Origin of the sequence: Mesorhizobium sp. WSM4935 (assembly GCF_029625735.1) — a bacterium.
Taxonomy (GTDB): domain Bacteria; phylum Pseudomonadota; class Alphaproteobacteria; order Rhizobiales; family Rhizobiaceae; genus Mesorhizobium.
The window spans coordinates 31,777-88,551 of record NZ_JARTVR010000015.1 but is presented as its reverse complement, the minus strand read 5'-3'; the positions used below and the strand labels follow the sequence as shown (position 1 = coordinate 88,551).

51 protein-coding genes and 1 tRNA gene (1 of these 52 only partly in view) are annotated in these 56,775 nt (G+C 63.9%); 26 read left to right on the top strand and 26 right to left on the bottom strand.

Translation table 11 applies throughout. The annotated features are described in order from the left end of the window. Positions 1-328, top strand: partial view of a flavin monoamine oxidase family protein gene (locus P9273_RS26415; protein WP_278051412.1) — the 3' end only. The gene continues 971 nt to the left of window position 1, outside the view; 328 of the gene's 1,299 nt are visible here — the last part of the coding sequence; the start codon falls outside the window, past its left edge; the stop codon is at positions 326-328. Here the strand turns inward: P9273_RS26415 and P9273_RS26410 are convergent. From P9273_RS26410 to P9273_RS26400, 3 genes are read right to left on the bottom strand one after another with little or no spacing between them, the layout of a single operon-like run. Further along, positions 292-1,365 (bottom strand): ABC transporter ATP-binding protein, encoded by a 1,074-nt coding sequence (locus tag P9273_RS26410; RefSeq protein ID WP_278051457.1) that lies wholly within the window; start codon positions 1,363-1,365, stop codon positions 292-294. The genes P9273_RS26415 and P9273_RS26410 overlap by 37 nt on opposite strands. 28 nt (positions 1,366-1,393) lie before the next feature. Then, a complete protein-coding gene (locus P9273_RS26405) occupies positions 1,394-2,215 on the bottom strand; it encodes an ABC transporter permease (RefSeq protein ID WP_278051411.1) in 822 nt (273 codons plus the stop codon). Next, positions 2,212-3,129, bottom strand: a complete 918-nt coding sequence (locus P9273_RS26400; RefSeq protein ID WP_278051410.1) for an ABC transporter permease — start codon at positions 3,127-3,129, stop codon at positions 2,212-2,214. Before P9273_RS26400 ends, P9273_RS26405 begins: the two co-directional genes overlap by 4 nt. A 290-nt stretch (positions 3,130-3,419) precedes the next feature. Here P9273_RS26400 and P9273_RS26395 point away from each other — a divergent pair, with 290 nt between their 5' ends. Further along, the gene (locus P9273_RS26395; RefSeq protein ID WP_278051409.1) at positions 3,420-4,838 is read left to right on the top strand and encodes an aminotransferase; all 1,419 of its coding nucleotides are present in this window, start codon (positions 3,420-3,422) and stop codon (positions 4,836-4,838) included. Between the two features lie 49 nt (positions 4,839-4,887). On the opposite strand, the gene P9273_RS26390 is transcribed toward P9273_RS26395, so the two are convergent. Continuing rightward, on the bottom strand, positions 4,888-6,090 hold the full coding sequence (locus P9273_RS26390; RefSeq protein WP_278051408.1) for an aromatic ring-hydroxylating oxygenase subunit alpha: 1,203 nt from the start codon (positions 6,088-6,090) through the stop codon (positions 4,888-4,890). Between the two features lie 487 nt (positions 6,091-6,577). Further along, positions 6,578-7,534, bottom strand: a complete 957-nt coding sequence (locus P9273_RS26385) for a nucleoside hydrolase (RefSeq protein ID WP_278051407.1) — start codon at positions 7,532-7,534, stop codon at positions 6,578-6,580. Positions 7,535-8,080: 546 nt separating this feature from the next. Here P9273_RS26385 and P9273_RS26380 point away from each other — a divergent pair. Next, a complete protein-coding gene (locus P9273_RS26380; protein ID WP_278051406.1) occupies positions 8,081-8,491 on the top strand; it encodes a hypothetical protein in 411 nt (136 codons plus the stop codon). Between the two features lie 266 nt (positions 8,492-8,757). Here P9273_RS26380 and P9273_RS26375 read toward each other — a convergent pair whose 3' ends face one another. Beyond that, complete coding sequence (locus P9273_RS26375; protein ID WP_278051405.1) at positions 8,758-10,860, bottom strand: ATP-binding protein; 2,103 nt, start codon at positions 10,858-10,860, stop codon at positions 8,758-8,760. Positions 10,861-11,006: 146 nt separating this feature from the next. Further along, complete coding sequence (locus tag P9273_RS26370; protein ID WP_278051404.1) at positions 11,007-11,735, bottom strand: response regulator; 729 nt, start codon at positions 11,733-11,735, stop codon at positions 11,007-11,009. A 94-nt stretch (positions 11,736-11,829) separates the two neighbouring features. On the opposite strand from P9273_RS26370, the gene P9273_RS26365 reads away from it, so the two are divergent. Further along, positions 11,830-12,531, top strand: coding sequence for a response regulator transcription factor (locus P9273_RS26365; protein ID WP_040998690.1), 702 nt, complete (start codon positions 11,830-11,832; stop codon positions 12,529-12,531). Positions 12,532-12,601: 70 nt separating this feature from the next. Here P9273_RS26365 and P9273_RS26360 read toward each other — a convergent pair whose 3' ends face one another. Both P9273_RS26360 and P9273_RS26355 read right to left on the bottom strand, forming a co-directional pair. Next, positions 12,602-12,766, bottom strand: a complete 165-nt coding sequence (locus tag P9273_RS26360) for a hypothetical protein (protein ID WP_278051403.1) — start codon at positions 12,764-12,766, stop codon at positions 12,602-12,604. A gap of 31 nt (positions 12,767-12,797) precedes the next feature. Further along, positions 12,798-13,181 (bottom strand): hypothetical protein, encoded by a 384-nt coding sequence (locus P9273_RS26355; RefSeq protein ID WP_278051402.1) that lies wholly within the window; start codon positions 13,179-13,181, stop codon positions 12,798-12,800. A 289-nt stretch (positions 13,182-13,470) separates the two neighbouring features. Here P9273_RS26355 and P9273_RS26350 point away from each other — a divergent pair, with 289 nt between their 5' ends. After that, positions 13,471-13,926, top strand: coding sequence for a L,D-transpeptidase (locus tag P9273_RS26350; RefSeq protein WP_040998688.1), 456 nt, complete (start codon positions 13,471-13,473; stop codon positions 13,924-13,926). 139 nt (positions 13,927-14,065) lie between these two features. On the opposite strand, the gene P9273_RS26345 is transcribed toward P9273_RS26350, so the two are convergent. Next, positions 14,066-17,149 carry an efflux RND transporter permease subunit gene (locus P9273_RS26345; protein WP_278051401.1) on the bottom strand — a complete coding sequence of 1,028 codons (3,084 nt, stop codon included), beginning with the start codon at positions 17,147-17,149 and terminating at the stop codon, positions 14,066-14,068. Beyond that, a complete protein-coding gene (locus P9273_RS26340) occupies positions 17,146-18,426 on the bottom strand; it encodes an efflux RND transporter periplasmic adaptor subunit (RefSeq protein ID WP_278051400.1) in 1,281 nt (426 codons plus the stop codon). The genes P9273_RS26345 and P9273_RS26340 overlap by 4 nt, the downstream gene beginning before the upstream one ends. A gap of 145 nt (positions 18,427-18,571) precedes the next feature. Here P9273_RS26340 and P9273_RS26335 point away from each other — a divergent pair, with 145 nt between their 5' ends. Together P9273_RS26335 and P9273_RS26330 are read left to right on the top strand one after the other, a co-directional pair. Further along, complete coding sequence (locus P9273_RS26335) at positions 18,572-19,105, top strand: TetR/AcrR family transcriptional regulator (RefSeq protein ID WP_278051399.1); 534 nt, start codon at positions 18,572-18,574, stop codon at positions 19,103-19,105. Positions 19,106-19,235: 130 nt separating this feature from the next. After that, positions 19,236-20,846, top strand: coding sequence for an inorganic phosphate transporter (locus P9273_RS26330; protein WP_278051398.1), 1,611 nt, complete (start codon positions 19,236-19,238; stop codon positions 20,844-20,846). A 465-nt stretch (positions 20,847-21,311) separates the two neighbouring features. On the opposite strand, the gene P9273_RS26325 is transcribed toward P9273_RS26330, so the two are convergent. Both P9273_RS26325 and P9273_RS26320 read right to left on the bottom strand, forming a co-directional pair. Next, entirely contained in the window at positions 21,312-22,472 is a 1,161-nt protein-coding gene (locus P9273_RS26325) for a patatin-like phospholipase family protein (protein ID WP_278051397.1), read from the bottom strand. Further along, positions 22,465-23,253 carry an acetoacetate decarboxylase gene (locus tag P9273_RS26320; protein ID WP_278051396.1) on the bottom strand — a complete coding sequence of 263 codons (789 nt, stop codon included), beginning with the start codon at positions 23,251-23,253 and terminating at the stop codon, positions 22,465-22,467. Before P9273_RS26320 ends, P9273_RS26325 begins: the two co-directional genes overlap by 8 nt. 249 nt (positions 23,254-23,502) lie before the next feature. Between P9273_RS26320 and P9273_RS26315 the strand changes: the two genes are divergently transcribed. The 9 genes from P9273_RS26315 (at position 23,503) to P9273_RS26275 (ending at position 31,974) form a co-directional block, all read left to right on the top strand. Further along, entirely contained in the window at positions 23,503-24,291 is a 789-nt protein-coding gene (locus tag P9273_RS26315) for a 3-hydroxybutyrate dehydrogenase (RefSeq protein WP_278051395.1), read from the top strand. Between the two features lie 173 nt (positions 24,292-24,464). After that, positions 24,465-25,283 carry a chromate resistance protein ChrB domain-containing protein gene (locus P9273_RS26310; RefSeq protein WP_278051394.1) on the top strand — a complete coding sequence of 273 codons (819 nt, stop codon included), beginning with the start codon at positions 24,465-24,467 and terminating at the stop codon, positions 25,281-25,283. After that, positions 25,280-26,665: a chromate efflux transporter gene (gene chrA / locus P9273_RS26305; protein ID WP_278051393.1), complete on the top strand. Its 1,386-nt coding sequence runs from the start codon at positions 25,280-25,282 to the stop codon at positions 26,663-26,665. Before P9273_RS26310 ends, chrA begins: the two co-directional genes overlap by 4 nt. Positions 26,666-26,911: 246 nt before the next feature. Beyond that, positions 26,912-27,121, top strand: a complete 210-nt coding sequence (locus tag P9273_RS26300; RefSeq protein ID WP_278051392.1) for a hypothetical protein — start codon at positions 26,912-26,914, stop codon at positions 27,119-27,121. Positions 27,122-27,137: 16 nt separating this feature from the next. Then, complete coding sequence (locus tag P9273_RS26295; RefSeq protein WP_278051391.1) at positions 27,138-27,707, top strand: sigma-70 family RNA polymerase sigma factor; 570 nt, start codon at positions 27,138-27,140, stop codon at positions 27,705-27,707. After that, positions 27,694-28,623, top strand: a complete 930-nt coding sequence (locus P9273_RS26290) for an anti-sigma factor family protein (protein WP_278051390.1) — start codon at positions 27,694-27,696, stop codon at positions 28,621-28,623. The genes P9273_RS26295 and P9273_RS26290 overlap by 14 nt, the downstream gene beginning before the upstream one ends. Positions 28,624-28,728: 105 nt before the next feature. Further along, on the top strand, positions 28,729-29,136 hold the full coding sequence (locus P9273_RS26285) for a hypothetical protein (RefSeq protein ID WP_278051389.1): 408 nt from the start codon (positions 28,729-28,731) through the stop codon (positions 29,134-29,136). Positions 29,137-29,540: 404 nt separating this feature from the next. Continuing rightward, positions 29,541-30,431, top strand: a complete 891-nt coding sequence (locus P9273_RS26280) for an adenylate/guanylate cyclase domain-containing protein (protein ID WP_278051388.1) — start codon at positions 29,541-29,543, stop codon at positions 30,429-30,431. A 136-nt stretch (positions 30,432-30,567) separates the two neighbouring features. Then, positions 30,568-31,974: an NAD(P)-dependent oxidoreductase gene (locus tag P9273_RS26275; protein ID WP_278051387.1), complete on the top strand. Its 1,407-nt coding sequence runs from the start codon at positions 30,568-30,570 to the stop codon at positions 31,972-31,974. 43 nt (positions 31,975-32,017) lie between these two features. Here the strand turns inward: P9273_RS26275 and P9273_RS26270 are convergent. Continuing rightward, positions 32,018-32,094: transfer RNA gene (locus P9273_RS26270), tRNA-Arg, on the bottom strand. A gap of 126 nt (positions 32,095-32,220) precedes the next feature. Continuing rightward, positions 32,221-33,384 carry a M20 aminoacylase family protein gene (locus tag P9273_RS26265; RefSeq protein WP_040998661.1) on the bottom strand — a complete coding sequence of 388 codons (1,164 nt, stop codon included), beginning with the start codon at positions 33,382-33,384 and terminating at the stop codon, positions 32,221-32,223. A gap of 230 nt (positions 33,385-33,614) precedes the next feature. Here P9273_RS26265 and P9273_RS26260 point away from each other — a divergent pair, with 230 nt between their 5' ends. Then, positions 33,615-34,778, top strand: coding sequence for a D-alanyl-D-alanine carboxypeptidase family protein (locus P9273_RS26260; RefSeq protein ID WP_278051386.1), 1,164 nt, complete (start codon positions 33,615-33,617; stop codon positions 34,776-34,778). 8 nt (positions 34,779-34,786) lie between these two features. Next, positions 34,787-35,908, top strand: a complete 1,122-nt coding sequence (locus P9273_RS26255) for a CobW family GTP-binding protein (protein WP_278051385.1) — start codon at positions 34,787-34,789, stop codon at positions 35,906-35,908. 18 nt (positions 35,909-35,926) lie between these two features. On the opposite strand, the gene P9273_RS26250 is transcribed toward P9273_RS26255, so the two are convergent. The 5 genes from P9273_RS26250 to P9273_RS26230 all read right to left on the bottom strand — a co-directional run bounded on the left by P9273_RS26250 (position 35,927) and on the right by P9273_RS26230 (position 39,888). Further along, a complete protein-coding gene (locus P9273_RS26250) occupies positions 35,927-36,178 on the bottom strand; it encodes a sulfurtransferase TusA family protein (RefSeq protein ID WP_278051384.1) in 252 nt (83 codons plus the stop codon). A 66-nt stretch (positions 36,179-36,244) separates the two neighbouring features. After that, positions 36,245-37,540, bottom strand: coding sequence for a L,D-transpeptidase family protein (locus tag P9273_RS26245; protein WP_278051383.1), 1,296 nt, complete (start codon positions 37,538-37,540; stop codon positions 36,245-36,247). Between the two features lie 209 nt (positions 37,541-37,749). Further along, on the bottom strand, positions 37,750-38,700 hold the full coding sequence (locus P9273_RS26240; protein ID WP_040998652.1) for an acetyl-CoA carboxylase carboxyltransferase subunit alpha: 951 nt from the start codon (positions 38,698-38,700) through the stop codon (positions 37,750-37,752). A gap of 100 nt (positions 38,701-38,800) precedes the next feature. After that, on the bottom strand, positions 38,801-39,715 hold the full coding sequence (locus P9273_RS26235) for a site-specific tyrosine recombinase XerD (RefSeq protein WP_278051382.1): 915 nt from the start codon (positions 39,713-39,715) through the stop codon (positions 38,801-38,803). Next, entirely contained in the window at positions 39,712-39,888 is a 177-nt protein-coding gene (locus tag P9273_RS26230) for a hypothetical protein (protein WP_040998648.1), read from the bottom strand. The genes P9273_RS26235 and P9273_RS26230 overlap by 4 nt, the downstream gene beginning before the upstream one ends. 189 nt (positions 39,889-40,077) lie before the next feature. Here P9273_RS26230 and P9273_RS26225 point away from each other — a divergent pair, with 189 nt between their 5' ends. From P9273_RS26225 to P9273_RS26215, 3 genes are read left to right on the top strand one after another with little or no spacing between them, the layout of a single operon-like run. Beyond that, positions 40,078-40,707, top strand: a complete 630-nt coding sequence (locus P9273_RS26225; RefSeq protein ID WP_040998646.1) for a shikimate kinase — start codon at positions 40,078-40,080, stop codon at positions 40,705-40,707. Then, positions 40,704-41,849 (top strand): 3-dehydroquinate synthase, encoded by a 1,146-nt coding sequence (aroB, locus tag P9273_RS26220; protein WP_278051381.1) that lies wholly within the window; start codon positions 40,704-40,706, stop codon positions 41,847-41,849. Before P9273_RS26225 ends, aroB begins: the two co-directional genes overlap by 4 nt. Beyond that, on the top strand, positions 41,846-42,742 hold the full coding sequence (locus P9273_RS26215; RefSeq protein ID WP_040998642.1) for an HlyC/CorC family transporter: 897 nt from the start codon (positions 41,846-41,848) through the stop codon (positions 42,740-42,742). Before aroB ends, P9273_RS26215 begins: the two co-directional genes overlap by 4 nt. 27 nt (positions 42,743-42,769) lie before the next feature. Here the strand turns inward: P9273_RS26215 and P9273_RS26210 are convergent, their stop codons facing one another. The 3 genes from P9273_RS26210 to P9273_RS26200 are packed head-to-tail and all read right to left on the bottom strand — an operon-like array spanning position 42,770 to position 47,603. Continuing rightward, positions 42,770-44,314, bottom strand: coding sequence for a SpoVR family protein (locus tag P9273_RS26210; protein WP_278051456.1), 1,545 nt, complete (start codon positions 44,312-44,314; stop codon positions 42,770-42,772). A gap of 11 nt (positions 44,315-44,325) precedes the next feature. Beyond that, positions 44,326-45,636, bottom strand: a complete 1,311-nt coding sequence (locus tag P9273_RS26205; RefSeq protein ID WP_040998902.1) for a YeaH/YhbH family protein — start codon at positions 45,634-45,636, stop codon at positions 44,326-44,328. A 17-nt stretch (positions 45,637-45,653) separates the two neighbouring features. Continuing rightward, the gene (locus P9273_RS26200) at positions 45,654-47,603 is read right to left on the bottom strand and encodes a PrkA family serine protein kinase (protein WP_278051380.1); all 1,950 of its coding nucleotides are present in this window, start codon (positions 47,601-47,603) and stop codon (positions 45,654-45,656) included. Positions 47,604-47,891: 288 nt separating this feature from the next. On the opposite strand from P9273_RS26200, the gene P9273_RS26195 reads away from it, so the two are divergent. Further along, positions 47,892-48,698, top strand: a complete 807-nt coding sequence (locus P9273_RS26195; RefSeq protein WP_278051379.1) for an alpha/beta hydrolase — start codon at positions 47,892-47,894, stop codon at positions 48,696-48,698. Positions 48,699-48,702: 4 nt separating this feature from the next. Here the strand turns inward: P9273_RS26195 and P9273_RS26190 are convergent, their stop codons facing one another. Then, positions 48,703-49,005: a BolA family protein gene (locus P9273_RS26190; RefSeq protein WP_278051378.1), complete on the bottom strand. Its 303-nt coding sequence runs from the start codon at positions 49,003-49,005 to the stop codon at positions 48,703-48,705. Positions 49,006-49,162: 157 nt separating this feature from the next. On the opposite strand from P9273_RS26190, the gene P9273_RS26185 reads away from it, so the two are divergent. The 4 genes from P9273_RS26185 (at position 49,163) to P9273_RS26170 (ending at position 53,862) form a co-directional block, all read left to right on the top strand. Continuing rightward, positions 49,163-49,786, top strand: coding sequence for a J domain-containing protein (locus P9273_RS26185; RefSeq protein ID WP_040989310.1), 624 nt, complete (start codon positions 49,163-49,165; stop codon positions 49,784-49,786). Between the two features lie 123 nt (positions 49,787-49,909). Continuing rightward, complete coding sequence (gene cobS / locus P9273_RS26180) at positions 49,910-50,896, top strand: cobaltochelatase subunit CobS (RefSeq protein ID WP_041000295.1); 987 nt, start codon at positions 49,910-49,912, stop codon at positions 50,894-50,896. A 54-nt stretch (positions 50,897-50,950) separates the two neighbouring features. Next, positions 50,951-52,849, top strand: coding sequence for a cobaltochelatase subunit CobT (gene cobT, locus P9273_RS26175; RefSeq protein ID WP_278051377.1), 1,899 nt, complete (start codon positions 50,951-50,953; stop codon positions 52,847-52,849). Further along, on the top strand, positions 52,846-53,862 hold the full coding sequence (locus tag P9273_RS26170; RefSeq protein ID WP_278051376.1) for an esterase-like activity of phytase family protein: 1,017 nt from the start codon (positions 52,846-52,848) through the stop codon (positions 53,860-53,862). The genes cobT and P9273_RS26170 overlap by 4 nt, the downstream gene beginning before the upstream one ends. 48 nt (positions 53,863-53,910) lie before the next feature. Here the strand turns inward: P9273_RS26170 and P9273_RS26165 are convergent, their stop codons facing one another. Next, positions 53,911-54,720 (bottom strand): hypothetical protein, encoded by an 810-nt coding sequence (locus P9273_RS26165; protein WP_278051375.1) that lies wholly within the window; start codon positions 54,718-54,720, stop codon positions 53,911-53,913. Positions 54,721-54,936: 216 nt separating this feature from the next. Beyond that, positions 54,937-56,712, bottom strand: a complete 1,776-nt coding sequence (locus tag P9273_RS26160; protein WP_278051374.1) for a GtrA family protein — start codon at positions 56,710-56,712, stop codon at positions 54,937-54,939. Positions 56,713-56,775 lie beyond the last annotated feature (63 nt).

The window sequence follows — 56,775 nt, the reverse complement described above, 5'->3', positions numbered from 1 at the left end:
GCATCCGCTCGGCGAGGCGGCATTGCAGGCGGAAATCACCGCGAGGCTCGTCCAGGCACTCGGCCCGCAGGCCGCCGACATCGTCGATTTCAGCGCGCGCGACTGGACGCATGACCGCTGGAGCGGCGGCGCCTATAGCGACCTCATTGTCGATGTGACGGCGCGCGATGCCGAGCGCGTGATCCTCGCCGGCGCGCCGCCGGTCTATTTCGCCGCTTCGGAAATGTCGCCGTCTTTCCCGGGTTATGTCGAGGGCGCGATCGTCGCCGGCCGCATCGCTGCCGCAAAGATTCAGTCGGCCATCGCCACCAGCGCCTCGGGGTCGTAGGCGAGGCGGATCGGCGCGCCGACCGGAATGTCGTCGGCGCCGAAATCGTTGGTCTCGGTCACGGAGAGCGGCTTTTCGAGCCCTGGTATCTCGACGATCAGATGCGTGATCTCGCCGAAATAGTGGCGCTCGACGACCTTGCCGGCGACCTCGAATTTGGCCGTCGCATTGTCCCACAAAACGCGCAGGCGCTCGGGCCGGATGCCAAGCGTCGCCGCGCCGCCATTGCGCACGAAAGCCTTCGGCTTGTCGGTCCTGACGCGGCCGAAGCCAAGCGTGTCGAGCACCAGCGAAGTGCCATTCTCCTCGACGATTTCGGCCTTGACGAAATTCATGCCGCCGAGGAAATCGGCGACTTGGCGGTTGACCGGGCGCTGGTAGATTTCCTTCGGCGAGGCGACCTGCGCGATGCGGCCGCCGAACATCACCGCAATGCGGTCCGACATCGCCAGAGCCTCGTACTGGTCGTGCGTGACCAGCACGAAGGTGATGCCGACGGCCTGCTGCAGGCGGCGCAACTCGACCTGCATCTGCTCGCGCAGCTTTTTGTCGAGCGCCGAGAGCGGCTCGTCGAGCAGCAGCACCTTGGGCCGCATAACCAGCGCCCGGGCTAGAGCCACGCGTTGGCGCTGGCCGCCGGAAAGCTCCGTGGCGCGGCGCTTGCCGAGGCCGGTGAGTGAGACCTGCACCAGCGCTTCCTCGACGCGGCGCCTCTCCTCGCCGGCGTCGAGCTTCAGCCGCTTCAGCCCATAGGCGACATTCTGCTCCACATTGAGATGCGGAAAGATCGCATAGCTCTGGAAGACCATGTTGGTCGGCCGACGGTTGGCGGGGATGCCGTCCATCGGCTGGCCGTCGACGGCGATGGAGCCGCTGGTCGGCGCGTCGAAGCCGGCGATCATGCGCAACAGCGTAGTCTTGCCGCAGCCGGAAGGCCCGAGCAGCGAGAAGAATTCGCCCTCACGGATCGCCAGCGAGGCGTTGTCCAGCGCCTTGAACGATCCGTAGCTGCGGGTGACGTCGCGGATCTCGATGATGGTTCGATCCGATTGGGATTGGACCCGCTCAAGCATGGAGGCCTCCCTCGTTCTGGGTGCGTCTCGCCGCGCGGCGGCGCAGGATTTCGGCCATCGTCATCAGCACGAAGGACGCGAGGAGCAGCAAGGTGCCGAGCGCCAGCACGCCGGGGAGTTTGGCCGCGAAGCGCAACTGGCCCCAGATGTAGATCGGCAGCGTCGCCTCGGTTCCGGTGAGGAAAAAGGCGATGATGAATTCGTCCAGCGAAATGGTGAAGCAGACGAGCAGGCTGGAGATGATCGCCGGCGCAACCATCGGCAGCGTCACCCGCCGGAAAGTGCCGAAGGCAGATTCGCCCAGGTCGGCGGAGGCTTCCTCGAGACTGCGGTCGAAGCCTTCGAAGCCGGAGGTCAGCACGGTCATCGAATAGGGGATGCAGACCAGCACATGGCCGAGCACGACGGTGAAGAGCGACAGGCTGAGGCCCAGCTGCAGCATGACCAAAAGCATGGAGATGGCGACGATCACTTCGGGCAACACCAGCGGCGCCATGATCAGGCCGTTGATGGCTCGGCGGCCCGGATAGCGGTAGCGGGTGATCGAGCGGGCGGCGAGGATGCCCAGCACCGTCGACAGGATCGAGGCGGAGACCCCGACCATCAGGCTGTTCCAGGTGGCGTCGATCAGCGCCGGCGTGTGCGGCAGGTCCTCGTACCAGTGCAGCGTGACGCCAGAGAGCGGAAATTTGGGCGTCGCCGCCGTGTTGATCGAGAAGATCGGCAGGAAGATCACCGGCAGATATAGGAACAGCAGATAGAGGACGGCGTAGCTCGACAGCCAGCCGGGCAGCAAGCGTCTTATCGCCGTCATCGCGCCAGCCTCTGCAGGGCGCGAATAACCAGCACGGTGGCGCCGGCCATCAGCGAGACGATGATCATGGTGGTGACGGAGAGCGCGGCACCCAGCGGCCAGTTCGACGCCTTGCCGAACTGCGCCTGGATGGCATTGGCGATCATGACGCCGTCCTTGCCGCCCACCAGCTTCGGCGTGACATAGTCGCCGACGGTGGGGATCATGACGATGAGCGCCGCCGAGATGATGCCGGGCGCCGAGAGCGGCAACGTCACGCGCAGAAAGGAGCGCAGCGGCCCGTCGCCGAGGTCGGTCGCGGCTTCGACCAGGGTGCGGTCGACCTTCTCCAGCGAAACGAAGATCGGCAGGATGGCGAAAGTCGCCCAGGCATGGGTGAGCGTGATGATGACGGCGCTGGAATTGTAGAGGAGCGCCGTCGAGGGCTCGTCGATGATGCCGAGGCCCATTAGGCCGGAATTGAGCACGCCGTTGTAGCCGAGGATCACCTTCCACGACATCACGCGCAGCAGGTAGCTCGTCCAGAACGGGATGGTGATGAGGAACAGCCACAGGCTCTTATGCCGGCCGCCATGGAAGGAAATGAAATAGGCGATCGGGTAGGCAAGCGCCACGGTGAGCAGGCTGACCGTCAGCGAGATATAGAGCGAGCGCCAGAGCAGGTCGCGATAGATCGGCTCAGTCAGCGCGATCCGGTAGTTCTCCAGCGTGAAGGTGTGGTCGATGGTGAGATAGTCCTGCGTCCAGAAGGAATGGGCGATGACGACCAGGATCGGCAGGACAAGCAGAATAAGGGCATAGACGAAGGTGGGACTGATCAGGGCAAAGCCCTGGACGGCTTCCGATTGCAGAAGGGAACTTCGTCTCGATCGCGCCATGCGCAACGGGGGCGACCCTTCCGCGGCAACCGTCATTGCAGCGCTCCGGGCGTGATTTCGGTAGCTGGCTCGGACTGTCCCGCCATGCGGTCTTCCCATTCGTGGCGCCGGCCGCCTGTTCCCGAATTATGTCTGGAGCGCGATCGCTCCTGGCTTGCCGGCTTTCTTTCATCATGAGCGTATCCGCCGATTGAAATCAAGCGCTATTTCTGCGATATTGATTGAACGGATATTCAAAATGAAGTGAGGAAAGGCCGAATTTCCATGGTTTTCCGCGTCGTTTGATACCCGACAAGAATTCGACAATCTGGCAATGCGAGGCGAAAATGGCGGCTCAAAGCAAGATCAAGGCAAGCGAACTCATCGACGCCGACGATGACGACGCGGTCGAGCTCGCCAAGCGTCATCTCGTACAGCCCTGGCCCTATGCCGGCTCGGTCGGCAACGAGGCCCGCGCGCTGATCGGCGAGGGCGACGGCATCTACATCACCGACGGCTCCGGCAAGCGGCTGATCGACGGGCCGGCCGGCATGTGGTGCATCAATGTCGGCCATCGCCGCGAGGAACTGGCCAAGGTCATGTACGACCAGGCAATGGCGCTCTCCTACAACACGCCCTGGTATACGATGAATGCGCCTTCGGCCGAGCTTGCCCGGCGCATCGCCGATGCCGCACCCGGCGACCTCAATTACACCTTCTTCACCACCGGCGGCTCGTCGGCGGTGGAGACGGCGCTGCGCTTCATGCAGTTCTACAACAACGTCCGCGGTCGGCCGGAGAAGAAGCTGATCCTGAGCCGCGGCGGCGCCTATCATGGCTCGACCTATCTCTCGGCCTCGCTCAACGGCCGCCCGCGCGACCGCGACTGGATGGACGGCGCCGACGATCTGGTGGTGAAGCTGTCCTCGCCCGATCCGTTCCGGCGGCCGAAGGAGATGAGCATCGCCGCCTTCACCGATTTCCTCGTCGACCAGTTCCGCGGCACCGTCGCGCGTATCGGCGCGGAGCGCATCGGCGCCTTTGTCGGCGAGCCGGTGCAGGCTTCAGGAGGCGTCGTCGTGCCGCCGGACGGGTACCTGAAGCGCATCCGCGAGATCTGCCGCGAGAACGACATCCTCTATGTCTCGGACGAGGTGGTGACCGGCTTTGGGCGGCTCGGCCATGTCTTCGCCTCCGGCGACGTGTTCGGCATCGATCCGGACATGATCACCTTCGCCAAGGGCGTCACGTCGGGCTATTTCCCGCTCGGCGGCGTCATCATCTCCGAGCGGCTGCTCGAAGAGCTGCGCCGCTCCAATCATCCCGACGCGCTGTTCGGTCACGGCCTTACCTACACCAGCCATCCGATCGGCTGCGCGGTGGCGCTGAAGAATCTCGACCTGCTGGAAGAGGGCGTGCTTGCCCACACGCGCGAGATCGCACCCTATTTCCAGGCAAAACTGAAGACGCTGGAAGAGCTGCCGCTGGTCGGCGAAGTGCGCGGCGTCGGCCTGATGGCTTGCGTCGAATGCGTGGCCGATCGCGAGAGCAAAGATCCGCTGCAGCTCGACAAGGATGTCGGAAAACGCATCGACGCGCATTGCCACCAACTCGGCCTTCTGGTGCGGCCGCTGATCAATATGTGCGTGATGTCGCCGCCGCTGATCATCAGCCGCGAGCAGGTCGACGACATGGTGGCGATCCTGCGCGAGGGTATCTCGCGGACCATGGATGATCTGAGGAAGGAAGGGCTGTGGCGAGGGTAATTAGCTCTTTCCTTCTCCCCGTGGAACGTGGAACGGGGAGAAGGAAGAGTTACCCCCTCGACCGCAGCGCGTCGTTCAATCCCCACATGTCCTTTTCCTCGGGCGCCGTTTCAAGATTGAGCACCGGGACCTGCTTGCGCAAGTGATCATGGTGGGTGCGCACGCCATATTCGAGGTCGGAGAGGTAAAAGCCCTCGAAGGCTTCCGAAAGCATGGATTCGTTCGACCACACCGAGAGCTGGACGTCCTCGTTCATCGTGTCGCGATCGATGCGGTAGGCGAGATAGCGCGCCGCGGCCTGCTCCCTTGTCTCGTCCTTGTAGCGATAGATTGCGCCGCGCAGCAGAGTCTCCCCGGTCGACAGCGGGAACTCCTGATAGAACTGGACGGATTCCGGCATGATCGACAGCGCGTTGTTGGGGAAAATGCCGTAATAGATCCAGGCCTTGCGCAGATGCTCCGGCAGATGCGTGGCCTCGGGCGCGAGCTTGATATACTCGCGCACGCTCCAGCGCCGCCCTGCATGCGGGTTATAAGTGGCGAAGGACCGTGACACCCCGTTGACGAAAGGCTCGTCGACATAGGTCGCGCCATAGAGGTCCTGCAGCGCCGGATGTGCCATGGCGACGTGATAGCCTTCATTGTCGACGTCGCGCACCGACTTCCAGTTGACCGGCGATTTCTGCGTCCAGATGCCCCAGGATGGCACCATGTCGGCGATGTTGTAATGCGCGATCTCGGCTTCGATCGGCTTGAGCAGCTCGGCCACCGAAGGCTGCGGGCCGCCCTTGCGGAAGCGGATGAAGATGAAGCCCATCCAGATTTCGAGGTCGAGCGGCATCAGGCCGAACTCGGTCTTGTCGAGCTCGGGGAAGGAGCGCGGACGGGCAGCACCCCTCAGCGTGCCGTCGAGATTGTAGACCCAGCCATGGAACGGGCACACCAGCGCGTTCTTGCAGGTGCCCTGGCTATCGGCGACGACCCGGCTGCCGCGGTGGCGGCACATATTGTTGAAGGCGCGCACGATGCCGTCCTTGCCGCGCAGGATCAGCGCGCGCTCGCCGATGACATCCATGGTCAGATAATCGCCCGGATTCGGCACGTCGGAGACATGGCCGGCAATCTGCCAGTGATTGCGGAAGACATATTCCTTCTCAAGCTCGAGAAGGGCATTGGAATGGTAGCTCCACCCCGGCAAACCCCGCCGGTCCCAACCGTTGGGAATCGCCACGTCACGGAGGTGCGGGTTCATGAAAGTGCTCTTCTTTGTTGAATACTCATTCAATATATGCATATTTTTCATTTAAATGCAATGGCTTGTCGGAATATGGAACTTCCTTGGCGGCAGCTTTGAGGCGGCGCCAAGCCAGAAAAATCCCGGAAAATCCGCGCCTTAACCCGCAGCCGGCGCACTCGGCATGTCTGCCACGACGTTCGACAGGTTCGCGGCCATCCCGGGGAACTTCAGACCGATGCGGCGGAGGCTGAAGCCCGACAGGTGCGCAGCTAACAAACGTATCTTTCTGGTCGCCCTAAAGCGCATTGTGCCTTCGTCGTCTGTTATCGAGTAAGTAGAGGCGCGCGGACGCTGGCAGCTTTCCTGTCAGTGGCAATCAGAAAGTGAGTTTAACAAATGTTATTCAACACGGCGGACCTGCATGCTATCTTTTAGCTGCGGGTAGAAGCCACCTTACGGTTCGGCTTCTGCAACTTCGGCTCGCTCTTCGGAGCGAGCCTTTTTAGTTTCTTGGCGTTGCACAGACATCGTAGATTCTGGCCAAGATTCCTGCAGCATCGCCGCCAACGCACACCAGCTGCATCCGACGCCGATCCCATTCGCTCGGAGAATAGCGGGCAGCGCCCAACCTCTGCAGGGTCAAACCCGCTGCGGGCCCCTCCTTGATCACCACGACCGAACCAGGCCGGGTGGTGAATAAATCGGGGTCGGTCAAAAACACAGCGGCACTGCAGTCGTGCACCAGCATCCCCGCTTCGCCCCATTGCAGGTAGAAGTCGATATATCCTTGGGACAGTGCGGCAACCATCTGCATTTCGGGATTGGCATCTGCCGATATCGTCGCGAGAGCCTCACGCGTGATCACAGTCCGACCTGTGAGATTGAGCGGAACCGCGGTCACTTTCCAGGAGGCTGCAAACACTCGATCGGCTGCGTGCGGATCGGCATAGATATTAGCCTCCGCGACTGGCGACACATTGCCGGGGATCTCGAACGCTCCACCCATGACGACGACATCTTGCACCAGGTCTGCTATCGCCGGATCGGCCTCCAGTGCCCGCGCCAAGTTGGTCAGGCCACCGACCGCCAGCAGCCGCACCTGACCCGGGTTCTGCCGAATGCTATCCACGATAAATCGAGCGGCGGTATCCATTTCCTCCCGCGGTTCTTGGGCTATGGGATAGTCCCCCAGCCCATTTGCGCCATGAACATGGACAGGATAGGGATGGGGCGCCCCAGACCAGTTTAGCGGAACGGCCGCGCCAGCATGAACGGGAGCCTTGATTCCCCATGCCTCGGCGAGGAACCTGGCATTGCGCGTTGTGACCGAGATGGGCGCGTTGCCGAAGACGGTTGTAATGCCGAGCAGATCGATGTTCGGATGGCGGTGCAGATAAAGAAGTGCGAGGGCGTCATCCACGCCAGGGTCAGTATCGAAAAGAATCTTCTGCTTTGTCATGCGTGTGCGTTTCAGGCTTCCCAACCGTCAGTCAATGACCAGGGCTGGATTGTCACCACTGGAGCGTATCCTGAATATGTCGCCCAAACCGGCGTGCGTTGGCGGCTGACACCCGCCCGGGGGTCGACGCACAGCTGTTGTGGGCAAACCGCCCCAGTGTTGCAGCCGAACAAGTTCCTTGCGGGCGCGAGTGTCGTGGTGTCGTCCTGGCGCCGGGAGGCCGTTGCCTGGAAATAGCGTTGATACTAGCCGAGGCAGTTGAAACAGCGGTTCGGACTCCAGATCGCAGGTTGCGAGACGCCGTCCTCGCGACCGCATGCCAAACCGGCCCGTGTGTGAGGTCGCTTACAGTCTCCTGCATCCGCGAGGGGTATTTCCCGCAAACCAGTCGCGGTGGACGCCCGCTGGCGGCAAGCAGGGCGGAAGGTAGCGATCCAACCCTGTTTCAATCCTGTTACAGGGGAAATTGCCGTCGACCATCGGGCCGTTACGTGGCGCGGTTAGGTTCGTTTAATGGGAATAAGAAAGATACCGAAGGGACAAGCGATGTTTGCGAAAGTCCAGACCGCCGAAGCCAGTCGCCGCGCACACGGCCCGGAGCGCAACGACCGCCGGCCGAAGCTGGCGCTGCGCCAGCGCGCCAGCGACCATCCGATGGCGATGTTCATGGCGATCGGCGCCTGCGCCTTCGTCGGCATGCTGGCGGCACCTGCCTCAGGCCCGGCATTCGCTTCGATCAATCCGCCAGCCAATGTCATCCAGGGCGCGCAGACTACGCTCAAGACCGCCCGCCTGCCGGAATCCGCGGTCGACTTTGCCTGCAAGGGCCAGAACTGGGGCGCCGAGAGCCTCGATTGCCTGCGCGCCATCGCCGAGCAGTCCGGCCGGTACCGGGAGCGCCCGGTGCGCATGATCGCCAACGCCGCGCCGCTCACCAACACGCCGAACGTTTTTTAAGAGCTCCCCTGAGCGCACCCTCCTGCGCTCCAGTCAGGCTCCCGCCGCTGAAGTCGGTCGGGAGCCTCTTTTTTGGGGTCTGTCCATATTCAGGTGAGGCCGGTCTGCAAATGCGGCTTCCTGCGCTTCCGGTGCTCACATAGGTCAAGTACGCTCCGCTCCGGTTCTCGGAATCCATCATTTTCGACTCGGCTTGACCTGAATCTCGGCAGATCCTGCGGCGGCGCAAGTTCAGGCCGGATCACGCATCCGCTTCCGAACCCCGCTCAAAGGTGGGCGCCGTTGTCGGCCGCGGCCTCGTCGGCGACGGTCGACAGGATGCCGCGCACGTCGAGGGTCGAGAAGGGCTTTTCCAGGATGTGCGGCCGCTGATGCGGCGGGAGCGCCTCGATCTCTGCCTTGGCGCCGATCAAGTCGCCGGTGACCAGCACGAAGCGCTGCGCCAGGTCCGGGCGTTCGGCCAGCAATTCGCGGTAGATCGAAATACCGCTGGTACCTGGCATCCGCAGATCTGAAAAGACGATGTCGGGCGGCATGTGCCCGCTCAGTGCCTCGCCGGCAGAGGTCCAGCTTGCAACGACCCGCGACTTCACCCCCATCAGCTCCAATATGTCAGAGAGCGAGCCCGCGACGTCCGGCTCGTCGTCGATCACCAGCGCATGACGCAGCCCGCTCGACCGCACCGGACCTTCGCCGGGCGCGGCGCTGCCGCCCGCGATCGCCGGCAATTGCACGACGAAGCGCGCGCCATTCGGCTGCACTTCCTCGAACCGGATGCTGCCGTTGTGGCGCTCGACGATCGATTTCGAGATCGACAGGCCGATGCCGGTGCCGACGCCGACCGGCTTGGTGGTGAAATAGGACTCGAAGATACGCGCGCGGATCGCTTCGGGAATGCCCGGGCCGTTGTCCTCGACGGAGAAGCCCGGATCGCCGCGCTCGTTGCGGAAGGTCCGCACCTTGATGTGCCGCTCGCCCGTGACGCCGGCCAGCGCATGCTGGCTGTTGATGAGGAAATTGGCCACCACCTGCGTGATGTGGTCGGCGTCGGCCATGGCAAGCAGCGGCCCGTCGGCAAAGTCGGTGTCGATGATGATGCCGCTCGAGCGCGCGCCATAGGCGGTGACTTCGAGCGCCGAGCGCATCACCTGGTTGAGATCCGTCTCGGCCTGCTCGGTCGGGTGCAGCCGCACCATCGACAGGAAGCTCTTGACGATGCGGCCGCATCGTTCGGCGGCCGCGCGCACCTTCTCGGCGCGCACCTTGGTCTGCGGGTCGCCGGCGAATTCATGCAGCAGCGTCGACTGCGCCACCACCACCGCGAGCGGGTTGTTGAGCTCATGCGAGACGCCGGCAAGCAGCGAGCCCATCGCCGCCATCTTCTCGTTCTGGTGCAGCTTCTCGCGCTGGCGGTTGATCTCCTCCTCGGCCTGCAGCTTCTCGCGCAGGTCGCGGATCGAGCCGAAGATCAGGCGACGGTCGGCAACACGCATCTCGGTCGCCGTCAGCTCGATCGGGAAAATCTCGCCTGCAGCGTTCTGCGTGACGGTCTCCAACCGCTGGCCGACCATCGGCGCGCCACGGCCGGCCATGTATTCGGCGCCCGAGGCATAGCCCTTGCGGTAGTATACCGGAACGATGGTATCGAGCAGGTCCTTGCCGAGGATGGCGCTGCGCTGGAAGCCGAACATCTTCTCGGCCGCCGGATTGAACTCGATGATCGAACCCGTCTCGTCGATGACGATGATGGCGTCGAGCGAGGCCTGTAGCATGGTGCGGCGGATCACTTCGCTGGCATGCGCCTCGGACGGCGAGCGCTCGATGGCGTCGCCGATGGCCAAGGCGATGATGTGCAGGGTCGCTTCCTCTTCATCCGTCCATTCCCGCTCGGCGACGCAGTCGTTGATGGCCAGCGTGCCCCAAAGGTGGCCATGCGCGAAAACGGAGACGGACAGAAACGACTTGATGTTCTGCTTCTCGAAGTCGGCCCGCAGGAAACCCTCGAGGTCGCGCGTGTGGCCGGAGAAGATCTTGCCTTGCCGCTCGTCCTCCTGCAGCCGCTCCAGAAGCGAATCCGAGTTGATGATCGACTGCATGATCACGGTGGGCGAGGCCAGCTCGCCGCCGAAGTCCGGGTCGATCCAATAGGCGGCGACGGACTGGGCGAAGCCTTCGCCCGGCAACTCACGCAGACGGAAGAGAATGCCGCGCTGGCAATCCATCTTGCGGCACATGGTTCCCAATATGTCGTCCATCTCGCGCTGCCAGTCGCCTGCCTCGCGCAGGCGGCGCACGACATGGACGGCCGCCATCGCGGCGCCGCCCGGACGCGAGCCTTGCATATCGGTGCGTGCTGCATCAGCTGTCATGGTCATTCCAGGCCCGGACATCGGTCGTTCAGAGCGTCCCTCCGTTGCACGGAAAGCGCTCCATCGCTCTGTTTTGACGCAATTCCGGACGGAAGGCTATGGCGAAGACGCCGAGCCTAACCGCTCACACTTTTCCTCGAATTGCCCTAATTGGCCTCGCCGCTCGGCAGCGAGAAGATATAGCCTTCGCCGCGCACCGTGCGCAGGAATTTCGGATTGGCGGGGTCGGCCTCGATCTTCTTTCGCAACCGCATGATGCGGATGTCGACCGCGCGCGAGGATTCCGGATCCTCGACGAAGCCGATCGCCTCCGAAATCGCCGCTCGCGTCAGAAGCCGGTTGGCGCGGGTGAGGAAAACCTCGAGCACGTCGAACTCGCTCTTGGCCATCTCGATCACCGCACCATTGGCGGCAGTGACCAGCCTGCCGTCGAAATCGGCCTGGAAGCCGCCGAAATTCATGAAGCGGCGATTGCCGGCTTCGGCCTTCTGCGCCTGCGGCTCGGCCGGCTGCGGCACGCGGCGCAGCACGCTGCGCACCCGCGCCAGCACCTCGCGCAGTTCATATGGCTTGACGATGTAATCGTCGGCGCCCAGCTCCAGCCCGACGATGCGGTCGAGCGCGGTGCCGGCGGCCGTAGCATAGATGATGCCGATCTGGGTTTTGGAGCGCAGCCAGCGGCCGAGCGACAGTCCGTCCTCGCCGGGCATCGCGATGTCGAGGATGGCGAGGTGGAAGGGCTGCGCTTCGAAGAGCGCGCGCGCCGCCACGGCATTCTCGGCCGTCACGACGTCATAGCCGCTGGCGCCGAGATACTCGGCCACGGCTTCCCTCAGATCCAGTTCGTCTTCGACGACGATGATGCGTGCCTTCACGACGCGCTCGCTCCCGCTTTCAGCAGAAAGTAGATTGGGTATAAACATGATGTCCAGCACTCATCTCGAGTTGTCTGTGGCGGGGTGAAGAAAAATGGCCGCACGATCCGTCATTGCGCTTGTGTCCGTCGCCGAGGTGGTGGCGGGCGATCTCGCTGACCATCTCGAACGGCGCGGGCACGACGTGCGCCAGGCGCGCCAGCCCTGGGAAGCGGAGACGCTGCTTTCGGCCGGCGGCATTGATGTCGTTGTGGTCGGCGACGAAGTGACCCAGGCCGAGAGCCGCGAACTGCTCAGGCGTTACAGCAGCGAGGGCGGCGGTGGCGAGGGCGGTCCTGATTTCATCCTGATCTGCCGGCCGCGCGATCTCGTCGACAAGGTGCTGGCGCTCGAGCTCGGTGCCGCCGATGTCATCGAAAGTCCGCTCAACGTGCGCGAGCTTGCCGCGCGCATCGGCGGCCTGCTGATGAGACGCGGCAGAGCCCCCGGGGAACTCATCGTGCTGGAAAACGCTACCGTCGATCTGCGGTCGGCCATCGTAATGCATCGCTCGGGCGCGGAGGAGCAGCTTTCTCCCGGGCAGGTGGCGCTGCTCAAGCTGTTCCTGGCCAGCCCGCGCAAGGTGCTGACGCGCGATGACATCATTGCCGCGGCACCGGCCGAGAATGCCGACGCTTTCGACCGGTCGATCGATTCGCGCATCGTGCGGCTGCGCCGCAAGCTCGACACCGAGACCATCACCACCATCCGCGGCGCCGGCTATCGTTTCGATCCCCCGCTCTCGCGCAACGAGTGAGTTCAGGTCGGCGAGGTTGTCGAGCATCGGAGTCCCCAAGGCGGCGGTCATTTGGGCCGGTGCCCGGCGTTCAGCGCACCACGACGACCGAGGGTCCAGTTGGAACGTTGGCGCTGACGGTTATCTCGGCCGGGGCGCGCTCCTTCAGCAGCACCGTCGCCAGCGCGGCGAAGCCGAGCAGGCCTTGCGCGTAGAGGAGCGCGGAAAGCACCGAGGCGGCAATATTCGTCTTCATGTCCTATCCCCAATCTCGATATCGTCGCGCTTCAGGAAACTCCCGAAGCGCCCGCGCCGCTGACGGAGCCCCCCGCTGCGGCGCGGGCCTTCGGTCCTCTCGGCAGCAAGTAGCCGGAGGGGCCGCGCGTCCTCGTCAGCCGACGGCCGACCCGCCAGAGGGCCTTCAGCCGGTGGACGCGCAGGCTGGAAACAATCCAGACCGTGGCGATGAACAGAGCCATGTGCAGGGTCGAAATCTCGCCGGTACTCATCGCCGCCAGCGTCGTCGCCGGGTTGCCGGCCACTGAGCCGGCACCGCCGAGCACCGCCGAGACGCTAATCCCGAGAAGCCAGTTTCGATTTCCTGCCCATTTTCGTTTGCAGATGTCTGTTCCCGTTGCGTCAAATCTGCCGCCGGCCTGTATCCAGATCATGCCGCCGTGGCCGCACTTTGTTGCAGATTGGTTTCGACAACGGCTCTATGTCTTTCATATAAAGGCAAAATGAACTTTCGTTTCCGGGTGAAGCTCATTGTACGGCGCCTGACCGTCACGTCCCGAAAAGACTTCCGGTGTCATTCAGCCGGCCTTTGCCGTTAACTTGCAGAAACGAATTCGAAACAGAAACGAGCATCAAGCGAAATAGGTCGGAAACCGACGATCTCGATAAGAGCCCATCGAAATTGAAGCCGGCGCGACCGGCAAAAAACAGAGAGGGATCGTCATGCATACCGCCATTTCCGCCAAGCTCATCCATATCACCGCCGCCGCGCTCACCGGCGCGGCGCTGCTGTTCGGCACCGGCAACGCCGCCCACGCCAACCAGATCGTCGCCAAGGTCTCGCTGTCGCAGCAGATCATGGAAGTCACGGTCGATGGCCGTCCGACTTACATTTGGAAGGTGTCGACCGGCGCCAGGGGGCACATCACGCCGACCGGTTCGTTCAAGCCGACCCGCATGCATGAGATGTGGTATTCGAAGAAATACGACAACGCGCCGATGCCCCATTCGGTGTTCTTCAGCGGCGGCTATGCCGTTCACGCCACCTACGCCATCAGCCGTCTCGGCCGTCCCGCCTCGCATGGCTGCGTGCGGCTGCATCCCGATGCGGCTGCCGATTTCTATCAGCTGGTCGAGGTCTTCGGGCCCTCCAACACCAGCATCGTCATCGTCAAATAACAAGCTGGGTCAAGTAACGCACTGGGATAAAGTAGCAGGCCGGTTGCCGCCTTCCGTTGATCGCGAAGCCGTGAGGCAGCCGCCAAAAAAGAGGCCGGAATTTTTCCGGCCTCTTTTGTTTTTCGCTTTGGTCGCCGTCTCAGCTCGGCAGCGCCGGCATCAGCTTCGGATCGGGCTTTTCGGCGAGATGCGGCAGGTCCTTGCTGGCGATGAAGGTGTAGAACATCGGCACGACGAAGAGCGTGAACATGGTGCCGACCAGGATGCCGGTGAAGATGACCAGGCCCATCGAATAGCGCGCGGCCGCACCGGCGCCGCTGGAGATGATCAGCGGCACGACGCCGAGCGCCATGGCCGCCGTGGTCATCAGGATCGGCCGCAGGCGCACCTTGGCCGAGGCGATGATGGCATCGCGGCGGCGCATACCGTGGATCTCACGCTGCTGGTTGGCGAACTCGACCAGCAGAATGCCGTGCTTGGTGATGAGGCCGATCAGCGTTATCAGGCCGACTTGGGTGTAGATGTTGAGCGTGCCCAGGCCGATGTTGAGCGGCACGATCGCGCCGAAGATCGACAGCGGCACCGCCATCATGATGATCAGCGGATCGCGGAAGCTCTCGAACTGGGCCGCCAGCACCAGATAGATCACGATCACGGCCGCCGCGAAGGCGATCAGGATGGTGTTGCCCTGTTCCTTCTCCTGCCGCGACTGGCCCGAATAGTCGATGAAAAAGGTGTCGGGCAGCGTCTCCCTGGCGAGATCCTCCAGCACCTTGAGGCCGTCGCCGGTGGTCACGCCGGGCAGAGGCAGGGCCGAGATCGTCGAGGAATTCAACTGGTTGAACTGCTCGATAGCCGCCGGCGAGGCATTGGTCGAAATCTTCACGACCGCCGACAGCGGCACCATCTTGCCGTCGACGCTGCGAACGAAATATTCGCCGAGCTTCTCGGGATTGTCGCGAAATTCCTGCGGCACCTGCGGGATGATGTCGTAGCTGTTGGAGTCACGGTCGAACTGCGCCACCTCGGCGCCGCCGACCAGCAGCGTCAACGTGTTGCCGATATCGGCGATCGGCAGGTTCAACGCCGCCGCGCGTTCGCGGTCGATGGTGACGGTCACCTGGGGCGCATCGTACGCCATCGAGTTCTGGACGACGATGAAGCGACCCGAGGCCTGCGCCTTGTTCTTGATCTTCTCCGCTTGCTCGAAGACTTCAGAAGGGTCGCCGGTGGAGCGCACGACCATGGAAATCGGCAGGCCGCCGCCGGAACCCGGCAGCGTTGGCGGCGCAAAGACGAAAGCCTGAACGCCGGCGACCTTGGCGAGCCGTGCGGTGATATCGGCCTGCAGTTCCTTCGAATTGCGCTTGCGGTCCGCCCAGTCCTTGAAGGCGAAGCCGACAAAGGCGCTGTTGGTGGCGCCGCCAAAGGCAACGGCCGAGAACTGCGCCCGGGTCTCGGGAATGTCCTTCACAAGGCCGAGGATCTGGTTGACGTAGGTCTCGGTGTAATCCGACGTCGCATAGCGCGGCGCGGTCACCAACGACAGGAGGAAGCCCTGATCTTCTTCCGGCGCGAGCTCGGTCGAGGTCTTGGTGAACATGAAGCCGGTGAGGGCGACAAGCGCGACGACGATGATCAGCGTCACCGGCCGGTTCCTGAGCGAGGCGGTGACCGCCCGCTCATAGACACGCTCGACACGGCTGAAGGTCCCATCGACGATGCGCTGGAAGCGGCCGTGCTGGCCCGGTTTCAGCAGGCGGGCGGACATCATCGGCGTGATCGTCATGGCGATCAGGCCCGATAGCACCACGGAGCCGGCCAGCGTCACCGCGAATTCGCGGAACAGCGCGCCGGTCAGGCCGCCGGTGAAGGCAAGCGGGGCGAACACGGCAGCCAGCGTGATGGTCATCGCCACGATGGCGGTCGCGATCTCGCGCATGCCGTTGAAGGCCGCCTGCATCGGCGACATGTGATCCTCCTCCATGTGGCGGTGGATGTTCTCCACCACCACGATGGCGTCGTCGACGACAAGGCCGATCGCCAGCACCATGGCCAGCAGCGACAGAAGGTTGATCGAGTAACCGACTGCGAACAGGATGAAGCAGACGCCGATCAGCGACAGCGGGATGGTGACGATCGGCATCATCACCGAGCGGAACGAGCCCAGGAATAGAAGGATCACCACGATGACGATGGCGACGGCCTCGCCGATGGTCTTGAACACTTCCTCGATCGAGGCGCTGATCTGGCCGGTGGCGTCGTAGACGATCTCGATCGTCATGCCTTTCGGCAGCGTTTCCTGGATTTGCGGCACGAGCTTGGTGAGGGCAGCCGCCGTCGTCAGCGGGTTCGCCGCCGGCGTCGGGAAAATGGCCAGGAAGGTTCCCGGCTTGCCGTTGAAGCTCACCCTGGTGTCGGTGTTCTCCGCGCCGAGCTCGACACGCGCGACATCGCGCAGGCGCACAACCTCGCCGTTCGTCGAGCGGATCGGCAGCTCGGCGAAGGCCTCGGGCGTCTGCAAGGTCGAGTGCACGGTGATCGAGGACACCACATATTCGTTCTGGGTATTGCCGGGGGCCGACAGAAAGTTCGAATTGTTGATGGCGGTGAGCACGTCCACCGCCGTGGCGCCGCGCGCGGCGAGCCGGACCGGGTCGATCCAGATGCGCATGGAATATTCCTGGGCCCCGAAGATCTGGACGTCGGCGACACCTTCCACGGTCGAGATGCGAGGCCGGATGACGCGCTCGATATATTCGGTGAGCTGCTCCTTCGTCATGTTCGGATTCTGCATCGAGATGTACATCATCGCGAACTGCTGCCCGGTGCCCTTGACGATAACCGGGTCCTTGGAGGCCTCCGGCAGGGTGCCGCGCACGCCCTGGACCTTGGACAACACCTCGGCGAGCGCGACGTCCGGATTGGAGCCGAGCTTCATCTGCACCGTGACCGTGCTCGAAGACGGACGGCTGGACGAGGTGACGTAGTCGATGTTTTCGGTCGAGGCGACGGCGCGCGCGATCGGCGCCGATATGAAGCCCTGGATCAGATCGGCGCTGGCGCCGGGATAGGCTGTGGTGATGGTGATCGCCGTCTCGTCGACCTTCGGATACTGGCGGATCGACAAGCCGAAGATGCCCTGGAAGCCCAGAAGCAGGATCATGCATGCCAGCACCGTCGAGAGCACCGGCCGGCGAATGAAGAGATCGGAAAAGCTCATTGCTGAACCTGCTTGTTCGCCGATTTGCTGGGGTCGACGGTGTTGTCGACGGCAACGGACATGCCGTTGAAGAGCCGGTTCTGACCCGCCGTCACGACCTGGTCGCCATCCTTGAGGCCCTGGACGATCTCGACCATGCCGTTGTTGCGGCGGCCGAGCTTCACGAAGACCTGCGAGATGGTGAGCGCCGGCTGCTGCGCGGCCTCGGCCGGCTTGGCGGCGGCGTCGGCCGGTTTCGCCACATTGTCCGCAGGCTTGGAGGCGTCGGCCTGCGGCTTGGCGGCATCGCCGGCCGCCTTGTCGGCGCCGGCCTTCTGCTCATCCGGTTTTGCCGGAGCCGGAGCCGCGCCCTCGGCGGGCTTCGCCGGCTGAACCACGAAGACATAATCACCGTAGAGGCTCGTCGTCACCGCGGTCTGCGGCACGGAGATGACGTTATTTTCCTGCGGCAGCTCGACACGGATCTGGACGAACTGGCCGGGCGTCAGCTTGCCTTCCGGATTGGCGACCTCGCCGCGGATCGAGACCAGCCGGCTTGCCGGGTCGATCTTGGGGTCGATGCCGCGGATGGAGCCGGCAAAGGGCATGTCGGCGAGGCTGCTGCCAAGCTTGACGGTCTGGCCGATCTTGAGCAGCGGCAGCTGTTGCTCGGGAACCGTGAAGTCGACCCGCATCGTGTCCAGGTCCTGGATCGTCACCACCGAGTTGCCGGGGGCCAGATACTGGCCGATATCGATCTTCGGAATGCCGACCGTGCCGCCGAAGGGCGCGGACAGCTGCTTCTGGTCGAGCACCGCCTGCAGCTTATTGACCTGCGCGGCCGAGGCGTCTGCAGCGGCGCGCGCGGCGTCGAGCGTCGCGTCCGTGCCGACGCCGCGCCGCTGCAATTCGACCGCGCGGGTCAGCGCGGCCTGGTCCGAGGCGGCCTGCGCCTTCTGCGCCACCAGGTCGGCTTTCTCCACCGCGTCATCCAGTTGCAGGAGCACCGCGTTGGCGGCAACCTTCTGGTTGGCGTGGAAGAGGATGTCCTTGACGATGCCGCTGGTCTCGACGGTAAGGTCGACGCCGCGCACGGCATTGACGGTGCCGATCGCCTCGACGCCGGGGGTCCATTCCGACGGCTTGACCGTCACTGTCGAAACCGTCGCGGCCGGCGGCTTCATGGTGGCGAAATATTGCTTGATGCCGGCGTCGCGCATGAAATTGAAGCCAACGATGCCGACGCACACCAAGGCGAGCAGCAGCAAGAATCCGGCGATGATAAAAAAGCGCTTCACGGATGGTCCCCTCGAGCCGGCAACAGGCAAATCGATCGATGCCGGGACACATATCGACGACAGGTCCCGATTTCAAATGGCGCGCCTTACTGTACCGGCTGGACGGTCTTGTCAATTCCGCCTAGGCTAATGTAGGGGAAGCGCGATGAGAGTACCCAGGGCAAACTCACGCGAAAAGATACTTGCCGCCGCCGCCGACGTTGCACGCGAGGCAGGCCCGGGAAGCCTGTCGCTCGACGCGGTCGCCAGCCGCGCCGGAGTGTCGAAAGGCGGCCTGCTCTACAATTTCCCGACCAAGGCCAAGCTGATGCAGGGGCTGGTCGAGAACTATCTCAGCGATTTCCAGAAGGCGCTGGAGGCCCGTGCCGCCGAGGCCGGCCACGAAAGCGTGCTCTCGGCCTATATCAAGCTGTCGGCCGACGACTGCGAGCGGCCGAAACCCTCGGCGTCCTGGATGTTCTCGGCCATCGCGGAGGATCCCGATTTCCTGACACCGATAAAAGCCTTCAAGCACCAGCTGTTCGAGCGGCTGAAGGGGGAGACGGCGGACCTCGGCTCGCTGTTGGTCTGCTTTCTGGCCATTGAGGGGATGCGCAGCATGAATCTGTTCGATTCAGACGTGCTTTCCGAAGACGAGCGCAAGCTCTTGGTATCCTCACTCCTGAAGATAGCGGGATAGGTGGCCAAACTGTTTGGTGGTGACCAACCGGTTTGGTGGTGACCAAACGGTTAAGAGCGTCACACCAGCTTCATCCTGGGGACATACCGTCCTTCCCGGTTCTTTGCTGCAATGCAAAAGGAGTGGGACAATGGTGGACGTAGTTTCCAGTGAGGCGGGAATCCCGAAACCGGATCATCCCCTGGAACAATCGGGCGGGGCCAAATGGTTCCTGCCGGCTTTCGGCGTGCTGGTGCTCGCCGGCATCATCTATGTCGGCTATGCGCTCAGCCAGGATCTGGCCATCGCCAAGACGGTGCCGTGGATCCTGCTCGGCATCGCGCTTCTGATTGCCCTGGGCTTCGAGTTCGTCAACGGCTTCCACGACACCGCCAACGCTGTCGCCACCGTCATCTACACGCGTTCGCTGCCGGCCGAATTCGCCGTCATGTGGTCGGGCGTCTTCAACTTCCTCGGCGTGTTGACCTCGAGCGGCGCGGTGGCGTTCGGCATCCTGTCACTGCTGCCGGTCGAGCTCATCCTCCAGGTCGGGTCGTCGTCCGGTTTCGCCATGGTGTTCGCGCTTTTGGTCGCCGCCATCCTGTGGAACCTGGGCACCTGGTTCCTCGGCCTGCCGGCCTCGAGCTCGCACACGATGGTCGGCTCGATCATCGGCGTCGGCCTTGCCAACCAGTTCATGGCTCCGGCCGGCAGCGCCACCAGCGGCGTCGACTGGGGTCAGGCGACCAATGTCGGCACCACCTTGCTGGTTTCGCCGATCGTCGGCTTCTTCGCCGCCGCGGCGCTGCTCTATGCAATGAAGCTCCTGGTGCGCAACCCGGCTCTCTACGAGGCGCCGAAGGGCAACACGCCGCCGCCATGGTGGATCCGCGCGCTGCTGATCTTCACCTGCACCGGCGTCAGCTTCGCGCACGGCTCCAATGACGGCCAGAAGGGCATGGGCCTGATCATGCTGATCCTGATCGGCGTGGTGCCGACGGCTTACGCCCTCAACCGCACGCCCGACATCAACTATCTGGACGCCTACAAGTCGGCATCGGTGTCTGTCGAGCAGGCGCTTGGCAAATACGTTAAGCCCGGCGTCACGGTCGCGGATGCCAATGCCGCCAAGGCAGCCGTGCAGGAAGCCGTGCGCAGCAAGTCGTGGAACGACCAGACGACGCTCGCTCTCCAGACCTATATCCACAACACCACTGCCGGGCTGCAGCCCTACGCCACGGTCGACAAGGTTCCGACCGATCTGGTCAGCAACGCGCGCAACGACATCTACCTGATCGGCGAAGCGCTGAAGCTGATCGACAAGAAGCAGCTGCTGCCGATGCAGGCCGACGACCTCAAAGCGGTCACCGACTATCACAAGGCGGTAGACAACGCGACGAAGTTCATCCCGCTGTGGGTGAAGATCGCCGTGGCGCTGGCGCTCGGGCTCGGCACCATGGTCGGCTGGAAGCGCATCGTCGTCACCGTCGGCGAGAAGATCGGCAAAAGCCACCTGACCTACGGCCAGGGCGCCGCCGCCGAGCTGGTGGCGATGATCACCATCGGCATGGCCGACCGCCTCGGCCTGCCGGTGTCCACCACCCATGTGCTGTCGTCCGGCGTCGCCGGCACGATGGCGGCCAACGGCTCCGGTCTGCAGTGGTCGACCGTGCGCAACCTTCTGCTGGCCTGGGTGCTCACGCTGCCCTGCTCGATCGCGCTGGCCTTTGTGCTGTTCGTGATCTTCCGCCACGTCTTCTGAGCGGCGCAAGCGTCCTCCCAAAAAGGCAGCGCCGGTCGCCGGCGCTGCCTTTTTTTGGGCAAAACCCATGTTCGGGACACGAGTTGCGAGGGATGTATTTGTTGCGTCGACGTAGCGCTGGGGATAGCCGAGGCGCCCCTCACGTCGTCATTCTATGGCGGAGCAAGGAGCGAGGCGACGCGGCGTAGACCAGCGACGCGGCGTAGACCATAGAATCCATTCCGTTACCTATGAGCGTCACGGCGGTGCAGAACGACCTCTGTTCTGCGCCGTCTTTACCATTCGCGCCAGGTCACGGAATGGATCCTCGGGTCTCCGCGAGGCCGCTTCGCGGCTGCTCCGCCCGTGGATGACGACGCGAGGAGGGTTTCGACAATCTCGTAGGGCCGATCCGCTCGATCGAACGACTGGATTCTCACCACCAACAGATACGATGCCCACTGAAAGGCCGCCGCGCAGGACTGATCAGGTCGGGTCTTCGCGGTGCAGGTCGTGGATGGTGACGCCTTCGGCATTGTCGGGCAGCATCAGCCATTTCTTGTGGCGCAGCGTGCGCTCTGTGTCTTCCAGGCCCATCTCCCAGTGCTCGCGCATCGAGGTGCCGGAAAACTCGTAGTCCTTGGCGTGGCCTTCATAGCCTTTGTGCTGGTAGATCAGATGGACGATGTTGACCACGCCGGCGTCGGAATAGTCGGCCATCAGTTCCTTCTCGCCATCCTTGAGCTGCTCCGGCGGCACACGCTTCAGCGCGTCGAGCAGCTTCATCTTGAGCGCGTGGATGCGCTGGAAGTTGTCGGTGTTCTGGCGCGTGCGGCTGGAATACATGATGTCCTTGTGGCGCGACAGGACGTCGGCCATGCCGCGCGGCAGCACGCCGCGGGCGCTGAACAGGTCGACCTGGAACACCAGCGAGGAGCGGTCCTCCTCCTGGTCGAGCAGATATTGCAGCGGCGTGTTGGAGACGATGCCGCCGTCCCAGTAATATTCGCCCTCGATGCGGATCGACGGAAAGGCCGGCGGCAGCGCGCCGCTCGCCATGATGTGCTCCGGCCCGATGCGCACCTTGTCGGTGTCGAAATAGACGAAATTGCCGGTCCTGACATTGACCGCACCGACGCTCAAGCGCTTCTTGCCGTCGTTCAGCACGTCGAAGTCGATCAGGCTTTCCAGCGTGTCCTTGAGCTCGGCGGTGTCGTAGAAACTGGTGGCGCCTTCCGCTCCCGAGAGCTGGAACCAGGGGTTGGGGCTGCGCGGCTTGAAGAAGCCGGGCTGGCCCATGGTCATCGTCATCCATGACGAGGTCTGGTTGCGGATGTCGCGATAGATGTCGCCTTCGGGCGTATAGGCCCAGATCTTGCGGCCCGAGATCGTCTGCCAGAACTGCTCCAGCCGCTGCAGGCGGCGGCTCGGCTCGTTGCCGGCGATGATCGAGGCGTTGATGGCGCCGATCGAGACGCCGGACAGCCAGGTCGGCTCGCAGCCGGCGTCGGCAAGCGCCTGATAGACTCCCGCCTGATAGGCGCCGAGCGCGCCGCCGCCCTGGAAGACCAGGGCGATGCGATCATATTGTGCGGTGATCTCCTGGATAGTGGCGGCGGCCGCCTTGTTATGGGTACGCTCAAGCACCGGCTTTCTCCAGCTCCTTCGCGCCGGCGGCCGATCGGCCATTGTCGGCGAGATAATCGTGCACGACTTCGCCGAGGCCGAGCGTCAGGTCGGCGGTGAAGTGAACGGCCGAGACGATGTCGAGCACGGGCAGCTTGGCGACGTCGGCCATCACATGAGGGCGCAGGTCGAGCGCGGCGGGCGCCGTCCAGGCTTCCTTCAGCGTGATTTCGGTCAGGTAATAGCGGACCAGCTCGCAGATGCGTGGGCTGCCGTCGACATGCGGGATGATCTTGATGAGGAAATTGGGCGCGGCGAGCGAGGCCAGAACCTGGTCGTGGTCGGCCTCGCGGTGCTTGTAGCCCATGGTGCCGGTGGCGCAGAGCACGCTGCCGTAATGGAGGGTGCCGACCACCACTTCGCCCTCATGCACGATCTTGGGGTTGGCGAGCTTTTTCGGGAAACCCCAGAGCTCGCGCCCGCCGGCGATCGGTGCGTCGTCGTCGAGATACATGGAATGCACATAGCCGCCATGCTGGCCCTTGTAGCGCACCGGGATGACCTGGCCGGTCTCGGTGTAGTCACCGAATCCGGTCGAGTCCGGCATGCGGATGAACTCGTATTTGACCAGCGGCTCGTCGATCTCGAGCGGCGCCGGCACGACCGCCTCGAGGGTTTCGCGCGTCGTGCGGTAGGTGATGATGATGTATTCGCGGTCGAAGAACCGATAGGGGCCGGGCGGGAAGGACGGGTTGGTGAGCGGCATCGCATAGGCGCGCTTCACGACATCGGCGATTTCCATGGCTGGTGCCCCAAAGAGGTTTGAAATGACCCCGCGCGAATGCGCTGGCAAGTATGTTGCACGGCAGCATGACAGTGCCGTGTCAATGCCGAGACGGCGCTTCCCCAAAGCCGGCAAATGCCGTCGCGAAGCTGTAACAGCGCCGACATGTGGGTGTGGCATTGTGATGCTGCGGCGCACAAATCATGTGCCTTACCGGTCGTCTGCCTTCATACTCTTCCCTCCTGTCCTCCTGTCGCGAGATCTCCCATGGGTTCCCTGTCTTCGAAGAATGCGCTCGTCACCGGCTCGACCAGCGGCATCGGCCTTGCAATCGCGCGTGCCTTCGCCGCCGAGGGCGCCAACGTTACCATCAACGGCCTGGGCGACGCCGCGGCGATCGAGCAGGAGCGGGCCGGCATCGAGAAGGATTTCGGCGTCAAGTGCCGCTATTCGGGCGCCAACATGATGGACGGCGCCGCCGTCACCGCCATGGTCCACGAGGCCGAGGAGGCGTTCGGCAGCCTCGATATCCTGGTCAACAATGCCGGCATCCAGCACGTCGCGCCGATCGAGGAATTTCCCGACGACAAATGGGAAGCCATCATCCGCATCAATCTTCTGTCAGCCTTCTACGCCATCAAGGCGGCGGTGCCCGGCATGAAGAGCCGCAAATGGGGCCGCATCATCAACACGGCCTCGGCGCATGCGCTGGTCGCCTCGCCGTTCAAGTCGGCCTATGTCTCGGCCAAGCACGGCATCGCCGGCCTGACCAAGACGGTGGCGCTGGAGTTGGCGCAAGACGGCATCACTGTCAACGCGATCGCGCCCGGCTATGTCTGGACGCCGCTGGTCGAAAAGCAGATCCCCGACACGATGAAGGCGCGCGGCATGACCGAGGAGCAAGTCAAGCACGACGTGCTTCTGGCCGCGCAGCCGACCAAGGAATTCGTCACCGTCGAGGAGCTTGCCGCGCTGACGCTGTTCCTGTGCTCGGACGCCGCCAAGCAGATGACCGGCACGACCCTGCCGATGGATGGCGGCTGGACGGCGCAGTAAGGGCAACGGCCGCCTCGGTAAAGCGCGGGGCGGAGTACCCGCCCGGGCAATTTGAATTCTTGACAATCGCGGGGGACCGTTCCAGCATTCTCGCAAGGGGTTTCTCGCGATGACCCCGTGAGGCGTCAGCCCAACGATCGCGTCCAGGCTCTCTTGTTCAGGAGGTGGACGCCATGCCATCAACAACCGCAATCACCGTTCCGCAACTTTCCCGTCTCGTCGGCCTGCCCGACGCGCCTTGCCTGATCGATGTGCGCACCGACGAGGATTACGAAGCCGACCCGCGCCTGTTGCCGGCGTCATGCCGGCGCGATTTCAGGACCGTCTCGACCTGGGCTGCGGAATTTTCCAGGCGCAAAGTCGTCGTGATCTGTCAGAGAGGGCAGAAGCTCTCGCAAGGCGTTGCCGCATGGCTGCGTCATGAAGGCATTCCGGCGGAGTCGCTTGAAGGCGGCTTCGAGGCCTGGGCCGGCGCCAAGGCGCCGCTGGTCAACGCCGGCGCGATCCCGCCGCGCGACGAAAAGGGACGTACGGTATGGGTCACACGGTCGCGGCCGAAGGTCGACCGCATCGCCTGCCCCTGGTTGGTCCGCCGCTTCGTCGATCCCAAGGCGGTTTTCCTGTTCGTCGATCCGGCCGAGGTGCCTCTGGTCGCAGACCGCTTCGGCGCGGTTCCGTTCGATATCGAAGGCGTGTTCTGGAGCCACCGCGGCGATCGCTGCAGCTTCGACACGATGATCGAGGAATTCGGCCTGCGCGTCGATGCGCTTGACCGCCTGGCGCTGATCGTGCGCGGCGCCGACACGGCGCGCCTCGACCTCGTGCCGCAGGCGGCCGGGTTCCTCGCCGCCTCGCTCGGCCTGTCGCGCATGTTCCGCGACGATCTCGAGCAGCTCGACGCCGGCATGCTCCTCTATGACGCCTTCTTCCGCTGGTGCCGCGATGCCACCGACGAGACGCATAACTGGCCGGTCGGGGGCAAGGCACAATGACATCCCTCACCAAGGACGGCACCGTGCCGACGGTCGATGTCGCGGCCGTGCCGAGCTTCCGCGAGGCGACGCGGCTCTGGGCCAAGATCGGTCTGCTGTCCTTCGGCGGGCCTGCCGGGCAGATCGCGTTGATGCACAAGGAACTGGTCGAGGAACGCCGCTGGATCGGCGAGGAGCGTTTCCTGCACGCGCTCAACTATTGCATGCTTCTGCCTGGGCCCGAGGCGCAGCAGCTTGCCGTCTATGTCGGCTGGCTGCTGCACCGCACCGCAGGCGGGCTCGTCGCGGGCATCCTGTTCGTGCTACCCGGCGCGCTGGTCATGCTTGGCCTGAGCACCTTCTACATGCTCTACAACGACGCGCCGGTGGTCGCGGCGCTGTTCTTCGGCGTCAAGGCGGCGGTGCTCGCCGTCGTCGTCGAGGCGGTGATCCGTATCGGCAAGCGGGCGTTGAAGAACCGCGCCATGGTGGCGATCGCCGTGGCGGCCTTCCTCGCCATCTATGTCGCCAAGGTGCCGTTCCCCCTGATCGTACTCGCAGCCGGGGTCATCGGCTGGACCGGCAACCGCTTCGCGCCGGGGCTGTTTTCGGGCTCGGCGCATGGCAAGGGCAAAACCGCCGACACCCGGGGCGTGGTCGACCTGATGTTCGAGCGAGGCGAACTCGGCCACACCATGCCGAAGCGAGGGCACGCCATCCGCACCGTCGCCATCTGGCTGCCGGTCTGGCTGGGGCCGGTGGCGCTAATCGCCTTGCTGGGGGGGGCAGGCAGCGTGTGGGCGCAGATCGGCGGTTTCTTCAGCCTGATGGCCGTCGTCACCTTCGGCGGCGCCTATGCCGTGCTCGCCTATGTGGCGCAGGCAGCGGTGACCTCGTTCGGCTGGCTTTCGCCTGGACAAATGGTCGACGGGCTGGGACTTGCCGAAACGACGCCCGGGCCGCTGATCCTGGTGCTGCAATTCGTCGGCTTCGCCGCTGCCTATCGCCATGCCGGCATGGCCAGCCCGCTACTTGCCGGATCGCTCGGTGCGGCGCTGACGCTCTGGACCACCTTCGTCCCCTGCTTCTTCTGGATATTTCTGGGCGCGCCCTACATCGAGCAGCTCAGGCAGAACAAGGCGTTGGCGGCGGCGCTGGGCGCGATCACCGCGGCGGTCGTCGGCGTCATCATGAATCTTGCGCTGTGGTTCGCGCTGCATGTCGTGTTCGGCAAGGTCGCAAGCGTCGGCTGGGGCGTGGAGGTGCCGGTCCTGTCCTCGCTCGACTGGCGCGCCGCGCTGCTCTCTGCGGCGGCGATGGTCGCCGTGTTCAGGTTGAAACTCGGCATGCTGCCGACGCTGGCGGCCTCGGCGCTGGCCGGGCTTGCGCTGCTGGCGCTGTAGGGCCATCCGCCTCCGATCACATTAGCGTGAACGAAAAGGCCGACCGGCCGGGAATAAACGGCCCGGTCCGCCGGTCTCCAGGGTATGCGCCCTTGTGCGCAACAGCAGGAGACCGTCATGAAGCGGCACGAAGACAAATACGCACGCGCTGAAGAGGGCGAAGGCCTCAGCCGCCGTCGTTCCTTGGAGCGTTGCGGTTGCGCGTACCTGTTCCGGCCGGTACCGCCCCGCGGCCGGCCCTGATCCGTGCCGATCGCAACCGTCGAGATCCACGACCATGATGGCGAGCATCCCGTTGCAGCCAGCGATGCGCCGTCCCCTTCCGAGGCGCCCCTTGCTTCCGAGACCCTTGACTCCGGTGACACCAATGCCTTCTCCTCCCTCGAAGCAGGCGCCATCGCCTGCGGTCGCGATCTTTTCCCGCACGAGCAGGGACAGATCGTCGCCTCCCGCTGAGGACGGCGGCAGACCCATGGCGGGAGAGCCCGGCGGCGGAACGGTGTTGAGCGAAAAGATGCTGGCCGCGCGTTTCGCCGAAGTGGTGCTGCCGCATCTTGGCGATGCGCTGTCGCTCGCCCGCTGGCTGACCGGCAATCAGGCCGATGCCGAGGATGTCGTGCAGGAGGCCTGTCTCAAGGCGCATGCGGGCATTGCCGGGTTCGCTGGGGGAAACCCCCGCGCGTGGCTGCTCACCATCGTGCGCAACGCCTCCTATACATGGATGGCGAAGAACCGTCCGCGCAGCGTGGTCGCCGTCGGCGACCTCGCCGATCTCGACGATGTGTCGCCGCCGCCGGACAATGACGACGGCCCGGAGGCGGCGCTGATCGCCAAGGCGAATTCGGCGGCTGTGGAGGCGGCGATGGCCGGGCTGCCGCAATCCTTCCGCGAAACGCTGGTGCTGCGCGACATAAACGGCCTCAGCTACCGCGAAATCGCCGCCATGCTCGGCGTGCCGCAAGGCACGGTGATGTCGCGGCTGGCACGGGCTCGTGGCCTCTTGATGACGGAACTTGGAGGGCGCCACCATGAGCCCGCATGAAAATCGCCCGCGTGAGGATGGATTGCCGCAAGACCCGCAGGATATGAAGCTGATGATCCACGCCCTTGTCGATGGCGAGCTCGATGCCGCGGCCGCTTTGGCGGTCGAGCGGCGCATGGCCGCCGATCCGGAGCTTGCTGCCGAGCATGCGCGGCTGGTGGCGCTGCGCGGCGCTCTCGCCAGCGTGCCGCGCCCGACGGTCAGCGACGATTTCCTGACGCGCATCGCGGCGATCGGCGCGGCAAAAGACGCAGAGGATGTGGAAGCCGCACGGGCTGGGCCCGTAAAGGCGGAAGTGCCGCCCTCCGTTCAGCCGCAACAGCAGAGCAACGTCGTCGAGATGCGGCCGCGCGCGGCACGCTGGTTCAACTCTTTCGACTGGCGCCAGATGGCGGCCTCGATCGTGCTGACGGCGTTCCTCGCCAGCGGCGCGACGCAGTGGCTGGCGACGGCGGACAATGGCGCCGAGAGCTTTGCGGTCGCCGTCGCCAATGGCCATCGCCGCAGCCTGCTCGCGGCGAGCCCGGTCGACATCGTCTCGTCCGACCGCCACACGGTGAAGCCGTGGCTCGACGGGCGCATCGGCGTGTCGCCGCCGGCACCTGACATGGCCAAGGATGGCTACGCGCTGCTCGGCGGACGTGTCGAGGTGATCGGCGACAGGCCGATGCCGGCGCTGGTCTACCGCCATCACGAGCACCTGATCACGCTGGTGGCCGCGCCCCGGCAGAACGAGGCCAAATCGGTGCCGGTGGCGGACGATCTCTCAGCCGGCGGCTTCCTTCTGGTCCACTGGACCGACGATGCCTTCGCCTACTGGGCGATTTCGGATGCCGAACGCCCGGCGCTGGACGATTTCGTCACCCGCTTCCGGGCGGCGATCATCGCCAATCCGGCGGCCGGCAGCCCGGGCTAGCTCGACTTGCGTGTGTCCTCATGCACGCCGGATCGCCCGAGTTGAATTCTGGCGCGGCTTGCAGCAGAGTGGCGCGGCAGCCGGTGATCTTTGCGGGAAGATCGAATGCGTTCCATTGTGGCTTTTGCAACGGTCGTGCTCTCGAGCAGTTCGGCACTCGCTTGCGATATCGGTCCTCAGGCAAATGTGGCACTCGAGCCGAAGGACCAGACGGTCTTGATATCGCTGGGGAAAGCCATCGACGCGCAAGAGCTGCTGAAAGGCGCGCATGTCGCCGCGCTGTTTTTCGAGCCCCCGGGCGCGCTGACGCTCAATGGGTCCGAAGCGCAAACATTGTCGCAGGCCCTGGTGGGCTTACACAAGGCAACGGCCTGTCACGCCGACGGGGTCATGATGGAAAGAATCCTCGAAGATGACACCCCTGGCATCAGATTTCTAAAGCACATCGAGGGATGCTGGCTGACGCCTGCGTCGACAATCAGTAACACCAGCGGCCGGTTGGCAAGCCGATGAGGCGACCCAACGCTTCGCAGGCCGATCCGGTCACCCTGCATGACAGGTGTGGGAGCCCCGTAGCTGCGCTCCGTGCAAAGATCGTCCGTCGCGCGGCGTGGCGCGGCCACTCGCATCGATGGTCGAGGGGAATGCTGCGGCTGCGCGTCATCATGCCTGCGGCAGAAAGCTATCGGCTTGCAGGGCGCATGGCGGCCAGCGGGAGCGCGATCGCGATTTGCGCAAATCTCGTGGAGAAGCGTGTCGTTTGGCGGGACGAACGAAGGCAGATGCCTGTCCGTCCGCGACAACCGCGCCAAAGCACTTGCCCCGTGGCGCCTTGCGGCCCCCGGCGCGCAAGTAGGTAGGTCAAGGTCGACTTAGGTGTGTTATACACGCTGCGTTCTCGGGGCGGATACGAGTCGATGGATCAGGAGAGACTTCTAGCCGCAGTCCTCTTGGCTGACGTCGTGGGCAGCACGCCGCTCTATGAGCGCATCGGCGACGATGCCGCTCTGCAGCAAATCTCGAATTGCCTCGACGCGATACGCGCGATCGTCGCCTGGCACGGCGGTGATTTCATTTACTCGAAGGGCGATGACGTGCTCAGCCTGTTCGATAGGCCGGAGGCGGCGCTGAAGGCCGTCTGCGAAATCAGCAGCCAACTGACGAAAGGGCCATTGCGATCCCGGATCGGATTGCATTTCGGGGCGGTGATTCGCGCGCGGGGCGCGGTATTCGGCGATGTTGTCAATGTCACCGCAAGGTTGTCCGCCACGGCCAACCCCGGGGAGGTCTTGATCAGCCAGAGCTTCTTCGAAGCCCTTTCCGCGGGCAGCCGCGGTGCCTTGCGGCTCCTCGACAAAATGGCCTTCAAGGGGAAGCAAGAACTCTTCGATGTCTATACGTTGGGGAGCGACGATGGCGCCCTCACCACACACATCGCCAGGCGGGGCACCTTTGTCGACAGGCGCTCCGCCTTATCGCGTCAGATCAATCTGGTCATCCGCTATGGCGATCTGTTGCAATCCTGCCGAAACAACGAATTCGTGACGATCGGCCGATCTCCGGAATGCGATATCGTCGTCCAGCGGCCCTGGGTCTCGCGGCACCATGCGACCTTCACCATTTCGAATGGCAAGGCCTGGCTTATCGAGCGAAGCTCGTCGGGCACATTTGTGTCGATGGGGACCAACCAAGAAGTATTCGTACGCCGCGAAGATATTCTCCTCTTCGGCTCCGGCATCATCTCGCCTGGACGCAGATCCTCCCTCGGCGATGCCCAGAACCTTCATTACGAAATTATCTCAGGATGACCGGCTGAGCCATCTGACTACGATTCTGCCTCCTCAGGGCAGATCTCTCGCTTGCGACCCGTATATGCCGCTTCGCGTCGGTCCATCCAATAACGGATTGGAGTAGCTGGAGACAGCTGCAGGGAAACGACGCGTCATGACATCAGCCAATATTCTGATCTGCGATTTTGTCGGGCTGCGCTTTGGCGCGGACGGCAATCCCGACCACAGTGAGGTCAAGGCCTATATCGAAGCCAAGGGTGGCGTGTTCCACCAGACGGGCATCGCCAAGGCCGGCGTCCTCGACCCCGGCAGACTGCATTTCTTCTACCAACCGCAATTGAGCACGCGCGACGAATTGTTGGCCGAGGCCAGCGACGGCCGCTACGACGCTGTCATCGCCGCCGCGACCTTCATTCCGGCCGAGGCCAGGTTTCGCCTCGGCGGCGTACGCATCGGCGCCGGCACCGGCAATATGGGGTCGGCATCGTGGGGCGGAGGCAGCGGAGAAGGCGGCGAAGCGCCGTTGATGAACACGCCGGGCATCAACAGCCGCGCCACAGCGCAAATGGCCATGAAGGCGCTGCTGAAAGTCAGGCCGGATCTTCCCGTGGACAAGCTCAACAGCCTGGTCGCCAGTGGGCAGTTCGATACGGGAAAGGACCTGCGCCATTATCCGACCGAGAAGCTCGAAGGCAAAAGGCTGGCGGTGGTCGGCTATGGCAATATCGGCCGGGAATTCGCCAGGCTCGGCCAGGCCTTCGGCATGCGGGTCACCATTTATGCGCGGCCCCGCCACCGGAAGTGGATCGAGCTGGAAGGCTTCGATTATGCCGCAACCATGGTGGACGCGGCGCGCGACGCGGACGCGCTTTCGGTCCACCTCGGCCTGGGAGCCTTCGATGCCGGCCGGCAACGATACGCCAATGCCGGACTGATCGGAGACGAGGTGCTTTCCGTTCTCAACCACGGCGCCGTGCTCATCAACTATGACCGCGGCGAGCTGGTCGACGTGGCGGCGCTGGAGCGCGCGCTGGCGTCGGGGCGCATCTCCCATGCGGCGATCGATGCGGATCTGTTCAATGACGGCGGTACGGTTTCGGGACCGATGCTGCCCTATCTCAAGCTGGTCGAAGCCTATGGCCAGCGTTTGGAACTTCTCCCCCATGCCGCGGCCGATACCGATCATCCCTCCCGCGTCGCGGGCGCCAAGCAGGCCGTCGATCAGATCTACGCCGCCATCGTCGAGCACCGCGTTCACAATCTGAAAGGGTCGCTGCCTCCGGGCTTCGTCGACATGGGAGCGAAAGTCCCGCCCGGCATCGGCGGCGTCACATCTCGGCATTTGGCGGCGCTGGCCGATGATCAGGCCGTGGCCGCCGATCTCGCCCGGTCGAGCGCTGCTGTCGCCGCTTTCTGGGAACGCATGCTGGCTGCGTCCGAGCAGGAACGACCGGCATTGATCGCTTCCGGAGGCGAAGCGTTCGCCGAGGCCGCGAACCGCCTCTCCACACTTATGCGGACGCATCATCTTTCGGGGCCGTTCAGTTCAGGATCGCTCTGACGCCCATCGTGCGGCGATCTGCTCGCCAACCCCTTGAGAAGCTTGGTGATCCCGACAGGAATCGAACCTGTGACCTACAGATTAGGAATCTGCCGCTCTATCCTACTGAGCTACGGGACCACGCGGCCCGACACATAAACGCTTCGGGCCGGTTCGCCAAGGGGCATGCTGACCCCCTCAGGCTGTAACTCATCTCGGCAAGGCCGAGCGGTACGGCGGACGCTTGCCGCCTTCGCGCGCAGGCGCTCAGGCGGCCAGAGCGGTTTCGGCCAGCTTCACCCAGTAGCTCATGCCGTGCGGGATGACCTCGTCGTTGAAGTCGTAGGCCGGGTGATGCAGACCGGCCGAGTCGCCGTTGCCGATGAAGATGAAGGCGCCGGGACGGGCTTCCAGCATATAGGAGAAATCCTCGCCGCCCATCACCGGCTGGATGGCGCGGTGGACATGGCTGTCGCCGGCGATGTCGGCGGCGACATCGCCCGCAAACGCGGTTTCCTCGGCATGGTTGAAGGTGACGGGATAATTGGCGTCGTAATCGACGTCGATGGTGGCGCCGAAGGCCGCGGCGAGGCCGGCGCAGAGCGCGCGAATGCGCTCTTCCGACTTCTTGGCCACTTCCTTCTTCAGCGTGCGCACGGTGCCGGCGATCTCGGCGCTTTCGGGAATGACGTTATAGGCGTCGCCGGCGTGGAACTTCGTCACCGACACCACAACGGCCTCGACCGGATCGGTGCTGCGCGAGGCGATGGTCTGCAGCGCGCCAACCAGCTGGCTGGCGATGACGATTGGGTCGATCGTGCCGTGCGGCATCGCGGCATGGCCGCCGCGGCCCCTGACCGTGATGGTGAATTCGGCCGTCGCGGCCATGATCGGGCCGGGCTTGATGGCGAACTGGCCGACCGGCAGGCCCGGCATATTGTGCATGCCGAACACTTTCTCGATGCCGAAGCGCTCCATCATGCCGTCCTTGACCATCTCATTGCCGCCGCCGCCGCCTTCCTCGGCCGGCTGGAAGATCACGGCCACGGTGCCGGCGAAGTTGCGCGTCTCGGCAAGATATTTGGCGGCGCCCAAGAGCATCGCGGTATGGCCGTCATGGCCACAGGCATGCATCTTGCCGCGCACGGTCGAGGCCCATGGCTTGCCGGTGATCTCGTCGATCGGCAGCGCGTCCATGTCGGCGCGCAGCCCGATCGTCGGGCCATCGCCCTTGCGGCCGCGGATGATGCCGACGACGCCGGTCTTGCCCAGCCCCGTCACCACGTCGTCGCAGCCGAAGGCCTTCAGCTTCTCAGTGACGAAGGCGGCGGTCTGGAACACGTCGAAATTCAGCTCCGGTGTCTGGTGCAGATGCCGTCGCCAGCCGGCGACTTCTTCCTGCATTTGCGCGGCTCGGTTCAGAATCGGCATGATCGTTCCATCTCTTGATTGATTGGCGGCAGTCGGTTCAGAGCCGATGCTCAGCAATCGTGATTGTCAATCGTGATGTCTAGCACTTTGCCATTTTGGCGACACATAGGGTAAATAGCACCGCAACAATGCGGTCCGGGATGAGGGTCGGCCGCATTATGCTGGCGATGAGTAACGAAATCTTACGGAGCCAGCGGCGATTACGGCAAGAGGCGATTTCGGATTTGATCATGCGGCAAAGGCATTTCCTCAACCTGTTGCTGACAGGCGCGCTGGCGATTGCGGCCTTTGCCGGTGCGGCTCGAGCCAACCCGGTCGTGCTTTTCGACCTCAAAAGCGGGTCCATTCTGGAGCATCAGGACGCGTTCAAGCGCTGGTATCCGGCTTCTCTCAGCAAGCTGATGACGGCCTATGTCGCCTTTCGCGCGATCCAGGCCGGCGAGGTAGCGCTCGATTCGCCGATCAAGGTGACGAAGCATTCGGCCGGCGAGCCGCCGAGCAAGATGGGTTTCAAGCCCGGCTCGGTGATGCGGCTCGACAATGCGCTGAAGATGATGCTGGTCAAGTCGGCCAACGACATCGCCATGGCCGTCGGCGAGAATATCGGCGGATCGCAGGCCGCGTTTGCCGACCGCATGAACGCCGAGGCGGCGCGGCTCGGCATGGTCGGCACGCATTTCGTCAACCCGAACGGGCTTTTCTCGCCCGAGCAGTATACGACCGCCCGCGACCTCGCCGTGCTGGTGACGGCGCTGCGCAATGATTTTCCGCAATATGCCCCGTGGTTCTCGATCGAAGGCCTCGCCGTCGGCAAGAAGGCGCTCCCGAATTACAACCTGCTGATCGGGCGCTATCCGGGCGCCGACGGCATGAAGACCGGTTTCGTCTGCTCGTCGGGCTTCAACATGATCGGTTCGGCAACGCGCAACGGGCGCACCCTGGTGGCCGTGGTGCTTGGCGAGAGGTCGGCGATTAGCCGCGCCGAAGCGGCGGCAAAGCTGCTCGACAAGGGTTTCGACATGCCCGCCGCCACTTCGACCACGCTTGCGGCGCTCAAGCCCTATGGCGACACGCTGTCGCCCAACGACATGCATGACGAGATCTGCAAGAAGAAGCCGAAGGAGGAGCAGTCCGAGGCTGCTCCCGAGGTCGCGGCCAAGGGCAAGCCGAAATCGCCCTATCAGGTAAAGCTTGAGCACCCGACGCTCATCGCCGTCGGCCTGGGTGGCGCCACAGGGCCGGCGCCCAAGGCGTTCGTCGATCAGGCCGATCAGAACTATGCCGATGTGCCGCTGCCGAGCTGGCGGCCAGACAGGCCGGCGCCGGCCGGCGCCGAGCCGGTGGCAACCGCCGCCGCAGGGGCGCAGGGCGACCAACCAGCCAAGGCCAACTGAGCTGCGTCATGGGTAGCGGCTTTCCCATTCCCGTTTCGGTGCTCACCGGTTTTCTCGGCGCCGGCAAGACGACGCTGCTCAACCGGCTGCTCAAGGATCCGGCGCTTGCCGACACGGCGGTGATCATCAACGAGTTCGGCGAGGTGGCGATCGACCATCTTTTGGTCGAGCAGGCGTCCGACGGCATCATCCAGCTTTCCGACGGCTGCCTGTGCTGCACGGTGCGCGGCGACCTCGTCGACACGCTCGCCGACATCGTCGACCGGCTGCAGACCGGCCGTATCGCGAAACTGGCCCGTGTCGTCGTCGAGACGACAGGCTTGGCCGATCCGGCGCCGGTGCTGCAGTCGATCATGGCGCACCCGGCGCTGGTGCAGGCTTTCCGGCTCGACGGCGTCATCACGCTGGTCGACGCCGTCAATGGCGAGGCAACCCTCGATGCCCATGTCGAGGCGGTGAAACAGGCGGCGGTGGCCGACCGCATCGTGCTGACCAAGACCGACCTTGCCGACGCGGCCGAGGTCGAGGCGTTGCGGGCGAGGCTGAGGCAGATCAATCCGGGCGCCCTCCTGCTCGACGTCAACGAGGCCGGCACGGGCGCCGCGGCGCTGTTCAATTGCGGTCTCTATGACCCCCAGACCAAGTCCGCCGACGTGCGGCGCTGGCTTGGTGAAGAGGCGGCGCATGATCATCACCATGATCATCATCACCATGACGGCGATCATGATCATGGTGCTGATCATCATCATGAGCATCGCCACGATACGCGCGTGCGCACGCACTCGCTCGTCCATGACGGCCCGGTGCCGTTCTCGGCGATCGAGATGTTCCTCGATCTTCTGCGCTCGACGCATGGCGAAAAGCTCTTGCGCATGAAGGGCGTCATCGAGCTCGCGGAGGATCCGTCGCGGCCGCTGGTCATCCACGGCGTGCAGAAGATCCTGCATCCCCCGGCGAGGCTGCCGGCCTGGCCGGACGGCCAGCGCGGCACCAGGCTGGTGCTGATCACGCTCGACATGCCGGACGATTACATCCAGCGGCTGTTCGCCGCCTTCACCAACAAGCCGTCAATCGACACGCCGGACCGGGCGGCACTCGAAGCCAATCCGCTGGCAATAGCCGGGTTGTAGGCCGACAACGACGCCGGCTCAGGCCGCGCTGCCGCGCTCGACCAGGAAACGATGGCCGCCCGTCACCGCGGCCGTTTCGACCAACTGGTGACCGGCATCGGCGCAGAAGGCCGGGATATCGATGACCGCGAGCGGATCGGTGGTTTCCAGCCAAAGCCGGCTACCGGGCCGCATTGCAGCAAGCCGCTTGCGGGCTTTCAGCACCGGCAGCGGGCAGTTCAGCCCCTTGAGATCGTAGATGGCCGGCGGCTTCGCCTTTTGTTCAGGCATGTCCTGATCCCAAACCGCCTTAGGTCAATGCCCGGGGGCATGCTTTGGGCGGCATGCATAAAGGTCTCAGCCGCCGAACATGCCGAGCAGCTTCTTCTTCAGTTTCGACACGGTGCCCTGATCGGCGTCGGCGGCCTGCACTTCCTGCGCCGGCTGGGCGGGCGCGGTTTCGACTCCGGCCGTGACGACCGGCTGCTGCGCCGCTTGTTTGGCGGCTTCCTTCTCGGCCACGGCCTGCGCCTTAGCCTGTTCCTTGGCGGCCTTGGCCGCCGCGATCGCCGCCAGACGCTGCTCCTCGGCCTTGCGCTTGGCTTCCTTCTCCGCGTCGAGGGCGGCCATCTTGCGGCCAAGCGGGGAATCGATACGGCCCATGCGGGTCGTCTCGGTCACCGAGCCGTCGGCGTTCATGGACGGCGGTTCGATCGGCACGCGCTCGCCGCGGGCCCGGCGCTTCGACCAGTCGGAAACGAGGCTGGCTTCCTTGATGCCGGCAATGGTCGGCTTCGGCGGCGGCGTGCTGGAATTGACAGCTGCCTTGAAGGCCGCGTCGTAGCGCTTTTCGTAGTCGGCATAGGCCGTTTTCAGCGAGTCAGGCTGCGTCGTCGCGGGGCAGGGGCCGGTCGGATCGAAGGTCGTGCCCTCCGGCGCCACCTGGTTGAAGACGTAGCGCTTCTCGCAGACGTCGACCTTCGGCGGCACCTTGGTGATCTCGAAATTATCGTAGCCGACCTTCAGCATCTTCCAGAACTCGTAGTTCGGGTCGTTGCGGTAGCGCGCCATGTTGGCGGCGGTCATGCGAAACGGAAAGGCCTGGATCTGGAACTCCGTCTGGCCACCCTCGAAGGCGTCGCGGCCGAAGGCGTAGATCTGCTCGATCTGCGCGTCCGTCATCGAGTAGCAGCCGGACGACGAGCAGGCGCCGTGCACCATCAGGTTCTGGCCGGTACGGCCGTTGGCGCGGTCGTAGGCGTTGGGGAAGCCGATGTTGAAGGACAAATGGTAGTGCGAGCGCGGATTCATCTGCGAAGGACGAACCGTGTAGAAGCCTTCCGGCGCCTGGCGGTCACCCTCGGTGTATTTGGGGCCGAGCTTGCCCGACCATTTGCAGATGTCGTAGGTGGCGACGAGATCGTAGCGGCCATTGGTCTTGGCCTTCCAGATCTCGAGCTTGCCTTCCTCCTTGAAGATGCGGGCCATCACCGAGGAGGTGCGCACCATGCCCTTGGCCTTCATGTCGGCCAGGATCTTGTCCGGCAGCGGCTTGTTGGCCTCCGGCGCGAAATCCTTCATCGAGGAATCGTTGCAGCCGGCGACGCCGATGGCGGCGATCAGGGCTCCGGTGCGGGCAAGCTTGGCAAACATCGATGCGGCTACGTCTCTTCTCTCGGGCCAACGGCTCTCGGCATGGCCGGGCCCGCAGGCTGAACACCAGTAGACCGTAAGCCCGTTAACCTTGAAAATTCCTTACCGCAAGCCTTCGCAAACCCCTCACGGCAAATCCCATTGAGCCGAATCCGGCGGCATTTTTGTGGCAAAAATGCTCATCTTGGCCACAGTTGAACGTTGGCGGGTCAGAGACTGCGCCCCATCGCCAGGTATTTCTCGCGGCGCTGCTCGCGGAAATCGGTATTGGCGCCGGCAAAATCCTTCATCGTCCGGGCGATAAGATCGCCTGTGGAGGCAATCACCGTTTCTGGCGCGCGCTGGGCGCCGCCGATCGGCTCGGGAATGATGGCGTCGATGATCTTCATCTCGAGAAGATCCTGCGCGGTGATCTTCATGTTCGTCGCCGCGTCCTTCGAGCGGGTGGTGTCCCGCCACAGGATCGACGCCGCGCCCTCGGGCGAGATCACCGAATAGATGGCGTGCTCCAGCATGTAGACGCGATTGGCGGTGGCGATCGCGATGGCGCCGCCGGAGCCGCCTTCGCCGATAACCACCGAGATCGACGGCACCTTCAGCGAAAGGCAGGCCGAGGTCGAACGCGCGATCGCCTCGGCCTGGCCGCGCTCCTCGGCGCCGACGCCGGGATAGGCACCGGCCGTGTCGACCAGCGTCAAAAGTGGGATATTGAACCTGTCGGCCAGCTCCATCAGGCGCACCGCCTTGCGGTAGCCCTCCGGCCGCACCGAGCCGAAATTGTGCTTGATGCGGCTTGCCGTGTCGGAGCCCTTCTCCTGGCCGATGACGGCCACCGGCTCGCCGCGGAAGCGGGCGAAGCCGCCGACGATCGCCTGGTCGTCGCCGAAATTGCGGTCGCCGGCCAAAGGCGTGAAATCGGTGAAGAGCCCTTTGATGTAGTCGACGCAATGCGGGCGGTCTGGATGACGCGCGACCTGCACCTTCTGCCAGGGGGTCAGCGCCTTATAGAGGTCGCGCAACGCGTCGCGCGAGCGCTTTTCCAGTCTGCTGATCTCTTCGCCGACATCGACCGCCTCGCCGTTCTCGGCAAGCTTCTTCAGCTCAAGGATCTTGAGCTCCAGATCCTGCACCGGCTTTTCGAAGTCGAGGTAGTTGTACATGCTTGAGCGGACCGATCCGTCGGAAGGCAAATGGCTGGCGGAACCGCTGAAATGCCGGCTCCGGGCGGGGGAACGTCGCCCTCACATAGCGATATGAGGCCTAGTCGGCAAGCGGATGATGATCGTTGACCAGCCGCACCAGCCGCTCCTCCAGCACGTGGGTGTAGATCTGAGTGGTCGAGATATCGGCATGGCCGAGCAGTTGCTGAACGGCTCTGAGATCGGCGCCGTTCTGCAGCAGATGACTTGCAAAAGCATGGCGAAGCACATGCGGCGAGATCTCGGCTGCAGCTATCCCCGACCGCGCGGCCAAGCCCTTGAGATCGCGGGCGAAAACCTGCCGCGAGAGATGGCCGCTGTCGGAAGAGGCCGGAAACAGGAACGGACTCTCGGCGAAGGCCGGCCGCCCGGCCCTGGCCGCAAGCCAGGCGCGCATGGCGGCGCGCGCCTTGGCCGAGAGCGGCACTATGCGTTCCTTGTCGCCCTTGCCGCGCACCATGAAGAAACGGTCGTCGCGCAGCGCCACCGTCACCGGCAGTCCGACCAGCTCCGACACGCGCAGCCCGGTGGCGTAAAGCACCTCGACCAGCGCGTGCAGGCGCAACGCCGCCAACCGGTCACCATCCGGTCCGGCTTCGGCCGCCTCCTGCGCCGCCCGGTCGAGCAGGCGGCCGGTCTCGGCCTCGCTCATTGTCTTCGGCAACGGACGGCCCTTGCGTGGGCTGTCCAGTGTGCCGGTCGGGTCATCGCCGCGCAGGCCTTCGGCATAGAGGAATTTGAAGAACTGTCGGATCGCCGACAATTTGCGCGCTTGCGAGGTCGGCGCGAAGCCCCGCGCTGCAATGTCGTCGAGATAGGCGCGGATGTCGGCCGATCCCGCGCCGGCAAGCCCGCCTTCGATCGCCTCGGAAGCGTCCTCCAGATCGCGGCGGTAGGACGAAAGCGTGTTCTCGGCCGCGCCCCGCTCGGCGCTCATCATTTCGAGGAAGGCTTCGATGCGGGCGGCGCTGCTCATCGGGCCGGGATTAGTGCTTCGTCGGTTTTCTTGGGGTTTAGTTTTTCGGCCGGAATACGGATGCTCATTTCCGCCTTTCTCGGCTCCACGAACATCGCCAAGGCGAACATCACGCCATAGGCAATGCCTGCTAGAACCGCCAGCGTCACGACGAAGCGAAACAAAGTCGGCATTCAATTTTCGCCCGTCTTGTTGTTCTGCGTTTCCAAAGCCCTGTGCCCTTATGGGACGCCAATCCAGGCAATTCAAGGACGAAGGATTCCGGTCGCTGCAGGTTTTCCCGGAAAAGCTTCCTGGACCTTTGTCCGGCTGTGCTTGACGCAAACAGGCTTTTGATGTCGATACGGCGCAAAGAGGCCCCGATGAACGCTTTGTCACCCAATCCGACGGACGAAGGCCGTGCCGCGCTGATCGAAGCGCTCGGCAGCCGTTCGATCGTCTTCGTCGGGCTGATGGGGGCCGGCAAGACGGCGATCGGGCGCAAGGTGGCGACGATGCTTTCGCTGCCTTTCATGGACAGCGACCAGGAGATCGAAAGCGTTTCGCGCATGACGGTGCCGGAGCTGTTCGAGCGCTATGGCGAGCCGGAATTCCGGGCGCTGGAGCAGCGCGTGATCCTGCGTCTGCTGGAGAACGGACCGCAAGTGCTGTCGACCGGCGGCGGCGCCTTCATGAACGCGCAGACGCGCGAGGCGATTTCCGCGCATGGCGTATCGGTCTGGCTGAAGGCCGATCTGGACCTGTTGATGGAGCGCGTCTCCAAGAAACAGAACCGGCCGCTGCTCAAGAATCCCGATCCGCGCGGCGTGCTGGAGAAGCTGATGGGCGAGCGCTATCCGGTCTATGCCACGGCCGACCTGACCGTGCCGACGCGCGACGACCGCAAGGAGATCATCGCTGGCGAAGTCGTCGCGGCGCTTTGCGCCCATCTCGGCGTTGAGGCGATCGCGACGGGCGCTACGGGCGCCACAACCGACGAGGTGCAGTCGTGAGCCATGCCGAACCGGTAAAGGTCGAGGTCGGGCTCGCCGACCGCGCCTATGACATCCTCATCGGCTCGGGGCTACTTGCGCGCTCCGGCGAAGAGATCGCGCGCCGCCTTCCCGGCATCCGGGCGGCCATCGTCACCGACGAGAACGTCGCCGCCGCGCATCTCGACGCGCTGAAGGCAGGGCTGGGGAAAGGCGGCATCCAGTCCGCCGTCATCACATTGCCGGCGGGCGAAAAGACCAAGAGTTTCGCCCATCTCGAGGAGGTGGTCGACGGCGTGCTGGCCGCAAAGCTCGAACGCCGCGACGTGGTGATCGCGCTCGGCGGCGGCGTCATCGGCGACCTTGCCGGCTTCGCTTCCGGCATCGTGCGGCGCGGCATGAATTTCGTGCAAATTCCGACCTCGCTCTTGGCGCAGGTCGATTCCTCGGTCGGCGGCAAGACCGGCATCAACAGCACGCGCGGCAAGAACCTTGTCGGCGTCTTCCACCAGCCCAGGCTGGTGCTCGCCGACACGGATGTGCTCGATACCCTGCCGATCCGCGAGTTCCGCGCCGGCTATGCCGAGCTCGCCAAATACGGGCTGATCGATCGCCCGGCCTTCTTCGCCTGGCTGGAACAGAACTGGCGGGAGGTTTTTTCGGGCGGTCCGGCGCGGGTCGAGGCGATCGCCGAGGCCTGCCGCGCCAAGGCCGACGTCGTCGCCCGCGACGAGTTCGAGACCGGCGACCGCGCGCTGCTCAATCTCGGCCACACATTCGGCCATGCGCTGGAAGCCGCCACCCAATATGACGGCGCGCGCCTCGTCCATGGCGAGGGCGTCGCCATCGGCATGGCGCTGGCGCATCGTTTTTCAGCGCGGCTCAACCTGGCGAGCCCGGACGACGCGGAACGCGTGGAGGCGCATTTGCGCGCCGTCGGCCTGCCCTGGCGGATGGCCGATATTCCGGGCGGGCTGCCCGACGCCGAGGCGCTGCTCGGCTTCATCACCCAGGACAAGAAAGTCTCGCGCGGCGCGCTGACCTTCATCCTGACGCGCGGCATCGGCCAGTCGTTCATTGCCAAGGACGTGCCGCCCTCGGAAGTGCTCTCCTTCCTCAAGCTGAGCCATCCCGGAAGGCTCAAAGTGAGCCATCCTAGATGACCGGCGCCGGCTGGATCGTCGCCGCCGTCCTCGCCGCCATCGTGCTTTTGGCGCTTCTGTTCCGCGCCCGCTTGCTTGCCGCTTGCGGCTACGCGCTGCGGCCGATCGAGCCGCCGCAGCGATCCGAGCGCAACGGCAAGGATGAAGACGGCGACGATGCCCGCCGCGAGGGCGCGGCTGCCGGCGAGGAGCGCAACCGGCTCGAGGGCCTCTTCGAACTCGATGAGCTCGAAGTATCGGACGTCATGGTCCACCGCACCAATATGCGCTCGGTCAATGCCGACAATGCGCCCGAAGCGGTGGTGCGCGAGATCCTGCAGAGCCCGCACACCCGCATGCCGCTGTGGAAGGGCTCGCTCGACAACATCGTCGGCGTGCTGCATGCGAAGGATCTGCTGAGAGCCCTCAACGAGGTCGGCAACGACTTTTCGCGGATCGACGTCATGAAGATCGCGGCGAAGCCGTGGTTCGTGCCGGATACCACCACCTTGCAGGAACAGCTTAACGCCTTCCTGCGTCGCAAGGCGCATTTCGCCATCGTCGTCGACGAGTATGGCGAGGTCGAAGGACTGGTGACGCTTGAAGACATTATCGAAGAGATCGTCGGCGAGATCGCCGACGAGCACGATATCGACATGCAGGGCGTAAAGAAGGAAGCCGACGGCTCGGTCGTCGTCGACGGCACGGTGCCGATTCGCGACCTGAACCGCGCGCTCGACTGGGACTTGCCCGACGAGGAGGCGACGACGATTGCCGGTCTCGTCATCCATGAGACGCAGTCGATCCCGGAGGAGAAGCAGGCTTTCACCTTCCACGGCAAGCGTTTCGTGGTGATGAAGCGCGACAAGAACCGCATTGCGAGGTTGAGGATCAGGCCCGCCGGCGAGGGCTGAGGCGACCTGAGCTACGAACAATCTCGCTCAAAGTTCCTTGGTCCAGCGCTCGCTGAGCATCGCGCCGGTTCCACCGTCGATAGCGGCCAGGCTGACGTCGTAGCCCCAGAGGTTGCGGACATGGCGCAATGTCGCGTCGCGGCTTTCGCCCTCGAGCATGACGCCGTCCTTCACCGTGTGCTGGAGCCGCAGGTGGCGGTCGCCCAGAAGGTCGACATCGACCACCTGGATGTCGGGACGGCTGGCTCCGATGTCGTAGCTTTGCGCCAGAGCCGACCGTATCTTGGCATAGCCACGCTCATTGTGGATGGAGGCGACTTCGTAATGCGGCTCGTCGGCGCCGTCGGCCAGCACGAAGAGCCGCCATTTGCGGATCAGCGCCGGGCTCAGATACTGGCGGATGAAAGATTCGTCGCGGTGATTTGCCCAGGCGTCGAGCAGCGTGTCGCGCCAGTCGCCGCGGCCGGCGATGTCGGGAAACCAGTCGCGGTCCTCGGCGGTCGGCGCGGTAGAGATGCGCTGGATGTCCTGCATCATGTCGAGACCGAGCGCATAGGGATTGATGCCGGAAAAGCGAGGATCGTCATAAGACGGCTGAAAGACCACGTTCGAGTGGTTGCGCAAGATCTCGAGCATGGCGCCTTCGCTGATGCGGCCACGATCGAAAAGCGTGTTCATGAGCGTGTAGTGGACGAAGGTGGCGCAGCCTTCGTTCATCACCTGGGTTTGCCGCTGGGGGTAGAAATATTGCGCGATGACACGCACGATCCTGACGATCTCGCGCTGCCAGGGCTCAAGGACGAGGCTGTTCTTCTCAAGGAAATAGAGCAGGTTTTCCTCCGGCAGATTGAGCGATTTCTTCCTCTCGGCAAGGTTGTCTTCCCCTGCATCAGGCTTGCTCTTTCCCTGCGAGGGCGGCAGCGTCCGCCACAGATCGTTGAAAGAGCGCTCCTCATATTCGAGGCGCTCGCGCAGCCCTTCGCGCTGTTGCTCCGATGACAGTTTCGGCGGCCGATGGTAGCGGAACACGCCCTGCTCCATCAGCGCGTGGGCCGAATCCAGAATCGCCTCGACAGCGGCCAGGCCGTGCCTTTCCTCGCATCGGGCGATGTAGCTCTTGGCAAAATCCAGATAGCTCAAAATGCCGCCGGCGTCGGTCCATTGCTGGAAGAGATGATTGTTCTTGAAGAAATGGTTGTGCCCAAGCGCGGCATGGGCGGTCACCAGGGCCTGCAGAGCCATGGTGTTCTCTTCCATGAGATAGACGATGCAGGGGTTGGAATTGATGACGAGCTCATAGGCCAGACCGCGCGCGCCCTTGCGGTAGAGAAGCTCATCGTAGAGGAAGCGCTTGCCGAATGACCAGTGCCGGTACATCAGCGGCATGCCGACCGAGGAATAGGCGTCGAGCATCTGCTCTGAAGAGATGACCTCCATCTGCACCGGATAGATGTCGAGGCGAAGCTCCTCGAGGCCGATCGCCTCGATCTCTTCATAGGCCCGGGACAGTTTCTTGAAATCCCAGTCCGACCCGGAAAACAGCAGTTCGGACTTGCGCGCCTGGTTGACCATTTCCGAGGCCCTCAAGCGCTCTTGCGCAGATCAGGCTGCCTGGCGAAGAGCTGTCGGAAGACCGGGTATATGTCGGCCGGCGCGGCGATGCGCCTCATCTGGAAGTTCGGCCATTTCCCGTCGACGGCATTGTAGGCGCGCCAGAGCGACGTCCCGTTCTCGGTCGAGCCGAAAATATGGCTTTCCCGCTCGTCGATGATCTCCACATAGGCGAAATACTGGCAAAGCCGCATGAGCTTGCGGTCGAGCAGTTCTATGCAGCGCTCGGAGTCGGTGGCGAAATTGTCGCCGTCCGAGGCCTGGGCGGCGTAAATGTTCCATTCGGCCACCGGATAGCGTTCTTCGATGATGCGATGCATTTCCTCGAGCGCGGTTGAGACGACCGTGCCGCCGCTTTCCGTGTGATAGAAGAATGTATGCTCGTCCACCTCCTTGGCTTCGTGGGTATGGCGGATGAAGACCACCTCGATGCGTTCGTAGCGGCGCGTCAGGAACAGATGCAGCAGCACGAAGAAGCGTTTGGCCAGGTCCTTCTCGCGCTCTCCCATCGAGCCGGAGACGTCCATCAGGCAGAACATGACCGCGTTCGCATTGGGCACGGGCTGGGGATCGAAGCGATTGAAGCGGATGTCGACCGGGTCGACATAGGCAATGCGCCTGCGCCGGCGCTCAAGCCGCTCGAACGCCTCGCGCAGGGCGGCGATGCGTTCGCTCACTGCAGCACTTGCCGGCTTTGCTTCCAGCTCGGCAATTTGGCGGGCGATCGCGTCGAGCTCCTCCTGTTTGGGGCGTCTCAGCGCAATGCGCCGCCCATGGCTGTTGCGCATCGTGCGGCCGACATTGATGTTGGTCGGCGCCCCGCTTGCCGTGAAACCTGCCCGTCGCGGCTTAAAGCTCAATATCTGCTTGAGATTGAGCTTGACCAGATCGGGCAGTTCGAGATCCTCGAAGAAGAGGTCGAGCACTTCCTCGCGCGACAGCACGAAACGGAAGTCGTCTTCGGATTCCTTGGTACCCGGGGCCGACCCGTAGCCTCCCCCGCCGCCCGGCTTGGAGATCAGATCGCCGGGACTGAACGTCCTGTTGCCCGGCAGGATGTGCTGGCGCCGGCCACTTGCCTTGTCGTCGCCGAAGGTCGGCTCGCCGGTGCCTTTGCGAGGCATGGGCACGGCATGCTCGCGGTCGACTTCGGCGATGCCGCCGGTGCGGACCTGGTCGCGGATGCTGCGCTTGAGCTCCTCGCGGGCACGCCTGAGGAAGCGCTGGCGGTTGCCCAGGCTTTTGTCCTTCGGGTTCAGGCGGCGGTCGATGAAGATCGGCATGGAACCGTCCGCTTTGCTCATCCCGCCTTGTTCACGCGCATGTACCAGTCGACCAGCCGTCGCACCTGCCGTTGGGTATAGCCGCGCTCCACCATGCGCTGCACGAATTCATTGTGCCGCTTCTCCGTGACGCTGTCCTGCTTGGAGCCGAAGCTGATCACCGGCAACAGGTCCTCGACCTGGCCGAACATGCGCTTCTCGATGACCTCGCGAAGCTTTTCATAGCTCGTCCAGGAGGGGTTGCGGCCATGGTTGCGCGCCCGCGCGCGCAAGGTGAATTTGACCACCTCGTTGCGGAAGTCCTTGGGATTGGCGATGCCGGCGGGTTTCTCGACCTGCGACAATTCCTTGTCCAGCACCTCGCGGTTGAGGATCTGGCCGGTGTCGGGGTCCTTGTAGTCCTGATCCTCGATCCAGGCATCGGCGTAGGCGATGTAGCGGTCGAAGAGGTTCTGGCCGTACTCGCTGTAGGATTCCAGATAGGCCTTCTGGATCTCGTGGCCGATGAACTCGGCATAGCGCGTCGCGAGTTCCGACTTGATGAACTCCAGATAGGCGGCTTCCGTTTCCTTCGGGAATTGCTCGCGCTTGATCGCCTCCTCGAGGATGTACATCAGGTGCACCGGGTCGGCGGCGACCTCCTTGGTATCGTAGTTGAAGGTCTGCGACAGGATCTTGAAGGCGAAGCGGGTGCTGACCCCGGTCATGCCTTCGTCGACGCCGGCGGCGTCGCGATATTCCTGGACCGACTTCGCCTTCGGATCGACCTCCTTGAGGTTCTCGCCGTCATACGCGCGCATCTTCGTGTAAAGCGGCGAGTTCTCGTGCTCGGCAAGGCGGGTCGAGACGGTGAAGCGGCTGAGGATGTCCAGCACCTCCGGCGCGCAAGGGCTGTTCGCCAGCTCGCTCTCGCGCAGCAGCTTCTCGTAGATATGCCGTTCCTCGGTGACGCGCAGACAATAGGGAACCTTGACCACGAGGATGCGGTCGAGGAAGGCCTCGTTGTTCTTGTTGTTCTTGAACTGCTGCCATTCCGATTCGTTGGAATGGGCGACGACGATGCCCTGGTAGGGAAAGGCGCCGAAATTTTCGGTGCCGTTGTAGCTGCCTTCCTGGGTTGCGGTCAGCAACGGATGCAGGACCTTGATCGGCGCCTTGAACATCTCGACGAATTCGAGCAGCCCTTGCGTCGTCCGGTTGAGGCCGCCGCTGTAGGAATAAGCGTCCGGGTCGGACTGGCTGAAATTCTCCAATTGCCTGATGTCGACCTTGCCGACCAGGGCCGAGACGTCCTGATTGTTCTCGTCGCCGGGCTCGGTCTTGGCGATGGCGATCTGGCGCAGCCGCGACGGCATCAGCCTGACCACGCTGAATTTGGAGATGTCGCCCGACAGTTCGTCGAGACGCTTGGCCGCCCAGGGCGAGATCAACCCGTTCAGGCGGCGGCGGGCGATGCCGTATTTGTCTTCCAGCAGATCGCCCATGCGATCGGGATGGAAAAGACCAAGCGGCGATTCGAAGATCGGGCTGATCTGGTTGCCGACCTTGAGCGTGTAGATCGGGCGCTCTTCCATCAGCTTCTTCAGCCGTTCGGCGAGCGAGGACTTGCCGCCGCCGACCGGGCCAAGAAGATAGAGGATCTGCTTACGCTCCTCGAGCCCTTGCGAGGCATAGCGGAAATATCCGGCGATGCGCTCGATCGTGTCCTCCATTCCGTAGAAGTCGGAGAAAGAGGGATAGATCTTGATGGTGCGGTTGGAGAAAATGCGGCCGAGCCGCTCGTCCTTGCTGGTATCGATGAGATTCGGCTCGCCGATCGCCTCGACCATGCGTTCGGGCGCCGAAGCGTACATGGATTTGTCTTCGCGGCAGGCCAGCAGATATTGCTGCAGGCTGATCTCTTCCTGGGCCGCGTTGGAATAAATCTCCGAAAAAAGGTCGAAGACGTCTGATTGGTTCTCGCGCATGATGCTTTGCCTCGGAGCCGATGGGCTGCCAATCGGCTCATCGCTGCATCAACTGCCGGAAAGCACTGTTGGTTCCCTCACTGTGAAGGATAGCGCATGCAATCTGGCATTGACCTCGGTTGATACCCCGACGCGGCCGAAAGTGCTCGCCTGTGAACATACGTGGTGATTGCCAGCGGACGGTCAAGGAGTGGATTTGTTTTCGCACCGAAAGTTATCATTTTTGGTCCGTAACGAGGCACGGCTGGCATCCGTGCCCCTCGCGGCGCAACCTGTCCGGAGACGGCGATGATCGATCGACGCAGCTTCATCGTGGCATCCTTGGTGGCGCTTTTGCCGGCAGGTGCGTCAGCCGCTGGGCGTCCAAGCCAGCCGGAACCGCAAACCCGCGACTACGGTCCGGCCAAGCTCGACATCTATGCCGCGGACGGCGCGAAGAACCTGCCGGTGGTCTTCTTCGTCCATGGCGGCGCCTGGCGGTTCGGCGACCGCAGCCAGGTCGGCGCCAAGCCGGGCTTCCTGCTTGCCAACGGTTTCCTCTTCGTCTCGATCGATTACCGCATGTTGCCGCAAGCCGATGTCGCGACCCAGGCCAGCGACGTCGAAAAGGCCTATGCCTATGTGCGCGCCAATATCGCCCGGTATGGCGGCGACCCGAACCGCATCGTCGGCATGGGCCATTCGGCCGGCTGCCATCTGGTTGCGCTGACCGGCATGCGGGGAGGACTGCCTGGCGTCGCAGGGCTGATCCTCGACGACACCCGAGCCTATGATCTTACCGCGCTTTCCAGGAGTGGCGGCATGGTTCGCGCCTATGCGCGCGCCTTCTCCGATCCCGCGCAATGGACCGCGCTGTCGCCGGCGAGCTATGTCGACGGCAGGAAGCATCCGCCGACCTTCATCGCCTATTCGCGTGCACCCGGGCGAGGCGAAGAGTCGCAAGCTTTCGCGAAACGCCTGCGCGCCACGGGAACCAAGGTCACGCTGTTCGACGGCAGCGCCTATACGCACATGTCGATCAATGGCGATTTCGGCAAGGACGGCGACGCCTTGACCGCGGCAGCGATGGCGTTTCTCAGGGCGACCGTCGGGTGAGCGCTTACCAGCGCGTCTTCTCGCCGGGCGCGGCCGGCTCGATCGCCAGCGCATGCACGCCGGCTTTCAATTCGTCGGCAAGCAGTTCGTTGACGGCGCGGTGACGGTCGACGCGGCTCATGCCGGCAAAGGCGGCCGAGACGACCCGGACGCGGAAATGCGTCTCGCCGGTGCCGTCGAAGTGGGCCTCGTGGCCGTGCTCGACATGGTGATGGCCGGCGTGAAGGTGGCTTTCATTGATGACGGCGAGCCTTTCTGGCGAAAACGCCGCTTTCAGCTTGTTTTCCATCGTCGACTGTATGGACATCCGGGCTTCCTTTTCCCACATGACGGTGTAGCCGCAACCTATCTGCGGCACAGCCGCAAAATCTTGAATTCGACCGCTTTTTAAGCCGCGATTCAGCGGTTAGGGCGATCATCGGCGAAATGTCAATTCTTGTTTCGCACATGCGAACGGCCCATAAATGGGGGAGATGAAAGCGTATCCCAAATATTTCGAGAAAATTCGAATCCGGCCGGAGAAGGACGCGGAGCTGAAGTCGCGCGCCCCGATCTGCCAGTGGGACGGCTGCAACGAGGCCGGTACGCACCGCGCGCCGGTCGGGCGCCTCAAGGAGGGCGAGTATTTCCGCTTCTGCTTCGAGCATGTGCGCGAATACAACAAGGGCTTCAACTACTTCTCCGGCGTGTCGGACAGCGAGATCGCGCGCTTCCAGAAAGAGGCGCTGACCGGCCACAGGCCGACATGGCGCATGGGCGCCAATGGCGGCGGAACGCGCTCGGCGCCGGATTTCGCCCAGCAGCGTTCGGGTCGTGCCGGCTACTACAACCGCATGCGCGATCCCTTCAATCTGTTCGGCTCAGGGGCGCGCGAGCCGCGCGAGCGCAAGGCAAAGCCGCTTGAGGCCAAAGCGCTGGAAACGCTTGGCCTTGACACAAAGGCGACTGGCCAGGACATCAAGGCGCGTTATAAGGAACTCGTTAAGCGCCACCATCCGGATGCGAATGGCGGCGACAGAGGTTCGGAAGACCGGTTCCGCGATGTGCTGCAGGCCTATCGCGTGCTCAAGCAGGCAGGATTGTGCTGAGCGGCCCTACGGTCCGTGTCGTTTTCCAACTTTCATAAGGTTGGAAAAGGCTCTAAGACCGCCCCCGGACAAAATCGATTGCCGGCGAAACGCGGCGTTTCGCCCGTGGAGACGTTGATAGAGATGAACAAGGTCGATCGCGACATCGCCAACCTGCCCGACACGACGGTGTCGGTGAAGGAGAAATTCGGCTTCGAGTCCAAGATGGTCGTCCCTGCCTATTCGGCGGCGACCGAGCACGTGCCGGACATCGACCCGGATTATCTGTTCGACAAGGCGACGACGCTGGCGATCCTCGCGGGCTTTGCCTACAACCGCCGCGTCATGGTGTCGGGCTATCACGGCACCGGCAAGTCGACCCATATCGAGCAGGTGGCAGCGCGGCTCAACTGGCCCTGCGTGCGCGTCAACCTCGACAGCCATGTCAGCCGCATCGACCTCGTGGGCAAGGACGCCATCGTCGTCAAGGAAGGCCTGCAGGTCACCGAATTCCGCGACGGCATCCTGCCCTGGGCCTATCAGCACAATGTCGCGCTCTGCTTCGACGAATATGATGCCGGCCGTCCGGACGTGATGTTCGTCATCCAGCGCGTGCTGGAATCGTCGGGGCGGCTCACGCTGCTCGACCAGAGCCGCGTCATTCGTCCGCATCCGGCCTTCCGCCTGTTCGCCACCGCCAACACGGTCGGTCTCGGCGACACCACCGGCCTCTATCACGGCACGCAGCAGATCAACCAGGCGCAGATGGACCGCTGGTCGATCGTCACCACGCTGAATTACCTGCCGCACGACAATGAAGTGAACATCGTGCTGGCCAAGGCCAAGCACTATCGCGACAACAAGGGCAAGGACATCGTCAACAAGATGGTGCGCGTCGCCGACATGACGCGCTCGGCCTTCATCAACGGCGACCTGTCGACCGTGATGAGCCCGCGTACCGTCATCACCTGGGCCGAGAACGCCGAGATCTTCGGCGATATCGGCATGGCGTTCCGGCTGACCTTCCTCAACAAGTGCGACGAGCTGGAGCGTTCGGTGGTGGCCGAGTTCTACCAGCGCGCCTTCGGCGAGGATTTGCCGGAAAGCGCCGCCAACGTGGTGCTGGGCTAGGCGCGCAGCTGAAAGGCCTCCAGCCTTCCAGCATGAACGCGCAGGGAATGATCAATGGCGGGTCCGGGCGACAACACGCGCAACAAGCCGAAGACGGGTTCTGAAGCCGACAGCTTCAAGCGCGCCGTGACGGTGTGCATGCGCGCCGTCGCCGGCGACAAGGACCTCGAGGTCGGCTTCGCCAAGGACCGGCCGGCTCTGGCGGGAAATCGCGCGCGCCTGCCCGAACTGCCCAAGAAAGCGTCCCGCAACGACATCGCGATCACACGCGGCATCGGCGATTCCATGGCGCTGAAGCGCGCCTGCCACGATCAGCGCATCCACAACAAGCTGGCGCCGGAGGGCAAGCTCGCGCGGTCCATCTTCGATGCCGTCGAGCAGGCCCGGGTCGAGGCGATCGGCAGCCGCGCCATGCAGGGCGTGGCCGACAATATCGGCTCGATGCTCGAGGACAAATACGCCAAGGCGAACCTTGTCGATGTCAGGGACAAGGCGGACGCGCCGCTCGAAGAGGCGGTCGCGCTGATGGTGCGCGAAAAGCTCACCGGACGTCCCGCGCCCAAGAGCGGCGAGCGGCTGGTCGACCTCTGGCGTCCCTGGATCGAGGAGAAGGCCAGCGCCGATCTCGACGGCCTGTCGGCCAAGCTCGAGGATCAGCAGGCCTTTGCCCGCGTCGTGCGCGACATGCTGGTTTCCATGGAAATGGCCGAGGAGCTCGGCGATGACCAGGAAACCGACGATTCCGAGGAAAACGAAGAGAACGAGCAGCAGGGCGAGGAACAGAGCGAGGAAGGCGGCGAGGAGGATTCAGGCTCCGAGCAGTCGCAGTCGGAAGACGCCGAAGCCTCCGCTGACGAGGAAGAGTCGGCCGAGACGGAAGCGACCGACGCCACCTCGGACGACCTGTCCGACGAGGATGATTCCGACGCCGAGACGCCGGGCGAGGCCAAGCGCAACGACAATCCGTTCCTCAACCTGCCAAAGGAGATCGACTACAAGGTCTTCACCACCGTCTTCGACGAGACGGTCGGCGCCGAGGACCTTTGCGAGGAAGAGGAACTCGACCGGCTGCGCGCCTTCCTCGACAAGCAACTCGCCAATCTTTCCGGCGTCGTCGGGCGGCTCGCCAACCGGCTGCAGCGCCGGCTGATGGCGCAGCAGAACCGCTCCTGGGATTTCGACCTCGAGGAAGGGTATCTCGATCCGGCGCGCCTGGTGCGCGTTGTCATAGATCCGATGCAGCCGCTGTCCTTCAAGCAGGAGCGCGACACCAAGTTCCGCGACACGGTGGTGTCGCTGGTGCTCGACAATTCGGGCTCCATGCGCGGCCGTCCGATCACGGTCGCCGCGACCTGCGCCGACATCCTGGCGCGCACGCTGGAGCGCTGCGGCGTCTCGGTCGAGATCCTCGGCTTCACCACGCGGGCGTGGAAAGGGGGGCAGGCGCGCGAGAAATGGCTGAAGGACGGCAAGCCGCCGAATCCCGGCCGGCTCAACGACCTGCGCCACATCATCTACAAATCCGCCGACCATCCGTGGCGGCGCGCGCGCCGCAATCTCGGGCTGATGATGCGCGAGGGCCTGCTCAAGGAAAACATCGACGGCGAGGCGCTGCTTTGGGCGCATAACCGACTGATCGGCCGGCCGGAGCAGCGCAAGATCCTGATGATGATCTCGGACGGCGCGCCGGTCGACGACTCCACCCTCTCGGTCAATCCGGGTAATTATCTGGAGCGGCATCTGCGGGCGGTCATCGAGCTGATCGAGACGCGCTCGCCGGTCGAGCTGCTGGCGATCGGGATCGGCCACGACGTCACGCGCTATTATCGCCGCGCCGTCACCATCGTCGATGCCGAGGAACTGGCCGGCGCCATGACGGAGCAGCTCGCCTCGCTGTTCGGCGAGGAAAGCGCGCGCGACACGCGGCGCGGCGGCTTGCGGCGCGCCGGATGATCTTTTCGGGGCGGCGTGCGCGGCGGACGCTTTTCGCCTGCATGCTGGCCTGCGCCTCGCCGGCCATTGCTGGCCCGGGAGCTCCCGTCGAGACGGTCGAGATTTCGGCGCGGCCGATCAGCCAGTTCCATGTCGGCCATGACGAGACGCGGTTCGGGCCGCTTGAATTCGTCGGCGGGCTGGAGATGACCTCGCCTACGCGCGATTTCGGCGCGCTGTCGGCCTTTCGCTTCCTGAAGCCGGGCGGCGATTTCATCGGCGTCGCCGATACCGGCTTCTGGTTCTTCGGCACGATCACGCATGACGCCGGCAAGCGACCGTCGGGTGTCAGGAATTTCCGCATGCAGCAGATGGTCGACGCCTCGGGCCGGCCGATCGACAAGAAATGGGAAGTCGACGCGGAGGGGCTTGCGGTCAAGGACGGCATCGCCACTGTCGGCTTCGAGCGCGACCAGCGCGTCGCCCAGTTCAAGATCGATCCCGACAATATGAAGGCTCCGGTCAGGCAGCTCGATTACCTGATCCCCGCCCAGGAGCTGCGCCAGAACCGCGGCTTCGAGACCGTCACCCACGCCAATCCCTATGGGCAGCACGCGGGCAGCCTGGTCGTGGTCTCGGAGAGGAGCCTCGACGAAGCCGGCAATGTCTACGCCGCCGTCATCGGGGGACCGCATAAGGGCGTCTTCACCGTCAAGCGCGACGGCGAATTCGACATAACCGACGGCGCCTTCCTGCCGGACGGCGATCTGCTGCTCCTGGAGCGCAGTTTCTCGATCGCGCGCGGAGTAAAGATGCGGCTGCGGCGCATCTACGGCGAAAGCGTCGAGAGGGGCGCGGTCGCCGACGGGCCGGTGCTCATGGAGGCCGACATGGGCTATCAGATCGACAATATGGAAGGGCTGGACGTCTGGACGCGCGACGACGGCGCGCTGATGGTGTCGCTGGTATCCGACGACAACCACTCGATCCTGCAGCGCAACCTCTATCTGGAATTTATCCTGCACCAGGACTGAGGACGGCAGGCGCCGCCTGCCGCTCGGAAAAACGGTTCTGGAATTGCGTTACCGGCCGATGTGGCGGACTTCGTTCATCACGAAATTGGCCGCCCGCTTGCTCCGGTTGCGGATCTTGAGCGTCGCGGTGTTGTCCACGAAATAGGTGTGAAGGATGCTGTCGCGGGTGCGGACTTCCGGTCCGACCGTGTCGACCGCATGCCAGGTGTCGGTGCCGACCGCAAAGGCGTAGCCGGTATTCGGCGAGAACGACATCCGGTGCGAATTCTCGAAACGCCCGTCCGGCATGCGCTCGGCGAAGCGGGTGCCGATATGGTTGATCGAGTCGTCCTCCGGTAGATAGAACTGAACTGTGATGCCCTTCCATTTCGTGTCGGTGTGGAAGCCGATCTTGTAGCCGGCCACGTCGCGCGTCAGCATCGGCACCGGATACATGCCGACCTTCATGAAATCCGAGCCGAACCGGCGCTCCAGGCCCGGGGCAAGGCGCCGCATGAAGGCGTCTTTCAGTTCCGGCGCATGCAATGCCTTGCCGACCAAGGCCCAGACGGCCCGTTTCTCGCTAGGCAGGTGGCGGATATATTCGGGGTAGAGGTCGATCTTGATCCGCGTCGCGGTTCCGTCAGCCTTGATATTCACATTGTTGCGCCCCTTGAGCGCACGATATTCCCGCGCCTCGGGCATGGCGGCGCGCATGCGCAGATAGAGGTCCGCCGGAAAGACATCCGTCATCTCAAGATGCCAAAACGGCTTGTCCACAAAGGCGGCGCGGTTCACGGCGTCCACCATGTGCGAGACAACATGCTGCAGCGTTTGTGTGGCTGACGCAGGCGCCAACGCAATATTTATGGCCGTCATGGATACCTTCTCCCTAAAACCCCGAATCCAAATTGCTTGAATACATATATCGCTGCCCGAGCGAAATGCTAACCAAAGCACAGGCTGGATTGCAACGACCCACCCGAATGATCTCGATCGCGGTTTTCTAAATCATGAAGGCATATTGCATCGGCGCAAAACGAGCGCTTTGCAAAGCGTGCGGTCGACGATGCTGATATGGCCGCAAGCCGATATTCAACGGACCTTGTAGATCTCGATCGGCTTTCCAGCGGTAGACTGGTCCAGTTCGAGCCATGGCGGCGGGTCGCCCCGCAGCAACGCCGCGGCAAGGCCACTCGGCGCGTCCAGGCCCAGCGATATCTCTTCCGTGTTGCCGCGGCAGATCGCGATCAGCCCGACATGCTCGCGCTCGATGACGGCGCGGGCAGCGTCCGGCGCTCCCATGAACGCGTCGAGCATGGCCAAATTGCCGCCGACATTGCGGTGGTAAGGGCCGGCCAATGCCCGATGGCCCGTAAACATCAATATTCCCGAGCCGAGATTGGACGAGGCAAGCACCGTCGTCGCCGGCATGGCGGCAAGATCGCGGAAGTCGCCCGGCTTGCCGCAGGTGACCGCATGGTCGGGATCGGAATTGATCCGCTGCGGCGCCTTCTGGACCATGGATTGCGCCGCCACCGCGACCCCGGCCCAGGTCGCGTTGAGCGAGACCAGCCAGGCCATGACGATGCCGGTAGAAAGGCGCCATGAGGGCGCGGCGTCCGCCCGCAGGCGGATTTTCGCGATCCAGGCCGAGAGCGGCAGCACGGCGAAGGCGACGGAGAAGGTCGAGCCGCGCACCTGCCAGAGGCTGACGCCGAAGGCGACGAGGAGCAGGATGGCGGCGAGAATTTCCTCGCGGCGCAGGCCACGGCTTCGCAACTGAAAGCCGATCAGCAGGATCGCGATGAAGGGCGTGACATAGCGCGTCGCCATCAGCTTCGGCTGGTGGATGGCGACGCTCCAGAAGGGCTGCGCTTCGACCACGTCGGCCAGCCAATAGGTGCGGATGCGCTCGTCCATGCCCGCATAGGGCGATGCCAGGCATTGCGGGAAGAACGTTATCACGGCGGCCGCGACCACCGCCGTCAGCGCCAGCATGGAAACCAGCCGCGCCCGGGTTGTCGACGCCGTCAACGTCGCGGCGATCGCTAGGCCGAAGCCGGACAGCGCTGCTACCGCGAATTGGAAGGACGAGAAGGCGTCGCATTGGGCCACGCCCCAATCGGCCGGCCGGATGGTTGCCACGAAGACCAGCGAGGCGATGCCGGCAAATCCGAGGCCGAAGCCTCTCGCCGTTGCGCGCTCCTTGCCGTCGAGGATGAACAGGACAGCGGCACAGATGCCGAGCACCGCAACATAGGGGGCGGTTTCCATGCCGACAGCGAGCGTCAGGCCTGCGCAAATGCCCGACAGAAGCGCAGCCGGCCGCCAGGAGGGCGCTTCCATCAGGAGCCAGAGGCTGGCCGCCGTCAGCAGCAGCTGGACGTTGTGGTGATCGATCACACCCGGGCTGTAGATCACCAGGAAGAACAGCGCCGCGGTCGACAGAATGGCCGCCGGCATCGCGACATTCGTAGCGGCGAAGCGCTGGGAGGCGCGCATCAGCACGAAAATGGTCAGCCCGTAGAGCAGGGTCGGCCAGATGATCTGCGCAGCGCGTTCGGCAGTGGCGGTGCTGGCGCCCAGCGCATCGAAAGCCATGATGATGAGCGCAAGGGGCGTGTCGACCAGCCGCGACCAGTGCATGACGAAGCCGTCCGAGGTGCCCATCCTGTATTGATGGAGGTCGAACCAGCTTTGGCCGCCGAGCAGGTCGCGGACCTCGACCAGGCGCAGCATGCTGTCATTGTCGGCGCCGTAATTCGCAAGGGTGGGGAAGCCGGAAACCGCGTTGATCGCCAGCACCACCAGCGTGGCGCTCAACGCAAGCAGGAGATCGTTTTTCCAACCGGTGCCTTGCACGGTCATGCTGGTCGCGAGGCCTTAGAAAACAATGAGATAGAGTGGGTTAGCCCGGTTAGTGGAAAAGCG

Excerpts from the sequence above, each read along its gene's own strand:
- P9273_RS26190 (WP_278051378.1), bottom strand. The coding sequence starts at position 49,005 with ATGTCCATACAGTCGACGATGGAAAACAAGCTGAAAGCGGCGTTTTCG.
- P9273_RS26275 (WP_278051387.1), top strand. The coding sequence starts at position 30,568 with ATGACATCAGCCAATATTCTGATCTGCGATTTTGTCGGGCTGCGCTTT.
- P9273_RS26405 (WP_278051411.1), bottom strand. The coding sequence starts at position 2,215 with ATGACGGCGATAAGACGCTTGCTGCCCGGCTGGCTGTCGAGCTACGCC.
- P9273_RS26205 (WP_040998902.1), bottom strand. The coding sequence starts at position 45,636 with ATGCCGATCTTCATCGACCGCCGCCTGAACCCGAAGGACAAAAGCCTG.
- cobS (WP_041000295.1), top strand. The coding sequence starts at position 49,910 with ATGAACAAGGTCGATCGCGACATCGCCAACCTGCCCGACACGACGGTG.
- P9273_RS26240 (WP_040998652.1), bottom strand. The coding sequence starts at position 38,700 with ATGTACAACTACCTCGACTTCGAAAAGCCGGTGCAGGATCTGGAGCTC.
- P9273_RS26355 (WP_278051402.1), bottom strand. The coding sequence starts at position 13,181 with ATGATCTGGATACAGGCCGGCGGCAGATTTGACGCAACGGGAACAGAC.
- P9273_RS26400 (WP_278051410.1), bottom strand. The coding sequence starts at position 3,129 with ATGACGGTTGCCGCGGAAGGGTCGCCCCCGTTGCGCATGGCGCGATCG.
- P9273_RS26185 (WP_040989310.1), top strand. The coding sequence starts at position 49,163 with ATGGGGGAGATGAAAGCGTATCCCAAATATTTCGAGAAAATTCGAATC.
- P9273_RS26310 (WP_278051394.1), top strand. The coding sequence starts at position 24,465 with ATGCCATCAACAACCGCAATCACCGTTCCGCAACTTTCCCGTCTCGTC.
- P9273_RS26215 (WP_040998642.1), top strand. The coding sequence starts at position 41,846 with ATGACCGGCGCCGGCTGGATCGTCGCCGCCGTCCTCGCCGCCATCGTG.
- P9273_RS26365 (WP_040998690.1), top strand. The coding sequence starts at position 11,830 with ATGGCCGCACGATCCGTCATTGCGCTTGTGTCCGTCGCCGAGGTGGTG.
- P9273_RS26360 (WP_278051403.1), bottom strand. The coding sequence starts at position 12,766 with ATGAAGACGAATATTGCCGCCTCGGTGCTTTCCGCGCTCCTCTACGCG.
- P9273_RS26295 (WP_278051391.1), top strand. The coding sequence starts at position 27,138 with ATGGCGGGAGAGCCCGGCGGCGGAACGGTGTTGAGCGAAAAGATGCTG.
- P9273_RS26335 (WP_278051399.1), top strand. The coding sequence starts at position 18,572 with ATGAGAGTACCCAGGGCAAACTCACGCGAAAAGATACTTGCCGCCGCC.
- P9273_RS26230 (WP_040998648.1), bottom strand. The coding sequence starts at position 39,888 with ATGCCGACTTTGTTTCGCTTCGTCGTGACGCTGGCGGTTCTAGCAGGC.
- P9273_RS26280 (WP_278051388.1), top strand. The coding sequence starts at position 29,541 with ATGGATCAGGAGAGACTTCTAGCCGCAGTCCTCTTGGCTGACGTCGTG.
- P9273_RS26320 (WP_278051396.1), bottom strand. The coding sequence starts at position 23,253 with ATGGAAATCGCCGATGTCGTGAAGCGCGCCTATGCGATGCCGCTCACC.
- P9273_RS26170 (WP_278051376.1), top strand. The coding sequence starts at position 52,846 with ATGATCTTTTCGGGGCGGCGTGCGCGGCGGACGCTTTTCGCCTGCATG.
- P9273_RS26210 (WP_278051456.1), bottom strand. The coding sequence starts at position 44,314 with ATGGTCAACCAGGCGCGCAAGTCCGAACTGCTGTTTTCCGGGTCGGAC.
- P9273_RS26385 (WP_278051407.1), bottom strand. The coding sequence starts at position 7,534 with ATGACAAAGCAGAAGATTCTTTTCGATACTGACCCTGGCGTGGATGAC.
- P9273_RS26380 (WP_278051406.1), top strand. The coding sequence starts at position 8,081 with ATGTTTGCGAAAGTCCAGACCGCCGAAGCCAGTCGCCGCGCACACGGC.
- P9273_RS26285 (WP_278051389.1), top strand. The coding sequence starts at position 28,729 with ATGCGTTCCATTGTGGCTTTTGCAACGGTCGTGCTCTCGAGCAGTTCG.
- P9273_RS26375 (WP_278051405.1), bottom strand. The coding sequence starts at position 10,860 with ATGACAGCTGATGCAGCACGCACCGATATGCAAGGCTCGCGTCCGGGC.
- chrA (WP_278051393.1), top strand. The coding sequence starts at position 25,280 with ATGACATCCCTCACCAAGGACGGCACCGTGCCGACGGTCGATGTCGCG.
- P9273_RS26330 (WP_278051398.1), top strand. The coding sequence starts at position 19,236 with ATGGTGGACGTAGTTTCCAGTGAGGCGGGAATCCCGAAACCGGATCAT.
- P9273_RS26250 (WP_278051384.1), bottom strand. The coding sequence starts at position 36,178 with ATGCCTGAACAAAAGGCGAAGCCGCCGGCCATCTACGATCTCAAGGGG.
- P9273_RS26345 (WP_278051401.1), bottom strand. The coding sequence starts at position 17,149 with ATGAGCTTTTCCGATCTCTTCATTCGCCGGCCGGTGCTCTCGACGGTG.
- P9273_RS26245 (WP_278051383.1), bottom strand. The coding sequence starts at position 37,540 with ATGTTTGCCAAGCTTGCCCGCACCGGAGCCCTGATCGCCGCCATCGGC.
- P9273_RS26235 (WP_278051382.1), bottom strand. The coding sequence starts at position 39,715 with ATGAGCAGCGCCGCCCGCATCGAAGCCTTCCTCGAAATGATGAGCGCC.
- P9273_RS26225 (WP_040998646.1), top strand. The coding sequence starts at position 40,078 with ATGAACGCTTTGTCACCCAATCCGACGGACGAAGGCCGTGCCGCGCTG.
- P9273_RS26395 (WP_278051409.1), top strand. The coding sequence starts at position 3,420 with ATGGCGGCTCAAAGCAAGATCAAGGCAAGCGAACTCATCGACGCCGAC.
- P9273_RS26315 (WP_278051395.1), top strand. The coding sequence starts at position 23,503 with ATGGGTTCCCTGTCTTCGAAGAATGCGCTCGTCACCGGCTCGACCAGC.
- P9273_RS26265 (WP_040998661.1), bottom strand. The coding sequence starts at position 33,384 with ATGCCGATTCTGAACCGAGCCGCGCAAATGCAGGAAGAAGTCGCCGGC.
- cobT (WP_278051377.1), top strand. The coding sequence starts at position 50,951 with ATGGCGGGTCCGGGCGACAACACGCGCAACAAGCCGAAGACGGGTTCT.
- P9273_RS26390 (WP_278051408.1), bottom strand. The coding sequence starts at position 6,090 with ATGAACCCGCACCTCCGTGACGTGGCGATTCCCAACGGTTGGGACCGG.
- P9273_RS26200 (WP_278051380.1), bottom strand. The coding sequence starts at position 47,603 with ATGCGCGAGAACCAATCAGACGTCTTCGACCTTTTTTCGGAGATTTAT.
- P9273_RS26165 (WP_278051375.1), bottom strand. The coding sequence starts at position 54,720 with ATGACGGCCATAAATATTGCGTTGGCGCCTGCGTCAGCCACACAAACG.
- P9273_RS26260 (WP_278051386.1), top strand. The coding sequence starts at position 33,615 with ATGCGGCAAAGGCATTTCCTCAACCTGTTGCTGACAGGCGCGCTGGCG.
- P9273_RS26290 (WP_278051390.1), top strand. The coding sequence starts at position 27,694 with ATGAGCCCGCATGAAAATCGCCCGCGTGAGGATGGATTGCCGCAAGAC.
- P9273_RS26195 (WP_278051379.1), top strand. The coding sequence starts at position 47,892 with ATGATCGATCGACGCAGCTTCATCGTGGCATCCTTGGTGGCGCTTTTG.
- P9273_RS26255 (WP_278051385.1), top strand. The coding sequence starts at position 34,787 with ATGGGTAGCGGCTTTCCCATTCCCGTTTCGGTGCTCACCGGTTTTCTC.
- P9273_RS26160 (WP_278051374.1), bottom strand. The coding sequence starts at position 56,712 with ATGACCGTGCAAGGCACCGGTTGGAAAAACGATCTCCTGCTTGCGTTG.
- P9273_RS26350 (WP_040998688.1), top strand. The coding sequence starts at position 13,471 with ATGCATACCGCCATTTCCGCCAAGCTCATCCATATCACCGCCGCCGCG.